The organism is Bacillus sp. M13(2017) (assembly GCF_002218325.1).
Lineage (GTDB): Bacteria > Bacillota > Bacilli > Bacillales > Bacillaceae_G > Bacillus_A > Bacillus_A thuringiensis_K.
In genome coordinates, this window is sequence record NZ_KZ268501.1 from 516,928 (window position 1) to 560,822 (window position 43,895).

Here is a 43,895-nt window from a genome sequence, read left to right on the forward strand (position 1 = left end):
AAAAGGAATCATTGAATCGTAAGAGTTACTTCCTGTATTTATCACCAAATTTATCTAGCTAAGACAAATCTGTCTTGGCTAGATAAATTTTTGTCTCTTAATAACTTAATTCTAGCATCTTTAATTTTTCCGACAGCAAGCAAAGCTAGCGGTTTTTATGCATAATCAGACGCTTGTAAAGGAGAATCACTATATAAATTTTTACCAGAGAGTAATTTATTTAACTAGTAGAAAAAGGAAGGGGCCTATTTGGCTCCTTCCTTTTTCTCATACATAAAGCTTGTTGACAACTTATGAAATAATAGCATTCATCGCTATTAAAATATAGCACTAAAAGCAATTAAGCGGATATGTAATTATACATATCCGCTTAATTACATGGATGGGAACAAAACTATTTATCTCTTCCGGTATGGAAACAAATAGATTTAGGTTTACTTAGGGTAAGAGGACCTGATCACTGATTGATGGTTAAACCATATTTCTACATATCTGAAACAAATTATTTTATTGGATTGTATGTTAATAGGGTGAGGGCTTTATAAAAGTTAGATTGTTCCTTGGTTTCATGCTCTTGATTTTACTTGAAGTACGCATTGGAAAACTACACTTAGCATCATTAATACAGAAACCGATAAGATTATAAAGACAAAATTATTTTCAGATTTAATTACCCCGGTTCATGTAACGAATGATGGGAAAGTATTGATAGGGCATACATGTTTCCAGAATAAGAATGGAGAGAGAACAAGAAATATGTTTTCTCCATCACCAGGGTATGTTTCTGTTCTTGATGGAGAATCGTTAAATGTGTTAGGTACAATAGAAGGAGATTTACTCCCAATTATAATGCGTTCTTTTACGGACGTAACGGTTAGATACGTTTCTAACCTTAGATCAAGGACAATAAGTATATTAGATTTAGTTGATTATAAGAATGTTCATACCATTAAAGTTAATCCAGGAGATCGAAATGCAGATCCTTCTGTAAATCAAGGAGCTCACGGTATAGCATATATAGAAAGATAAAATAAGAAAACACTATACTTTCTGTAGAAACTGACAGAAAGTATAGTGTTTTTTTGTATCTATTGATTACTGATGAATTCCAATTAGGTCTATTTTTTGTAAATATGGAACAATGTCATTACTTACACTGTCTATTAAGCGTTAAAACATTTTTTATTAAATAAATTAAGAAAGGAATCATCATTTTTAACTAAGGGAGAGATTGAATTGAAAAAATTATGGATGCTGCTTTTCGTTTGTTTCGCGGTTATGTTGGTAGGATGTAATAAAAACGAACCGCCAAAACAAGCATTTGAAGAATATATTAATTTATGGAATGATAGAAAATTTGCAAATATATATGATCAATTATCAGATCATGCTCAAAAATCGATTTCTAAAAAAGAATTCACAGAAAAATATCAAAAAATCTATGAGGGGATTGGAGCTAAGAATTTAAAAGTTAAAATGAAAGGAGAGAATACGAAAGATAAAGAGCTTTTTCTTTTTGAAGTTAAGATGGATACGGATGTAGGACCAGTTTCATTCATCCATGAAGCAAAACTTGTGAAAGATAAAGAATCTTGGAAAATAGATTGGACACCGGACTTCATTTTTCCAGGAATGAAAAAAGATTACAAAGTACGTATGCAAGTAGAGCAAGGAAAACGCGGAGAAATATATGATCGAAATGGAAAAGGGCTTGCAACGAATGGTAAAGCGACTGAGGTTGGAATTATTCCAGAGAAACTAGGCAAAACAGCAGCGCAAACGAAAGAAATAGTAGCACAATTACTTGATATGTCTATAGAAGAGGTCGAACAAAAGCTCACAGCGAAATGGATAAAACCAGACTCCTTTGTACCAATTGGAATTTTAAAAGAGGGAACCAGACAGAATGATTATATTGAATTAGAAGGAGTTTCATCTCGCCCAGTAAATATTCGTACGTATCCATTAGGTGAAGCAGCGGCACACTTAACTGGATATATAGGAAAGGTGAATGCGGAGGAGTTAAAATCACTTCAAAAACAAGGTTATCAAGCAGATGATTTAGTAGGTAAGACCGGTTTAGAGAAAGTGTTAGAAAATAAATTGCGTGGTGAAAAGGGTGGACGCGTATTTATAGAGGATGAGAAGGGGAAAGAGATTAAAAACGTAGCAAAAAAAGAAGCAAAAGAAGGAGAAACTGTTACGTTAACAATTGATGCTGCAATTCAAGAAAAAATCTTTAATGAGATGAAAACTGAAGCAGGATCTAGTGCAGCGGTCAACCCTAAAACGGGTGAAACAATCGCACTTGTAAGTAGCCCTGCTTATAATCCAAATATAATAGTTAGAGGAGCATCGAAAGCCCAACGAGAAGCATGGAGTAACGATTTGAAACTACCAATGATGAATCGCTTCACGCAAGCATTTGTACCAGGTTCCGTATTTAAAACGATTACAGGTGCAATTGGTTTGGAAACAAACACAATAAATCCAAAGGAAGAATTTAAAATTCAAGGATTGAAGTGGACAAAAGATTCATCTTGGGGAAATTACTATGTCACGCGTGTAAAGGATGCAAGTCCAATTGATTTTGAGAAGGCAATGAAGTACTCTGATAATATTTATTTTGCTCAACAAGCTTTGAAAATGGGAAAAGATCAGTATGTAAATGAATTTAAAAAGTACGGATTTCATGAAAAATTACCAATCGAATACGAATTTCCTATTTCAATCATTGCAAAAGATGGGATAAAAAACGATATTCAACTAGCAGACACGGGCTATGGACAAGGACAAGTATTAATGACGCCACTTCATTTAGCATTAACATATGCACCGATTGTGAATGAAGGGAATATTCCGTGGCCACACCTTTTAAAAGAAGTAAAAGTAGCGGGGAATTGGAAAGAAAATGTGATTTCTAAAAAGAATCAAGAGATATTAAAGAGTGCATTAATCAAAGTCATTAATGACCCTGATGGCGCGGGGAGAATTGCAAAGGTTGATGGTGTTACGCTTGCTGGTAAAACCGGTACGGCAGAACTGAAAGAGTCTAAAGAAGCAGACGGAAAAGAACTGGGATGGTTCGCAGCTTTCGATGCAAATGCGCCAGACATGATTGTTACCATGATGATTGAAGGTGTAAAAGGAAGAGGAGGAAGTAACGTTCCAGGTGAAAAAGTAAAACATGTATTTCAGAAATAAAACTTAATTATAAGGTGAATTTTTTTCACTACATTTATCCCGCTATTTGCCCGTAAAAGCCCGATTGTTGAGGGTGGATTAAAGTTTCACTTTATTATATGTTTGCTTAACTCAAAGATATAAGTTGGGGAAAATATAGAACAATTAAATTTCAAAAAAGCATTCTTTCTAATCGAGAATGCTTTTTTGCTGCGACTATAGAAAATTGATACCTTATCTTTATTTTCATTTCTGAAAAGTTGGCATTGCTAATGGTAAATAGAAGGGAATAGCAAATTGAAATGGACAAGTAGAGTGTTACGTTAAATTCAAAAAATAGATTATTGTGAGTGGATTTTTATCATTGTATGCTTTACTTGTTTTTTAGTAGTATTATTCTGCCTGAAAAAAGATAAACAATGGAACAAATGAAACTTGTATCTTGTCTATATATTGAAACCATAATAAAAGTGAGGGCAGTTTTATGTTTATTCAAATAAGTTTGAGGTGTGGAAATGGAACAGACGTTTATTGAAAAGTGTAATCATGATGAGCTGGACTATGTTATAAAAGACTATTGGCAAGATGTATGGAATTATTCATTTATTATTACGAAAGATCCACACTTATCAGATGATATCACGCAAGATGTATTTATAAAGGTGTTTAAAAATTGGAATTCATTTCGAAAGGAGTCATCTATTAAAACGTGGATATTAAAAATCACAAGAAATACGGCAATAAACTATTTGAAATCCTCCTATTTTAAAAGGATATCTTTAATAGGATTTTTTAGTGACGATAAGCAATCCCTGTCAGCAGAACAAGAATTTTTTAAGCAAGAAGAAATGAATGATGTGTGGAAGCTGGTATTAGAACTACCTAAAAAGCACCGTGAAATAATTATATTGGATGCAAAATATGAATTATCTTATGAAGAAATGGCTGAAACATTAGGAGTATCCATTGGAACTGTAAAATCGAGATTAAGTAGAGCGAGAAGTAAGGTTTCAAAATTAATAGGGGAGGGTAGTAGTGATGAACAATAAACAAAATCCTGACTGGTATAGAAAAATAAAAAAAGGCCCAATGGAGAATCGTAAAGATGAAGAAGAATTTATTTCTAAAATAAAGCAGTCTATATACGAAAATAATGAAGTGGATTTTGTAAAACATAAAAGACCATTTCGTAAAAAAGCATTACCTATTGTAGTTGTTTTGGTTTGTACAATGTTATTTTTCATTGTTCAACAACCTTGGCTTGATGATAATAAATCACCGGTACAAAGTAGTACTCAAATTAAGCCTAAAACAAAAGATGAGTCTGCTCAAGATTCATCATTAAAACAATTTATGAATGAACTATATCAAAGTACGAACTCAAAAAATGAAAATGAATTGTACAAAGCGTTAAATGATGAAGTTCTATTTAAAGGGAAGAGTTATAAGAAGGATGAACTGAAGTTTGATGAAGATATCTTTCATGAGTTGCAAGTCGCCCTTACAATGGGAGGAGAGTTTGCCAAAGATACAAAGCAAGTATATAAAGTACCAAGTGGATTGACAGAAAGTAATCAACCAAACCAAGCGCATTTTATATATGCGACTGTTACTGGAAATAAAACAAAAATTTTAGCTGAACCAAAGCGAGAATCACAAGTTTTATATGAAGTATCTAATGAAATGGTAAAAGCTTGGATTCCAGAAAAAGTACAGAATAATGGATATATAAAAGTTTCGACAATTAACGGTAATACTGGATATGTACAGAAAGAGTACGTTTTAACTGATATTAAATATTCATTTACATTCGAAAAGAATAATGAAGGTATATGGAAAATAATAAATATAAATTCTATATGGTAAAAGAGGAAGGTTCACTTAAATGAACCTTCCTCTTTGTTTTTATTGTCTTTTTGAAGAGTATTCCAGTACTCTAAAATTTCTGATGTAACGAGAGCGGCAATGTTTTTTTCTGAATTACTACCAAGGATAACGACAGAAACGGCAATTTGTGGATCTTCCGTAGGAGCATACGCAATGAAAAGAGAGTGATTTATCATTCTTGCTTGCTCATTTGGAAAACCTGTAATACCTGTTTTACCTGCGACGTCAAAGGGCAACTTTTTAATTTCCTCTATATTTTGACTCATCCCACCTTGCACGACACTCCAAAAGTTCATCGGGTAACGATTTGAACTTTCTAAAATGGGTTTAAACTTTTTGGTTTCCTTACCATCTTGACCAATAATCGCACTTATGATTTGAGGTTTATATTTGTCGCCTTTACTTGCCAAAGTTGCTGCATATTGAGCGAGTTGAAGAGGAGTATGCACTTCATTTCCTCCCCAAGAGGCATTTAATAATGCTGAAATCCCATTTTCAAATTTATTAGATGGATGGAATTCATATTGTCCGTCTTCTTCAAAGGGTAAATCAATCCCAGTTTTAGAACGTAGGCCGAATTGCATTAAATAATCTGTCCATATATGTGCCACTTTTTCTATATTTCCATTATTTTGGTTGAATAAGGGCAGAGCTACTTTTGCTGTCATAAATGTGTTAGATGAATTAATGATAGCCTGCCTCGGTGTAATCTCCCCTGTTGGTGTTCCAGGCGCATTCGTAATGTTATTTTGATTATCATACTGAAAAGTACCTTTATCTAAATAAGTATCTTCTGGTTGAAAAAGCTTTTCGTTTAATCCAATTAAAATAGTAAGTGGTTTTATAGTAGAAGCCATATTTACATAAGATTCACCATACTTTAATTTTTGAATTGCTTTATTTTGCGAAAGAGATTTAATGTTTTCTTTTCTAGAAGATACATGTGTATTTAATATATTTGGATCAAAAACTACCGAGTTGGCCATAGTTAAAATTGCGCCAGTTTTTGCATCGCTCACTATAGCATAACCAGCTTTAGCATCAGGTGTTTTCTTAATTTGAGATTTTAATGCTTCTTCTGCCTTTTGCTGCAACTCAGAGTCTAAAGCTAGCCGCACGTCTTTTCCTTTTTGTACTTTTTGAATGTTCCATAAGAACTTTTTATTATTCAATTTAAAAATAAGAGTTTTGCCTTGTTTTCCTTTTAAATCATTTTCATATTGCAGCTCAATCCCGTTTTTTCCAACAGCCATATGCTTTGAATTAAGGTCATTTTCTACATACCCAATTACTTGTGAACCAATTTCGTGTTTAGGGTAATATCGAATCCATTCATCTTTAATTATTACATTATTGGGTTTGTTTTTGTTTATGAATGCAAGTTCATTCTCATTTATATCAGAGTATAACGGTATATCATTCATAGTCTGCTTTTTACAAGATTGTTGTAATTGAGATTTTATGTTCTCTGTAGAAATATCATGTTGAAACTCGCTTGAAAATTGATTGAAAAAAGCTAATGTGTTTGATGTATCTTGTTTCGATAGCTTTTCATCATTAGAAGTGCAATATAGAGACTTAACTTTCTTATTTGTAGCTAGCATTACACCATTTTTATCAAAAATCTTTCCTCTTTCAGCTGAAGAAGTTGCGATAGTAATTGAAATGAAGTTGATTTTTAATAAAATCAGTAAAATCAAACCTACAATAGAAAGAACCGCAAAAAATCTCCATCTTCTTGTATGTAACATATAACCCTCCCTTATGTAGCCTATTTCATCTTATATTTAATTATTTTTTTTGTAAATGTGGAACAACTTTATTGTTTAGGTTGTCTATTAAGTATTACAGCATGAAGAAAGGAATAATTAGCATGAAAATTTACTAGCAAGTTTATATGTAAGTTTAATAAGAGTCATTATACAGTTTAGCACTTCTAATGCAAGTGGCAAAAAAATAGAGAGAAAACAAGAAGGGAGAGTTATTAATTTCGTAGCTAAACGAAAAGGAATGGTTGCTTACAAGGATTAAGCAAAAAATTGAGGCGATATTTATAACCGATTATCGGTATCTAATATATAAGGAATGTTTTTAGTATTTGTAGCAATTCCTGAAAGGATTAAATGGAGGATTTATGAAAGAACAAAAAGGCAAGAAGCAGAAGACATATATATCTATTCGATTAAATATAATGTTCCTTTGCATATTTGTACTATTCTCAGCTATTATTATGCAGCTAGGAAAGGTACAAATCGTTGAGGGAGAGGCTTATAAGAACCAAGTGGAAAGTAGTCAAAATGCAATAACTAGTATTCCAGTTCCACGTGGACAAATTTTAGATCGAGAAGGGAAAATAGTTGTTAATAATAAATCTCTTCGCACAATTACGTATACAAGGGTGAAGGGAATTACGAGTGAAGATACTTTAAAAACAGCAAAAGACTTGGCGAAAGTACTTGAAATGCCTGAACAAGATATAAATAAATTAACAGATATCGATAAAAAAGATTTTTGGATGCAGTTGAATTCGAAACGTGCGGAGGCAAAGATTACTAAGAAAGATATAGAAAAGTTTAAAGAAAAGGGTATAGAGGGAAAAGAGTTAGATAAAAAAATAGAAGACTTAAGACGAGGTCGTGTTACAGAGGTAGAATTAGCAGAATTAACAGCACAAGATTTAAAGGTGTTAGCTATTAAAAGTAAAATGAGTTCAGGTTATCAACTAACACCACAAATCATTAAAAAAGATGTAACAGATGAAGAGTATGCGCGGATAAGCGAAAATCTTGCGGATTTTCCAGGAGTAGATGCAACTGTTGATTGGGAACGTAATTATGTAAACGGTAATTTATTTCGTTCTGTATTAGGAAATATTACGAGTAGTGAAGAAGGATTACCGAAAGAAAATTTAGATTCTTATTTAGTACGTGGATATAACCGTAATGATCGTGTTGGAAAAAGTTATATTGAACAACGATATGAAGATGTATTACACGGCACAAAAGAAGAAGTGAAAAATATTACTGATAAATCAGGAAACATTGTTAACACAGAAATAATCTCTAAAGGAAAAAGTGGTAATAGTTTAACATTAACGATTGATATGGAATTACAAAAGAAAGTTGAAGAAAGTATAGAGAAAAACTTGAGAGCTTTTAAGAGTTCAGAGCCACTGCTCGATCGAGCTTTTGTTGTCATGACGAATCCAAATAACGGACAAATTTTATCAATGGCAGGCAAAAAGATTGTAGAAAAAGAAGGGAAAATAGAGGTTGAGGATTTGGCATTAGGAAACATGACAACTTCGTATGAGCTAGGGTCAGCTGTAAAAGGTGCTACTTTATTAACTGGATATGAGACAGGGGCAATACATCCAGGAGATCAATTTTATGACGCACCGATGAAATTTAAAGGTACACAAGTTAAGAAATCGTGGAATGTATCCGGATTTGGTAATATTAATGATTTACGGGCTTTACAAGTATCTTCGAATGTATACATGTTCCAGACAGCTTTAAAAATTGCGGGAGTCAATTACGTACCAAATGGCTCATTAGATATTAAACAAGGAGCATTTGATACGATGCGCTATTATTTCAAGCAATTTGGTTTAGGTGTCCCAACAGGTATTGATTTACCGAATGAAATAATTGGACAAACGAGAAAAGTAGATAGTCAACCTGGTTTTTTACTAGATTTTTCTATCGGTCAGTATGATACGTATACGCCGTTGCAATTAGCGCAATATATTTCAACGATTGCGAATGGTGGTTATAGAATGCAACCTCAAATTGTACAAGAAATACGAGAACAATCAATAAAAGAAGAGGTTGGCAAAGTTATACGTTCCATAGAGCCTGTCGTATTAAATCGAATTGATATGAAGAAAGAACATATTGATCGTATAAAAGAAGGGTTTAGATGGGTATTCCAAGAAGGTGATGGAACTGGCGTGAAATATTTCAAAAACGCGCCATATAAACCAGCAGGAAAGACAGGAACAGCCCAAACTGTATATGGTGGAGATGACCCGATTGGCAGAAATGCAAAAGGAGAACGTATGGAATGTTACAACTTAACGTTAGTTGGATATGCTCCATATGATAATCCGGAAGTAGCATTTTCCGTAGTAGTTCCATGGCTTCATGATGATAAAAATGGAATTAATTCTATAATTGGAAAGGAAGTTTTAGATGTATACTTTGATTTGAAACAGCAACGTATACATGCTGAATCTACTAGTACAGGTAGTTCTAAGCAAAATTAGAATACTTTTCTCAGGGAAGAGAACCTGTTTATATAAAGCCATTTATAAGTAAAAAAATGAAATATGAAATAAGAGATAGTGGCGATCATAGCTACTATCTCTTATTTTGTTAATAACTCTTATACTAGCTATAAATTTTTTTCAGTTTATGGAACAAATTTGGTTCGGTGATTGTCTATTATGTGTACGTATAAAAAGGTGCTAAAAATTTGGAAGGAATGATGATTTTGAAAAATAAGAGGATGCTAAAAATAGGAATATGCGTTGGTATATTAGGTTTAAGTATTACAAGCCTAGAAGCTTTTACAGGAGAGTCACTGCAAGTTGAAGCGAAAGAAAAGACTGGACAAGTGAAACATAAAAATCAGGCAACGCATAAAGAGTTCTCTCAACTTGAGAAAAAATTTAATGCTCGATTAGGTGTATATGTGATTGATACTGGTACAAATCAAACAATCTCTTATCGACCTAACGAAAGATTTGCCTTCGCATCAACTTACAAGGCTTTAGCCGCGGGAGTATTACTACAGCAAAACTCAATTGATTCATTAAATGAAGTAATCACATATACGAAAGAAGACTTAGTGGATTATTCACCTGTTACAGAGAAACATGTAGATACTGGAATGAAACTAGGAGAAATTGCTGAGGCAGCTGTTCGTTCAAGCGATAATACTGCAGGGAACATTTTATTTAATAAAATAGGAGGACCGAAAGGATATGAAAAAGCGCTTAGGCATATGGGGGATCGGATTACTATGTCTGATCGCTTTGAAACAGAATTAAACGAAGCTATTCCAGGAGACATTCGTGACACTAGTACAGCGAAAGCTATTGCTACGAATCTTAAAGCTTTTACGGTCGGAAATGCACTTCCAGCTGAAAAACGTAAAATTCTTACAGAGTGGATGAAAGGAAATGCTACAGGGGACAAACTTATTCGTGCAGGCGTACCAACTGACTGGGTAGTTGGAGATAAATCAGGTGCTGGTAGTTACGGGACAAGAAATGATATTGCTATCGTTTGGCCTCCAAATAGAGCACCAATTATCATCGCAATTTTATCTAGTAAAGATGAGAAAGAGGCAACCTATGATAATCAACTCATTGCAGAGGCAACTAAAGTTATAGTTAAGGCTCTTAGGTAATAGTATTTTAGTTTTCGCATTTTTAACATGAAAGTATTAAAAGTATAAAGTTAGAAAACGACTCTTTTCTTGTGATAAGAGTCGTTTTTGTATTCTTATTATTAAAAAGGTAAAAGTAAAAATATAACGAATATATATGACATATCTCATACGAAATTTCATGTACTGTATTATTTTATTAATTTAAATAAATTTCAAGAAAGTATAATATAATTCAGTTAGCATATAGAAGTGTTTGATGAGAATGTAAAGGAGAAAATATGAAAAAGAAAATTAATAGAATTGTAATGATTATTTGTATATTAGTAGGTTTTACAATCTTTTTATATTTACAGAACAATTTAATAAGTATAACTGAGGTTAAAATAACCTCTAGTAAAATACCATCCTCTTTTAAAGGGTATAAAATTCTACAAATTTCAGACTTACACAATAAAAAATTTGGCGATAATCAAGATGTGTTAATTCAAAAAATAAAAAGTATAGACCCAGATATTATTGCGATTACGGGTGATTTAATTGACAGTAAATCATACGATGCAGAAGTTAGTATGCAATTAATACGAGAAATGGTAAAGAAGTATCCTGTATATTTTGTGACAGGAAACCATGAACAATGGTCTGGAAAGTATAACAGTTTAGAAAAAGAGTTGAAGAAATATGGTGTCAATGTTTTAAGGAATGAACATGTAGGCATTCGAAAGGGTGAGCAAGAGATAAACTTGCTAGGTATTGATGATCCAGAGTTTGGTACTGGAAACCGTGATGAAGGAAATATTATAATAGATGAAATTAAAAAAGCAAAAATTGAAATGCAGCCAGATAGATATAATGTGTTATTATCCCACAGGCCTGAATTTATAAAGGAATATACGAATGAGAGGTTGGATTTGGTTTTATCGGGACATGCTCATGGAGGGCAAGTTAGATTGCCATTTATCGGTGGATTAGTTGCTCCAAATCAAGGTGTTTTACCTAAATATACAGCAGGTTTATATGTAGAACAAAATACATCAATGGTAGTGAGTAGAGGATTAGGAAATAGTATCATTCCGCAAAGAATTTTGAATAGGCCAGAGATTGTAGTCGTGCAGTTAAATTAAGCTGTACGATTTTTTTATACAAAAGTGAGTAAAGAGATTTTATGTATTTTGCAGGAGTTAACATTACAATTTTGTTAAAAATTTTCTACGTTACATAAAGTAACAAAATTTGACCCTGATTGTTTGTTATAGTGTAAATAATCAAAAAACTTAAAAATTGTCGAGTGAAAATTGTGATAAGTAATTCATGTAAAAAACTTAAAGGGGTGTACACATGCATAAAGAATATGAAATTGAAGAATACACGGCGATTGAGGAACAAATACATTATTATTGTAAATGTTTATTAGTAAGTCATCCTGATCAAATAATAAAGTATTTAGAAAAAAGATTAGAAAAATATGCAGAAACATTACAATATGCACATTTATATCCTGACACAGTTATTTTACCGTTACAGCAATTAGTTATTGAATATTCTTTAGATGTTGCTAGAATTCGGAAGTATATGAATTTAAAAACGTAAAGTGAAATTTATAGTTTAAATGAAACAGAGTCGGCTTTAGGAAATGAAATTCTAATGTCGACTCTGTTTCATTGTTTAATATCGTTGATTGAACATACATACTAATCAATGAAGTTTGACATATAATTAAGCAAGGGTAAAATAAAAGTGAGTACTCACTCATTTCATTGGAAAAGGAGGATGAAACGTGCAACAACCTTCAATTATTTTACGGACTGTATCAAAAAGTTTTGGAAAAAAAGAAGTGTTACACAATCTTTCATTGCAAGTTGAAAAAGCAGAAATTTTTGGTTTTGTTGGACCTTCTGGATCGGGGAAAACAACGCTCATTAAAATGATTGCAGGTATTAATGAGGCAACGAAAGGTGAAGTGCTTGTTAATAATACTAATATGCCTAATTTAAATGAAATGAAAAGAATTGGTTATATGGCCCAGGCGGATGCATTATACGAAGAATTGTCAGCATATGAAAATGCAGATTTTATAGCAACGATGTATGGACTAAAGGGAAAACGTAAAAAGACAAGAATTGCACAGGTTTTTGAACTTGTACAATTGTCACAGTATATGAAAAAGCAAGTACAACAATTTTCAGGTGGAATGAAAAAACGCTTATCATTAGCAATAGCGCTCCTTCACGAACCAGAAATATTAATTTTAGATGAGCCTACAGTGGGGATAGATCCGCTTCTTAGAAAAACGATTTGGGAAAAATTTTATGATCTTAAAACGAAAGGCACAACGATTATTGTAACGACGCACATTATGGATGAAGCTGAATTTTGTGAGCGTCTAGGGTTAATTAGAGAAGGGAAACTAGTTGCGGTTGGAACAACTGAAGAATTGAAAAAACGCGTGTCATCTGGACGGATTGAAGATGTCTTTTTGCTGGAAGAGGTGGCTCCGTCATGAGAGTTACTGGTGTAATTATACGTATTATTCGTCAATTTTTTCGAGATAAGCGTTCGTTAGCAATGATGTTTGGAGCACCGATGTTATTACTTTGGCTTTTGTCACTAGTGTTTACACAGAAAGACTATATACCGCAAATTGCTGTTGTTGATATGCCCGCTCAAATAGTAAAAGTGATGAAAAATCAAGAAGCGTCAATTTATGAATACAGTAAGGAAAAGGCGATTTCTGAGTTGGAAAAACAAAAGGTAGATGCAGTATTTCGTATAGAGAATGGAAAAATGAAACTTCTGTTGGAAGGTAGTGATTCGTCAAAAAATCGTGCTGTACTTCAAGTATTGCAAAAAAGCACAGAGAAGAATGATGTATCGATTATGAAACCTGAAGTAAATTATTTACATGGCTCTAAAGACTTTACGATGTTTGATGGGCTTGGTCCTGTATTAATTGGTTTCTTTACATTTTTCTTTGTATTTATATTATCAGGTGTATCTTTCGTAAGAGAACGTTTAAGTGGTACGCTAGAAAGGTTATTATTCACCCCAGTAAGAAGATGGGAAATAGTCGCAGGTTATATTATTGGTTTTGGATTCTTTGCCTTTATACAATCCATTATTATCGTAAGCTTTTCCGTTTATATTTTAGATTTATACGTAGCTGGCTCCATATGGCTAACGCTACTTATTACATGTATGCTCTCTTTAACTGCACTAACATTAGGTACGTTTTTATCGACATACGCAAATAATGAATTTCAAATGATTCAATTTATACCGCTTGTTATTGTGCCACAAATCTTCTTTTCTGGATTATTTCCAATGGAATCTATGAACAAGTGGCTACAAATGTTAGGGAAAGCATTTCCACTCACATACGGCGCTGACGCAATAAGACAAGTGATGATTCGGAATCAAGGGTTTACAGAGATTGCATTAGATCTTACTGTGTTATTACTTTTTTCACTATTATTTGCAGTAGGAAATGTATTTGCTTTAAAGAAACATCGCAAAATATAATAATGACAAAAAGGAGCTTTATAAATGCAGAAAGATTGGCTGGAGGAATTAATAGCTGCAACTAATACGGATAAACGAAATGAACGTCAAATGCGAATATTAGAGGCGGCTGTTGATATGTTTGGAGAAAAAGGATACGCTTCAACTTCAACAAGTGAAATTGCAAAGCGTGCTGGTGTAGCGGAGGGAACCATCTTCCGCTACTATAAGACGAAAAAAGATTTATTACTAGCGGTCGTAATGCCAACTTTAACTAAGTTCGCTGCACCATTTTTCGTACAAACCTTTGCAAAAGAAATATTTAAATCGGAGTATGAATCGTATGAAGGACTTTTAAGGGTTGTAATTCATAATAGATTTAAATTTGCTCAAAAACACTTTCCTATGATAAAAATATTAATTCAAGAAGTACCATTTCAACCAGAACTGAAAAATGAAATACAGCAATTAGTAGAAACAGAACTGTTTTCACATTTCAAAAAGTTGATTGTGAAATTTCAAGAAGAAGGGGAAATAATTGAGATACCACCATCTTCCGTATTACGTCTTACTTTATCAGCTGTATTAGGTTTATTATTAACACGATTTTTATTATTGCCTGAAGAAAAATGGGATGATGAAGCAGAAATTGAAAATACGATTCAATTTATATTGTATGGATTAACTCCACGAATTTAATCGTTGAAGTGTGAATTACATACATTACTTTTAAGTGAAAATAAATCGCCTTTAAAAAGGCGATTTATTTTCATTATATATTTTTGATAAATAAGTACTTGTTTAATAAAAACATTCTAAATCAGCGTGTTTCTTTGTCTCTTCTTCTAAGACCTAATAATCCTGCTAGTCCTAATAAACCAAGCCAAGCCCAATTATTATTTCTATCACGATTATCATTTAAATCATTTGTTGTATTTACATTTCGAGTTCTCACATCATTATTAACTCTGTCTAAATTATTGTCATTTACTCGAGTTGAAATATCAGTGTTATTAACTCTGTTCATATTATTTCCATCGTATTCAGCTTGCGCAGATGTACCTAAAAACATAATAGATAGTGCTAAAACACTTAAGATTGATGATAATTTCTTTTTCATAACAATCCCTCCTTTCTTAATAATTAAGTTCTCCGAAGCATGTGTGTATTATTCATTTCACAATATCTAAACCCTCATTAAATAGAGCGCACATTTATAGAAAATAGAGTTGAATGATTGTTAATATTTCATTGGATATATATTTCTCATAAAAATAAATGCATCAAACTTTGCTTAAAATGTTAATCTTAGTACAATTTATATTATACGGACTAGCAATAAGGAGGTAATGAGATGCGACAATTTGCAAAACCTACAATCGTCGTAAGTAAATGTTTAGAATTTGATGCTTGTCGTTATAATGGAGAGATGATTCCAGATGTAACAATACGAAATTTGCAGCCATTTGTTACATTTATACCTGTTTGTCCAGAAGTCGAGATTGGATTGGGGACTCCTCGAGAAACGATACGAATTGTAGAAGAAAATGGTGAGAATAGACTTGTGCAACCGTCGACACGAGAAGATGTAACTGAAAAAATGGAACAGTTTTCAAATGACTTTTTACAAACGATACCGGATGTGGATGGTTTTATTTTAAAGAATCGTTCGCCAAGTTGTGGTACGCGCGATGTGAAAATTTATTCTGGTTTTGAAAAAGCACCAGCAAAGGGAAAAGGATCAGGCTTATTTGGCGGAGCAGTAATAAAAAAATTTTCGCATCTTCCTATTGAAGAGGAAGGCAGATTGTCGAATTTTATTATTAGAGAGCATTTCTTTACAAGGCTATTTACAATCGCATATTACAAAATGATTAAACATAATAAAAATATGAAAGACCTTGTATCGTTTCAGTCGGACAATAAATATTTATTTATGGCATATAATCAGGTGAAACAAAAGGAATTAGGGCGTATAATTGCAAATCACAAAAATGAAAAGATTGAAGTGGTATTTGAAAACTATGAGAAGACTTTATATGAATTATTTATGCGCACACCCCGTTATACATCGAATGTAAATGTATGCGAGCACATTTTTGGATATTTTAAAACAAAGCTAAAAAAACAAGAAAAAGATCATTTTATAGAACTGTTACAAAAGTATGCAGAAAAGAAAATACCACTTAGTAGTTTACTTACAATTTTAAAATCATGGGCCATTCGATTTGATGGGAAGTATTTATTAAGACAGACGTATTTCGAACCATATCCTGAAGCATTAGTAGAAATTTCTGATTCAGGAAAAGGTAGAGATTATTAAACAATAAATTACATAATTCGACACAAAATCTCCTATGTTGTTGTAGAACAATGTAGGAATTTTTTTGTGCATTAGTACAGAATCTGTTTTAAAATTAAGTTATGACAGAATTATAGCAATTGTCTAACTAATACTTTTGTCTTTTAAGTTGTTATGTTTGTAGTAGAAACTCGCACGCTGTCGAAACTCAATATTCGATAAGGGGTGTGTAGCGGAATGGAATTTACTCTAACTCGCGAAAAACAAATGATTAAAGAAATGGTACGTGACTTTGCTGAAAAGGAAATCGCACCGAAAGCTGTATATTATGACAAAACTGCAGAGTTTCCATATGAAACATTTCAAAAAATGGGCGAACTAGGATTACTAGGCATCCCATTCCCAGAAGAGTATGGAGGTTCAGGTGGCGATACGGTATCGTATGCGTTAGCAGTTGAAGAAATTGGTCGCGCTTGTGGTGGCACCGGTTTAAGCTATGCTGCAACAATTTCATTAGGTGCTTCTCCAATTTATTATTTCGGTACAGAAGAACAAAAACAAAAGTATTTAGTTCCAATGGCGTCAGGAAAAACATTAGGTGCCTTCGGATTAACGGAGCCGAATGCTGGATCAGATGCAGGTGGTACTCAAACGAAAGCGGTATTAGATGGTGATGAGTATGTAATCAGTGGTGAGAAGTGTTGGATTACAAACGCAGAGTATGCAAATACCATTATTGTAACCGCTGTCAATGGTATTGAAGAGAATGGTAGAAAACGCATTTCAGCATTTATCGTACCTACTACTAGTGAAGGATTAACGATTTCTAGTCCTTATGATAAAATGGGCGTTCGCGCTTCTAATACTTGTGAAATCGTACTTGATGGTGTTCGTGTACCGAAAGAAAATATTCTTGGTGATGTAAATAAAGGTTTTAAACAATTTTTATATACACTTGATGGAGGACGTATTTCAATCGCAGCATTGGCAGTTGGTATTGCGCAATCAGCCTTTGAACGTGCATTGCAATATGCGAAAGAACGTCAACAATTTGGAAAGTCAATTTCTAATTTCCAAGCGATTCAATTTAAATTGGCTGATATGGCGACTGAAGTAGAGTTAGCTCGTAATTTAGTACATAAAGCAGCTTGGTTAAAAGATAACGATAAACCTTTCGGCAAAGAAGCGGCAATGGCAAAACTATTTGCATCGGAAGCGGCAAGCCGTATTGCGAATCAAGCAGTACAGATTCATGGTGGATATGGGTATATGCGTGAATATGAAGTTGAACGACATATTCGTGATGCGAAACTATTAGAAATTGGTGAAGGAACTTCTGAAATTCAACGTCTCGTAATTGCTAGACATTTAGGATGTAGATAAAAGGGAGGAATCACTATGTTTCAAAAAATATTAATTGCGAATCGTGGAGAAATCGCTGTTCGTATTATGAAAACTTGTCAAAAACTAGGCATCCGTACTGTTGCTATTTATTCTGAAGCAGATGAAAATGCCCTTCATGTGAAAATGGCAAATGAAGCTTACTTAGTAGGTGGACCGCGTGTTCAAGAAAGCTATTTAAACCTTGAAAAAATTATTGAAATAGCTAAGAAGACAAATGCAGAAGCAATTCATCCGGGTTATGGTTTATTATCAGAGAATCCGTCTTTTCCGGTTCGCTGCAAAGAAGAAGGAATCGTATTTATCGGTCCTTCAGAAGAAATTATTACGAAGATGGGAAGTAAAATTGAATCACGTATCGCAATGCAAGCAGCAGATGTCCCAGTAGTCCCAGGGATTACTACAAATATTGAAACTGCTGAAGAAGCAATTGAAATTGCAAAACAAATTGGTTATCCATTAATGCTTAAGGCATCCGCAGGCGGCGGAGGCATTGGTATGCAGTTGATGGAAACTGAGCAAACGCTCACCAAAGCGTTTGAAAGTAATAAAACAAGAGCGCAAAACTTCTTCGGTAACGGAGAAATGTATTTAGAGCGATATATAGCAGATGCGCATCATATTGAAATTCAGCTTTTAGCAGATACACATGGTAACACAGTGTATTTATGGGAGCGTGAATGTTCGGTACAGCGCCGAAATCAAAAAGTAATCGAAGAAGCACCCTCACCATTTTTAGATGAAGGTACACGAAGAGCGATGGGAGAAGTTGCTGTACAAGCTGCCAAAGCACTTGGCTATACAAATGCAGGTACAGTTGAGTTTCTTGTAGATGATCAGAAAAATTTCTATTTCTTAGAAATGAATACGAGATTACAAGTAGAGCATCCAGTGACAGAAGAAATTACGGGATTAGACCTTGTAGAACAGCAACTCCTTATCGCAAGTGGAGAGAAACTATCATTTACTCAGGATGATGTAAAACGTAGTGGTCATGCCATTGAAGCTCGTATTTATGCAGAGGATCCGAAAACATTCTTCCCATCACCTGGGAAAATTACAGATTTAACATTACCGTCAAATGTACGGATTGATCACTTCTTAGAAAATCATGTAACGATTACACCTTTCTATGATCCAATGATTGCGAAAGTCATTGCACATGGCGAGACTCGTGAAGAAGCAATTTCGAAATTACATGATGCTCTAGAAGAATTAAAAGTAGAAGGTATTAAAACGAACACTCCAATGTTACTGCAAGTTTTGGAAGACGAAGTGTTCAAAGAGGGTATTTATACAACGGGTTTTGTAACGAAACAGCTCGTTAAAAAATAAGATTTAACAATATTAAGGGGGAAAAATGATGACGAAAGTATACGCATCGATGGCAGGAAACGTTTGGAAGATTGTTGTAGGAGTAGGGGACACAGTAGAGGAAGAGCAGGATGTCGTCATTTTGGAATCTATGAAAATGGAAATTCCAATCATTTCAGAGGAAGCCGGTACAGTTATGAAAATTAATGTGCAAGAAGGCGATTTTGTAAATGAAGGAGATGTATTATTAGAAATTGAATAGGGAGATATAGGGGGAAGCGAATTGAAACTACCTAATTTTGCTGTCATTAAAGAAGTAGGACCACGTGATGGTTTACAAAATGAAAAAAAGATTGTTGGCACAAAAGATAAAGTAAAATGGATTCAACTACTTACAGAAGCAGGATTGTCGTATGTTGAAGTTTCCTCATTCGTTCACCCAAAATGGGTCCCAGCATTAGCGGATGCAAATGATGTGTTTTCTGAGCTGAAAAGGGATCCCAATGTTACATATGCTGCGCTTGTTCCGAACCAAAATGGTTTGGAACGAGCTTTTTTGCAAAATGTAGATGAGGTGAATGTTTTTTTATCAGCAAGTGAATCTCATAATAAAAGTAATATTAATAAATCGATTAAAGAAGCATTAGTTGTAATTGAAGATATAACAAAACAGGCATTATTCGAAGGGAAAAAGGTAAGAGGTTATGTTTCTACTGTATTTGGATGTCCTTATGAAGGGGATATAAGTCTCGCAGCAGTTGACGAATTATGTAATCAGCTATTTTCATACGGCATTTATGAAGCATCTCTTGGTGATACGATTGGTGTAGCAAATCCGTTACAAGTAGAGCAAGTATTAGAACATTTATTAAAGAAATATGATGCTTCGCAGTTTGCAATGCACTTCCATAATACGTATGGAATGGCTCTAGCGAATGTAGTTAAGTCATTAGAATATGGTATTACAACATTTGATAGTTCTTGTGGTGGTCTTGGTGGATGCCCATATGCACCAGGAGCATCAGGCAATGTTGCAACTGATGACTTAGTTCATATGCTCCATAAGTTAGGGGTACAAACGAATATTGATGAAGAGAAGTTATTGAGAGCGAGTCAATTTATTCAAAGTAAATTAAATATCCAATTACCGAGTCATGTGTATAGAGCGCTTCAACATAAAACGATAAGTAGGTGAGAAGATGCTACAATTACAAAACATTTCAGTTGATTACGTAACACCACACGTTGTAAAGATTTCATTAAATCGTGAAAGACAAGCAAACTCATTATCTTTAGCGTTATTAGAAGAGTTGCAAAACATACTAACTCAAATAAGTGAAGAGTCAAATACTCGTGTAGTTATTTTAACAGGGGCTGGTGAAAAAGCATTTTGTGCCGGAGCTGATTTAAAAGAACGTGCTGGCATGAATGAAGAACAAGTTCGCCATGCTGTTAGTATGATTCGCACTACTATGGAAATGGTTGAACAATTACCACAGCCAATTATTGCTGCTATAAATGGAATCGCACTTGGTGGTGGTACGGAATTAAGTTTAGCTTGTGATTTTAGAATTGCTTCAGACACTGCAAGTTTTGGTCTTACTGAAACGACACTTGCAATTATACCAGGAGCAGGTGGTACACAGCGCTTACCGAGATTAATTGGTGTTGGTAGAGCGAAAGAATTAATTTATACAGGTAGACGTATTTCAGCGCAAGAAGCTAAAGAATATGGTTTAGTAGAATTCGTTGTACCAGCTAATTTACTTGAAGAGAAAGCGATTGAAATAGCAGAGAAAATTGCTAGTAATGGACCTATTGCTGTTCGATTAGCAAAAGAGGCAATTTCAAACGGTATTCAAGTTGATTTACATACCGGATTACAAATGGAAAAACAAGCGTATGAAGGTGTAATCCATACGAAAGATCGAATAGAAGGATTACAGGCATTCAAAGAAAAACGCAAACCGATGTATAAGGGGGAGTAAATATGTTAGACCAAAAACAACAATCTAATTCATTTGAAGAACGAGTTGAAACAATTAAACAAGGCGGGGCACCGAAATATCATGAGCAAAATAAAGCAAAAGGAAAATTATTCGTTCGAGATCGTTTAGCGCTTCTATTTGATAATGGCGAATATGTAGAAGATGCATTATTTGCTAACTGTGAACAAACAGGCTTACCTGCGGACGGCGTTGTAACGGCAACGGGTAAAATACATGGTCGTACTGCGTGTGTAATGGCCAATGATTCTACTGTAAAAGCTGGATCATGGGGATCACGCACAGTTGAAAAGATTTTACGTATTCAAGAAACAGCTGAAAAACTACGTGTTCCGTTATTTTATTTAGTCGACTCTGCTGGAGCGCGTATTACAGATCAAGTAGAAATGTTCCCAGGGCGCCGCGGTGCAGGAAGAATCTTCTATAATCAAGTGAAGTTATCAGGTAAAGTTCCTCAAGTATGCTTATTATTTGGACCTTCTGCAGCTGGTGGTGCGTATATTCCAGCCTTTTGTGACGTTGTAATGATGGTAGAAGGAAATGCATCTATGTATTTAGGATCTCCTCGTATGGCTGAGATGGTTATCGGTGAGAAGGTAACGTTAGAAGAGATGGGCGGAGCTCGTATGCATTGCTCTGTATCAGGATGCGGAGATGTTTTATGTAAGACCGAAGAAGATGCGATTACACAAGCAAGACAATATATTTCATATTTTCCAAACAACTACTTAGAGAAGACTCCATTGGTTACACCTCAAGAACCGAAACAATTCGAAAAAACATTAGAACAAATCATTCCAGAAAATCAAAATGCGCCTTTCAATATGAAAGATCTCATTAATAGAGTTATTGATGAAGGTTCTTTCTATGAAGTGAAAAAATTATTTGCTCAAGAACTAATTACAGGCTTAGCACGTATTGATGGTAAGCCAGTTGGTATTATTGCAAATCAACCTCGTATGAAAGGCGGCGTATTATTCCACGATTCAGCTGATAAAGCTGCTAAGTTTATTAATTTATGCGATGCATATCATATTCCATTATTATTCCTTGCAGATGTACCTGGATTTATGATTGGTACAAAAGTAGAGCGTGCCGGTATTATTCGCCACGGTGCAAAAATGATTTCTGCAATGAGTGAAGCAACTGTACCTAAGATTTCTATCGTTGTTCGTAAAGCATATGGCGCTGGTTTATATGCGATGGCAGGTCCAGCATTTGAACCAGATTGCTGCTTGGCATTACCGACAGCCTCTATTGCAGTAATGGGTCCAGAAGCTGCGGTTAATGCTGTATTTGCAAATAAAATTGCAGCTTTACCAGAAGAAGAGCGTGCTAGCTTCATTGCTGAAAAACGTGAAGAGTATAAGAAAGATATTGATATATACCACTTAGCATCAGAGATGGTGATTGATGGTATTGTTCATCCAAACAATTTACGTGAAGAGTTAAAAGGACGTTTCGAAATGTATATGAGTAAATATCAAGTATTCACGGATCGTAAACATCCTGTATATCCAGTTTAAAAGCCTTATTTAGGGCTTTCTTGCTCAAAAAGTTAAGGAGGGGAAAACATTGAAACAAGCAGTTTGGTTTCCAACAGAAGAGTACAAGGGAAAAACACGTTTATATGGTTGGATGAAATCATTGGGATATGAAGACTATGAAACTTTTTATAATAAATCTATTGAGGAAACAGCTTGGTTTTGGGGAGAGGCAGAAAAAGCAGTGGGCTATCAATGGATGAAACCTTATACAGAAGTGTTAGATTTAGAAAATGGTACACCGTTTGCACAGTGGTATAATGGCGGAACATGTAACGTTGTAGAATCAGCTTTATCCCGCTGGCTTGCGGATGAAGAGACGAGAATACAGCCAGCACTTCAGTACGAAGGGGAAAATAGAACTTCAAAATCATTTACATATGAAGAGCTTGACAACTGGGTAAGCCGTGTTGCAAATGGTTTGAAACACGCGGGTATTGAGAAAGGTGACCGTGTAACAATTTATATGCCAATGATTCCAGAAACAGTTGTTGCGATGCTAGCTGTAATGAAAATCGGAGCAATTATTTCACCAATATTCTCAGGCTTTGCGTCTGATGCAGTTATGACACGTGTGCAAGCGGCAGGTTCAAAAATGATTATTACCGCAGATGGATTTTCACGCCGAGGTAAAATTGTTTCTTTAAAAGATGAAGTAGATAAAGCTTGTGAACATTGCCCAACTGTTGAAAAAGTTGTTATCGTTCGTCATGCAGGAAATGATTTTACACCACATAACTATGACTTTTCGTGGAGTACGCTAGAAAAAGAAAAACCATTCATACATGCAGAGGAAATGCAAAGTGATGATCCATTAATGCTCATTTATACATCAGGAACGACTGGTAAGCCGAAAGGAACAGTACACACGCATGCAGGATTTCCTTTGAAAGCAGCTTTTGATGCAGGATTTGGAATGAATATTAAACAAGGTGATCGTGTATTATGGGTAACTGATATGGGCTGGATGATGGGGCCGTTTCTATTATTCGGTTCACTCATTAATGGAGCAACGATGGTTATGTACGAAGGTGTTCCAGACTTCCCAGAAGCAGACCGGTTATGGGAGACAGTTGATAAATATGAGATTACTCATTTAGGTATTTCGCCAACGTTAATCCGAGCATTAATGGCAAAAGGTGATGAGTATGTCAATAAACATTCTTTAAAGAGTTTGGAAGTATTCGCATCAACAGGAGAACCTTGGAATCCTAATCCATGGATGTGGCTGTTTGAAACAGTTGGAAAAGGAAATGTCCCAATCTGTAACTACTCAGGTGGAACTGAAATCTCTGGTGGGATTTTCGGTAATGTTCTTATTAAGCCAATAGCACCGATTAGTTTTAACGCATCTTTACCAGGAATGGCAGCTGTCGTACTGGATGATCAAGGTAAACCAATTCGAGATGAAGTCGGAGAATTATGCTTAGAGAAACCTTGGGTAGGTATGACGAAAAGCTTCTGGGAAGATGATGAACGTTACGTAAACACATATTGGTCGCGTTTTGAAAATAAATGGGTCCACGGTGACTGGGTCATTTACGATGGTGAACAATATATTATCACAGGGCGTTCAGACGATACGTTAAATATTGCAGGTAAACGTATTGGACCTGCTGAATATGAATCTATTCTTGTGAAACATAACGATGTAATTGAAGCTGCTGCAATTGGTGTACCTGACGAAGTAAAAGGTGAAGTTTGTCATTGTTTTGTAGTATTAAGAGATCATGTAACATTCACAGGAGAATTAAAGAAAGAATTAATGAGTTTAGTAAACTCTCATATTGGAAAAGCGTTGTGTCCTAAAGACATCCACGTTGTAGAAGATTTACCGAAAACACGTAACTCTAAAGTAATGCGCCGTGTTATTAAAGCAGCTTACTTAGGAAAAGAATTAGGTGATTTGTCTTCACTTGTAAATCCTGAAGTAGTTCCGTTTATTCAGGGGTTACAGTCTAGTAAATTATAAAATTAGAAAGGAGCTCTATATAAATAGAGCTCCTTTTTTATGTTTATAAAAAGAAAAAAGTGAATTTGATGAAGAAGAAAAATTTTACTATTAGTGTTAAGTATGTTTTTTAGTTTTAATCAAAATACGATATTATGGAATGTCTATTCAATGGAGAAATACTATTTTACAACAACAAGGTGATGACAAAGCGTGACTGCTTATATGTCTGTTTAAACCTTTACGTGTTCATATATAAAAAGCTGACTATACTCAGTCAGCTTTTTATATATTACATTCTAGTATTTATCTCGCTATTTGTCAGGCAGTAATGCCCCCACCTAAAAATTCAGCGAAAGCAAGGAAGTAGGTGAGGGGTCAACTTTCCGGAAAAGTCCGATTGGTTCCAAAAGACATATTCTTTCCTTTAAGTTGACATTAAGAATATTACCAATTTTTTCTTTTACAATGGCAACAAATAAAGAAACATTTACAACGACACTTATTTCGTTTAGAACTCCAATCATCATCACGATGACACTTTTCTTTAGATTTCCACCAATCATCATTACAATGTTTTTCCTGAGAACTCCAATCGTCATCACAATGACACTTTTCTTTAGATTTCCACCAATCATCATTACAATGCTTTTTCTGAGAACTCCAATCATCATCACAATGACGCTTTTCTTTAGATTTCCACCAATCATCACAACAATGCTTTTTCTGAGAACTCCAGCAATCATTTTTCCAGGACATTCATTTCTACCTCCTTTCAATAGTGTTCATATTATTCTATGTTTTAATAAAAAAATGGCTTGTTTATTAACCTACTATTTTATTTTTATATGATAGAGTGTTTTCTACTCGGTATAGAGTTCATACAAACTATGCTAATTTTTAAGAGATAGTGGAGGGAACTACTACTAGTTATGGTATTTTTCAATAAACATTTGTTGAAGAAAATGTTCTGATTACAAATAATATCTTATTTTCGAGTACGTTTTTTAAAATGTATATTTTACGATAACAAAGGAAAAATCCATGAATAAAGTCTATGTATATGTGAGTTAATGGGAAAATCTAGTGTGTTTTTAAGAGGCGTCTTATTTAAAAGAAAAAAGATTTATTTTAAAAAGTGGTGTCTAAACATTAAATGAAGTAGGACTAAACTCACCTGCCCTAATTAAACAAGCTTTTAATTAGGGCAGGTCTGTTTTTATAATGAATAATGAAAAGAAAGTTTGGTACAATTGTTTGTTTTTTTCTTTTTATGTGTTTGCCTCGTACCCTTTTAAGCTAATGGACATACTTTACTAATAGAAAGGATTAGGAGGTGAGGTATTGGGTTCTCGATTTAATAATTGTAAAAAGAAATGTACATGTAAACAAGATGATTGTTGGGAAGTATTCGAAGAGTGTAAAAAAGAACAGCATGAGAAATGTGATAATTCTTGTGTACAAGGAATTAGAGATGAACTTAAGAAATTAATTAATCGAACAGTTCAAATTAATACAGAGGGACGTACTTATGTAGGTACTGTCTCGTCTGTAAGTTGTGATGTAGTTAGGCTTGCGGCTATTCCTGGATCGGTTGCAGTAATTATTTCCATTTGCAAAATTGAAGCAATTTTCCCACCTGTTACAACGGTTACTGCTGACTTTGATTTTAATGGTATTGATGTAGCAAACAAAGCATAATTATGCTGCTTTTTTGTAAAGCCATTCACATGAATGGCTTTATTTTAATTTCATATAAAAGGAGAATATATTCTTTATATAGAAATAAGTTTGAGGTTATAAAGCATGATGTACGAAAGGAGCAAGGAAGTGATTAAACTAGAAACCTTTAAAAAATCTGATTTTAAACAATTAATAAATTGGATTAATTCCGAAGAATTTCTAATACAATGGTCAGGTAATGCCTTCACATTTCCTTTAGACGAACAGCAATTAGAGAAGTATATAGAAAGTGCAAATACATTCGCTTTCAAAGTGGTAGATGAAGAGACTTCAGACGTTATTGGTCATATTTCGCTTGGGCAAATAGATAATATTAACAAGTCCGCTAGAATTGGAAAAGTATTAGTTGGTAATACGAAGATGAGAGGACGTTCTATAGGAAAACATATGATGAAAGAAGTACTTCATATTGCTTTTGACAAATTAAAACTACATAGAGTAACTCTTGGTGTTTATGATTTTAATACGTCGGCTATTTCATGTTACGAAAAAATAGGATTTGTAAAAGAAGGATTATTAAGAGAGTCGAAAAAAGTAGGGGAAACGTATTGGAATTTATGGGAAATGAGTATGTTAGAATATGAATGGAAGAAGTAGTAACAATAGTGATTTATAATTATATTATGTTAACAAAAGGGGATTGGTGGATATAGTGGATAATAAAACAAAAATTATTTCAGTTGCAGCTGTTTCAGGGGGAGGTAAAACTACAATTACAGAAAGGTTAAAGCATGAGTTTAAGAACTCAAAAGCTCTATATTTTGATAGTTATACATTTGATAACTGTCCTGCTGATATTTGTAAATGGATTGATGATGGGGCGAATTATGACGAGTGGGTATTAACACCATTAATTCATGATATTGAGCAACTTATACAAAATAATAGCTTAGACTATATTATTATAGATTATCCTTTTGCATACTTAAATAGTGAGATGCGAAAATTCATTGATGTAACTATATTTATTGATACGCCTTTAGATATTGCGATGGCTAGAAGGATTTTGCGAGATTTTAAGGAAGGTACAATAGATGAAATACATAATGATTTGGAACATTATATGACATATGCGAGAAAAGCTTATTTAGAAGCAATTCATACTGTTAAGCCGAATTCAGATATCATATTGGATGGTTCTTTATCTGTAAGTGAAATAATTAATCACGCTGTAGAGGAACTTGGCCGAAGAGAAGTGATTGTCAATGGTTAAATGTATAACAGATGCTGTTAGGTGGATAATTGAAGTAAGGGAGAGATAAATGTGTATACTTTATTTCAATATAATTGGCAAGTAAGAGATGAGTGGTTTAAGAGGTGTGAACAACTTTCAGAGGAAGATTTACTTTGCAAACTGGTGGTATTTTAGAAACATTATTTCATATTGTAGATGTAGAGTATAGTTGGATTAGTGCTCTTCAAGGAGAAGAAGATAAAGAACCGCAATTTAAAGATTATCATTCGATTCAAAAAGTGAAAGCGTTATCTGATTTATATAAACGAGAACTTGAAGGTTTTTTGCAGTCATGATCATCTAGCCTAGAATGCTAGCGTACTTAAAATAAGCAGTATAAAAAGTTAATTATTGTGTGCTTTGATTATATAATGTCGGCGAAATAAATAGTGTGAAGGACAGCTATCTTAACAAGTGCTTCATGTAACGTTCATATACTTTAATTTTTTATAATTAATCAAATTTGAATATTATAGAAACGGATAAAGAGGTATGGGTGGTGCTCTTTTTTATTGAATAGAATGGGTTGATTTTTCGGATTTTCATTACAATATAAAAATTAAAATTTGAATTTTGTTTGTTGTTAAGAAAAGGTGAGAAGAAAATAAAAAAGAGGGCTAATACCCTCTTTTTCTTTTAATTTGGTAATTAATCACAGATTGGTATCCCAAGTACTCTTAGAGCTAATGCTACTTGAAGGGAAATCTCTAATCTAGCAATTTCAATACCAGCTACTGAAAGAACTAAAAAAGGTTGCCCGTTTACAAATACAACGCAACTATCCATAGTTAAGCCTCCTTTCTAGTAATCTACTATAGTATATGGATAGAACTTTAATATGTAATAGTTAAATTGTTGGATTTAATAGAATTAATAGATTAACCCATTTATACTAAACAAAAGAACACAACGAACGGAAACAGAGATGGATGTATGCCTCGAAAAACATAGGTTTTAAGACATGTAATGAGATATAAAATTCATCATATTGGTCAGCTATCTATATGGGCGAGGGAGTTAAACTTGCAATTTGTTTCAGCAAATTTGATTGGACGAGGATGATAGAATTAAAAACCGACTTGCATCTCAAACGCAAGTCGGTTTTTATATATAAGAAGATTTCTTAATTGAAATCCTCGGATTTTTTTTGACGTATATGTAAAAACATTAAGGTGGTAATGATTAAAAAAATCATTATAGTTTGTATAATTAAATTTTTAAACTGAAGTAATATTGTCCAAGATGTAAGGGTGTCTTTAAAAGCTTGGAGTGCAGAGTACGAGGAAGGATCAAAACCATACTGTAGTAACTTTTTTGTTTCAATAAATGAAATGTTTTCTTCATCTGCATCTAATATTACTGAAATTAGTCTAGTATCTCCAAGTTTTGCTGTACTGACAAAACTATAATTACCGTTAGTTGAAAAACTAGTTTGTAAGCCATCAACACCTTGAAGTTTAATGTTTTCATTAAGAGAATATATCATTTTATTCGTATTGAAAACCTGGGAATCTTTGAAGGTAAATTGGTAAGAGGTTAGTTTCGTAATATTCAATACATCTGGAAAATCTTTTACTAATTTAGCTGCTAGTTTAGCTGCGTCTATCGCTGTTGTAGTTGATTGTTTATTTGTATCATTATTAACTCCAGTAGAGTTTAGAAATGGAGATGGTTGTAATAACTTTAGTTCTTTTGCTTTTTTATTCATTAATAATGTAAAGTTATCTTCATTTCCAGCAATGTGTTCTGCTAGAGCGAGTGCAGAACGATTATTCCCTGTCAGTAGCAATGCATGAAGTAAATCACGAACCGTTGTTTTATCATTTGATGTTACTTGTATAGGGCTTGTTTCTACTCGGAAAACTTCGTTACTTATTTGTACGAAGTTATCTAACTGCATTTTTCTATCATTTAGTTGCTCCAATACGATATATTCTGTCATTAATTTAGATAAAGCAGCTGATTGTACCGGAGTTTCTTCATTTTTTTTATAAACAATTTCACCTGAATTAGCATTTATTAAAATAGCTGATTTAGCTTGAATAATCGGACCATTTACATAAAGATAAAAATATAAAACGATAAGTGCAGTAATAAAAAAAGATAATAATAAAATAGCGAATTTTTTTAAGAATTGCATAAGCTATCCTCCTATTATGACATCAATAATAGTATTGTAAAAAGGAATGCTTAATTAGGAAGAAAGAAAAGGTAAAGAATTTCTAAAGAATTATAAAGTATTATTAAATGTAGGGTAATTATGGAAAAGGTTCAATTTCTTATATGATAAGAAATTGAACCTTTTTATTTGTAATATTAACATTTATATGGGAGTAGTTTTACAGTGAATGTTGTTTTTTCATCATCACTATATACTTCAATTGTTCCTTTATGCAATTCGACTATACTTTTTGCAATCGCTAATCCAAGTCCAGATCCACCAGTGTTTGTAGAACGAGATTTCTCAACGCGATAAAAACGTTCAAAAATATAAGGTAAATCCGTACTAGGAATAGGTTGTCCATAATTTGTTATATCAATTGTAATCATATTATTGCTTTCATAAGCAGTAAGGTCGATATAGCGACCTTCGCTTCCATAAGCGATAGCGTTTATAATAAGATTTTCAAACACACGCACTAATTTGTCACCATCAGCTAATACCATGAGCTTTTGAGATGAGAAAGAAGGTCGACATTCTATATTTGCTTCTTGAAATTGTATACGGAATTGAACAGTTAATTGCCCAAGTAATTCTACTATGTCAATAGGGACAGAATACAAGCTTAATTCTTTATTTTGAACACGTGTATATTCGAACAAGTCATTCATTAATGCATTAAGACGAGTGACTTTATCGTAAATGACTTGAATATAGTATCGCAATTCCACTTCATCTCTATAATTATCATGATGGATTAAATTTACGTATCCAACTATAGAAGTAAGGGGAGTACGTAAGTCATGTGATACATTTGTAATAAGTTCACTTTTTGCTTGTTCTGCTTGTCTTTCTTCATCAATGGAGACTTTTAATTGTTCAACAATTTCATTGACCCCGATTGCTAATTCTTCTAGATAATTATGATTTACAATAGAAACTTTATGATTGAAGTTTCCATTTGCAATATAACGAATTTCTTCTATCATTTTTTTAATACAAGTTTCATAATAAAGTTTTTTCTCGTGACGATAAAAAATGTAAAGATAGGATGAAAAGATAGAAAATAAAAACAAATAAGATACAATCATCATCCATAAAGATTCTTTAATCCCTTTATACTTTTCATAACCAAAAATTCGAATGAATTCTTTACCAAGTTCGGTTAGAGTAAGTGAACTCTCAATTACACTCGTAACGAGGCGATAAATAATTAATTCAGTAATAGGCGTGAGTGTGATAGCTAATAAGAGCCAAAAAATAAGTTTCCATTTAGGGATATCTTTTAATATATCAAATGCTTCATTTCTCAATTTTATAGCCAACTCCCCAAACAGTGTGAATAAATTTTTCTCCATTTATTACTGTTTCAAGTTTATCCCGTAAGTTGCTAATATGAACCATTACAGTCTTATTTGAACCGTAACCATCTTCATTCCAAACGCGTTCAAAAATTTCTTCTGAACTAAATACTCTTCCTGTATTACTTGCAAGTAAATATAAAATATCGAACTCAATAGAGGTTAGTTTAATATACTCTCCATTTACTTTAACAGTATGATTATGTTTGTGTATTTCAACAGAGCGAATACGAATAATACCATCTTCATTCTTTTGCGAAGTAGCATTTTGGAAAGAGGATCTTCGTAATAAAGCTTTCACTCTTGCTACTAATTCTAATGGATTGAATGGTTTAATCATATAATCATCGGCACCTGTCATAAGGCCTAATATTTTATCCATATCCTCTGCTTTTGCACTAAGCATTAGAATTGGTACAGTATTATTTTCACGCACTTCCTGACAAACTTCTAATCCGTTTCGTTTTGGCATCATAATATCCAAAATCATAAGGTCAACTTTATATGTAGAAACCTTTTGTAATGCTTCATCGCCATCATAAGCTTTATAAATGTTATAGCCTTCATTTCGCAAATAAACAGCAAGTAATTCAACAATTTCTTTATCATCATCAATAATTAATATGTTTTTATTCATTGTGTAGTTCCTTTCCTTACAAATCATCAACATTACTATAATATCAAACATTTATGTACTTGTAGTGACGATTCTGTATAAAATTTCATGTAACGTATTAAAAAGGAGTAAAAAGATTAATAACGAATATAAAATAACGAGGATATTTATATTCTATATTATACTGAAAGTTAGTTGTGAGGGGGATTTGTTATGCTGTATGACGATATATATTCATTTACTGCAACGGGAAAAATAGAAAATGATATTCAAGTTTTTTTACTAAAATATAATAAAGAGTTTACATATAAACATTCAATTTGTGTGGCAAATGTGGCAAAAAAGATTGCAGAAAAGTTTCACGTAGATAAAGAAAAAGCAGCAATTGCAGGATATTTACATGATATTAGTGGCATTTTTCCGAACGAGGAGCGGATTGCAGTTGCTGAAGAATTTGGGATAGAAATAGTGGAAGCAGAAAGAAAGTTTCCTATGATCATTCATCAAAAACTATCGAGAGTAATCGCAAAAGAAATATTTAAAGTAGAAGATGAAGAGATTTAAAATGCAATTTGTTGCCACACAACGTTGCGTAAACATGCAACGAAGATGGATTTAGTATTATTTGTTGCAGATAAAATAGAATGGGATCAAAAAGGGACACCACCATATTTAATAGAAATAAAAAAAGGATTGGGAAAATCTTTGGAAAAAGCAGCTTTTGTATATATTTCATATTTGTGGGAAAGGAAAGATATATTGAAAGTTATACATCCATGGCTAGAAGAAGCATATTGGGATTTAAAAGGAATTGTACAGTAGAAAGGACAAGGAAATGCAATTAAAAGAATATATGAATCAAACATTTCCAGGAGTTACATTAGTACCCTACTTATATTCTTAATGGGAAAATCATTTACATTTTGATTTTGGAAAAGATAAATATCAAATTGTAGAAGGAACCGACAATTTAAATACGGAATACTTTTCTCAACTATATAAATATAATAAATTCTTATTTGAAGACATATTTTCAAAAGAAGATGTAGTGTTTGTAGTGACAAATGTTTATAGATTTAAAAAGGAAAATATAAAAACTCCACAGAAAATAAATGTATACAATAAATATATTAAGAAAAGAGATTTAAGATTTCATATAAGATAAGAAACGTTACCGTTTTTATTTGAAGATGAAGAAGCAGATTTATATTGTACATATCATTTTTCTTTACAATGCCTTGCGGAACATATTAAATATGAATCGCTTATACAAGTTGTTAATCATGAGGATTTCTTTGATCTATATCCTCGATTTGGACGAAAAAAAGAAATTTCTTATCCAGATGTATTTCTCATAAATGCAACGAAAGATATTGTCATGTTTATGTATGATGATAGAGGATGTGAAGTAATTGCGAAGAATAAAGAAATAATACGAGATTTATATAAGAAATACAAAGAATGGATTCCAGATTATGAACGAGAAAGTATAGATAACTTATTTAAATGACAATAGGGGAAGTGAAGTGTGTAATGAAACGTATTGCAATTGTATCTGCATGGGAACCAGAACTGACGTATTTGCATCAACATTATCCAAGTGAACGTGTTGAAAAAAGAGCAGCTTGGGAAATTCATTTTCATACTATTAATGAGCTGGAAATTATATCAGTTGTTACTGGTGTCGGTAAAGTAAGTTGCGCTAGTTGTGTACAATTGTTAATTAGTGAGTTTCAGCCAGATGAGTTGTTTATGACAGGAATATGCGGAAGTTTATCAAACAAGGTGAAAAACGGTCATATTGTAGTCGCACTAAACGCAATACAACATGATGTTACTGCTGCTGGTTCAGGGGAAGATGTTTTTAATTTATATAACGGTAGAACAGCACCTATTGAAACAACAAAATCACTTGTAAGAAGAATAAAAAAAATACGATCGTATGATCCAATACATTTCGGTACATTTTTATCAGGAGATCAACGTATTCGTAGTTCGGAAATGAGATATTTACTCCATACCGTATATGGAGCATTAGCAGTTGATCAAGAAGTAGCAGCTTTCGCCTATGTATGCCAAATAAATAAAAAACCATTTCTCTGTTTAAAAGCTGCTTCAGATCAAGCAAATGATAAAACGAAAGAAGAACAAAAAATCTTTAAAATGCTAGCATGTGAAAGAGCATGTGAGCATTTAATTGCTTTTTTACGTGTTTATGAGATTAATGTAGTAAATAATAGATAGTTTGTTATAAAACAAATTAAGAGTGAGTTATATGTAGGGAAATGTCCGTTCATTTCAAATTAAGAGCTGAAATTTATAATAGATGGAATATATTATATGGGTACATGTTTAGTTTAATACAAGCAATTGGAGGGCAATTTTATATGATTCAATATAAAAGGTGTAGTGATGTAAATATTGATTTAGTATATGTCGATAATGACTTAAAAGGCTCTCTATGCGTAAATGAACAAGGTAAAATTAGTTTTATTTTCGTAGACAAAGGTTATAGAAATATTGGTGTTGGGATGAAATTATTACAAGTAGCAAGAGAAGAATTAAATTTATCAAGTTTATCAATTGAGTTTCCTAACAATAATTTATTGGAGGGTTTTTTAAAGAAATGTGGATTTGAAAAGAATTCTTTAGCGCAATATGAAATGTATTTATTACTCTAAGAGCGGAAAGATTTATTCTTTTCGTTTTTTATTTAGCCGTTATGTTGGTAAATGCTCCGCAATTATAATTTGTAATGAGAGGGATTTTGTTTATCCTTAAGTTATTTTTTAAATTGTCAATTTTATGCTAATAATTTTCTTTGTATAATATTCTAATTTTATGTAGAATAGATACGATGGGAGGGGATGAAATGAATAATGGATTAAAGTTTAAGATTTTTGAATTGCATTGTCTCGTTCAAAAGACTTATTCTGATATTAAAATAGCATGTGATATTGCTATTTATCAAGAAAACACTTCTAAATATTTAATTTCATTAGGATTTTTAAATAAATCATATATGACTTATATAGAAGCAAAAAGATTCTATCGCGAAAATGAAGAGCTTGTAAGTGTAGAATTTGATAATTTCTTTGATATGTATGATAAATTAGAAAATGAATTAAAACAAGTTATTTCAACTGAAGATAAAAATCCTTCATTGCTACATAGCAGACTTGATCAGTTTCAGCAGAAAGTTGAAAATATAAATGACCTAATAAAAGTATTGCAAAATGCTCGTTAATGAATGCTCTTTTCTTTTTTGTATAGAAATTATGTATTAAAAACATTTTAGGGATATTACATATTGAAGAGGTGGCTTTTGTAGATTACAAAAGTCATCTTTTTATGTTAGGAATAGATTGTATACATTTTAGCAGTTTCATATAAATAATAGAAATTTATACGAGGTAAATATCATGGGAAATAAAAAAGAAATAGCTATAGTTGCATTAACAACAGGATTTGTTTTAACAAGTGTAACACCATATGGAGTAGGTCATGCAGAGGAACCTGGTCAAATGCAAGTTGAAATTCAAGAGGATTCGTTCCGTACAGGTGATCTTACACAACCATCAAAAAAGGCGCCAGAGAATGTAGTGAAAGATGCACTTAAGGAAAATACGGAGCATGCTTTGTCTCCAAAACAAGTTAGTACAGAAACAGGAGTAGATTACAAGGTTCTTCAAAAACGTGGTTCTTATGATGGAACTACACTTGTGCGCATGCAACAAATATATGAAGGAAAAGAAGTGTATGGCCACCAGTTGACTGCTCACGTAGATAAAAAAGGTATTATTAAAAGCATTTCAGGAGCTAGCGCACAAAATTTAACACAAGAAGATTTAAAGAAACCTATTAATTTATCAAAAGAAGAAGCGAAACAATATATTTATAAAAAGTACGGAAACGACATTAAATTTATTTCTGAACCAGAAGTTAAGGCGGTTATTTTTGTTGATGAAAATCATGGGCAGGCTAGCAATGCATATCAAGTTACATTTGCTGCTACAACACCAAATTATGTATCTGGAACTTATTTAGTGAATGCTCATAATGGCGATATATTAAAAGATATGGTACAAGAATCAAGTTTGAAAATAAGTGAAGAGTATGTTGAATCCGTTAAGGAAAATAAAACTAGCAATTTCACATCATTAACTGGAACAGGAAAAGATGATTTAGGCGTAAATCGTACATTTGGTATTGCTAAACAGACCAGTGGGAATTATGCGCTTGCTGATTACACAAGAGGGCAAGGAATTGAGACATATGATGTAAATTATAGAGATATTACAAATGAAGAAAGTTATTATCCTGGCATACTAGCAACTAGCGCTTCAACAACATTTAATGATCCAAAGGCGGTAAGCGCTCATTTCTTAGCAACAAAGGTATATGATTTTTATAAAGAAAAATATAAGCGTAATAGTTTTGATAATAAAGGAAAAAAAGTAGTTTCAGTGGTACATGCATGGGATTCTGGAGGAACAAATGATCCTGAAAATTGGGAGAATGCATTTAGTACTAATATTAATAACATTAGTATGCTTTTATATGGAGATCCTATGGTAAAAGCGTTCGATATAGCCGGTCATGAATTTACACATGCAGTTACATCAAGTGAATCTAACCTTGAATTTTCAGGAGAATCTGGGGCAATTAACGAGGCATTATCGGATATTATGGGAACGGCTATAGAGAAATACATAAATAATGGGGAATTTAACTGGACAATAGGAGAACAAACTGGATCGACTTTTCGTAATATGAAAAATCCAACTGCAATTAATTTTTCAGAAGGACTACCGTATCCCGATGATTATAGTAAATATAATGATTTAAATGGAGAGGATTATGGAGGCGTTCATTTTAACTCAAGTATTATTAATAAAGTTGCGTATTTAATTGCACAAGGCGGTACTCATAACGGTGTAAATGTAAATGGTATTGGTGAAGATAAAATGTTTGATATGTTCTATTATGCAAATACTGATGAATTGAACATGACTTCTAATTTCTCTGAATTGAAATTGGCATGCCTTAAAGTTGCAACTAATAAATATGGAACGAACTCAATTGAAGTTCAAGCAGTCCAAAATGCTTTTGATGCGGCAAAAATTCCAGGAACAGTGAAAGAAAACGAAAAAACAGCAGAAAATCAAGCTCCAGAGTTAACTGTGCCGTTTACCATTACACTACGTGTAGGTGATACGTTTGATCCAATGAGAAATGTAAAAGCTGTTGATAAAGAAGATGGTGATTTAACAAATAAAGTAAAGCATAAAGGCGATGTAGATACTTCAAAACCAGGTACATACATTGTGGAATACTTGGTTGTTGATTCCCAAGGGAGAACTACAACGGCTAGACAGACTGTAATTGTAGAGGGAAATGGAGAAATATTAGATTTAGAACCTAAATTAACAGTGCCTGTTGGAGCGACAATGCATGTAGGAGATTCATTCGATCCAATGATAAAAGTAAAAGCTATTGATAAAGAAGACGGCGATCTTACTTCTAAAGTAAAAGTTGATGGTGGAGTAGATACATCTAAAGTCGGTACTTACGTATTAACGTACACGGTTACAGATTCTAAAGGTCATGAAGTAACGGCGAAACAAACTGTAACGGTTAAAGTTAGAGAAGAAGTTACAAATGAAAAACCAATACTAAAAGTACCTGCTACAACTTCAATTACTGAGGGTGATCAATTTGATCCGTTGGTAGGGGTATCAGCTACTGATAAAGAGGACGGTGACCTTACTTCTAAAGTAGCGTATGAAGGAACTATAGATACAACTAAAGCTGGTACTTATGAAATAATATATAGTGTCAAAGATTCCATGGGTAATGACGTAAATACAAAACAAAAAGTATTAGTGAAAGATAAAGAAACTAGCAAAGCTAATGGCCTTGCTAATAAGGCGAATAAGAGTAATATCTCAAACAACAGTAATAGCGATAAAAAAGAGTATACATATAAGGAGCTTCCAAAGACGGGTGTAAGTACAAATAACAGTGCAGCAATCGGCATATTGATGATTATTACAGGCACAGTACTCACTTTTGTTCGCAAATTTAGAAAGATACAAAAATAATAGTAGGGATTATTCGTTTGAAGAAAAGAGTTCATTATTCAGAAGAAATAAAGTAGAAAGTAAGTAAAACAAAATATGGATTTTTTACTTAATAAGATTTTAGTAGTTAAGCGGTGCATTTGGCTTCTATAAAAATTTGTAGTTGGATCATGTTCTGTCTACAAAACTACATTACATAAAAAACACGTTACTATTCTCATTAAAATAAAAGAATAGTAACGTGTTTTTTGGTTTGGAAAAAGCATAAATCCTATAGTTCATGAATCTGGGAGTGCTTCTAATCTGCCATTGATGAGTTACTGAAAACATTTTGTTTTAATGGAAGTTTCACTCTAAATGACAACATGAGATTTTCGATATTTACCAGGTGTTTCATTGGTGAATCTTTTGAAAATTTTAGTGAAATAACTTTGATCGCTAAAATTAAGCGAAGCGCATATGTCTGATAAGGGATAGGTGGTGAAAGTTAATAATTTCTTTGCTTCTTCGACTCGTTCACGTTGAATGTACTCAATTAATGAAATACCGACCTCTTTTTTAAATAATATAGATAAATAATCTGAATTCACATTTGCAAATTTAGCAAGTTGTTTAACAGATATTGGATTGTAAATATTTTTAAAAATATAGTTTTTGCAAATAGCAATAGTCTGTGAATGTTGCTGTGTTTTTTGTGCCTTTACACGGTCTGCAAAGGTGCAAAAAGCATTTTTTAATAAATCCCAAACAGATTCTTTGTCTTTTAAATCTTCTGTTCTTTGAATATGTAAATCATAAATTTTGTAAGCAATCCCAGATGGAAGTCCCCCTTTTATCGCATATCTAGTAGCGAGCGTGATGGATGAAATACAAATGTTTTTATGACGTCTTAATTGATGGAATGAAGATAAAGATGAAAGAGTCTCTTGTTGGAATTCGTAATAATATTTGAGTACGGTTTCTTTATCCCCGTTTTCTATAGACCCAAGTAGTTGCTGCTCTATATATAAATTATGATAAACAGATTTGTCTTTTTGCATTGAAATATATACATCTTCGTTTAAAATTCTGCTATGACTTATATGAACTGAGTCACTGTTATTTGAAAAGGTGCTTACATCTGAATTTTTTTTATAGAGAATGTTATAAAACAATATTGCTATATTTACAAAGAAATTTTGATCTTTCACTGACAATGAAAAATAACGGTCTCTTGTTCTTTTATAATTCGGAATAAAATTAAGGTTACTATCCACTTTACTTGTAGAAAAATTTACATGTGCCATGGGCCCAATAATAATAGTACCGTTCACCATATAATCACTCTTTATGTGAATTAAAATGAAGTGCCCTAGATGTTCGTGAGTTCTGAAGATGGGAGAATTATATGTATCATTTCTTTGAAAAAGCATATGTAACTGTTCTATTTTTGATGTATACAACGAATGTGAATCATTTTTTGATTTAAATTTTAAAAGAATATTGTTGTTACAATCTAAAAAACAAACTGGAATTTCGAAAGATTGGAAAAACATATTGCAAATGTACTCTATCTCAACTAGACTGAGCTTTTTAGTCATATTCTTCCTCCTTACAGTTATGCGTGATAGTTGAATAATTATATATTCCTTTTTTCATAAGTAGAAACGGAAAATCTTTATCAATAAAAAATATAAATAAAAGTTATAAACTTCTAAGAATAATACCATAATTTAACATGAATAGCACATATTATTTGAATATACAGGTAATAGTTTTGGACAGTAGCGTAAAATATGAATCGTCACACTTATTTGTTGGTTATTACTTATATGTATCAAAAAAGGATTAAGATTGGATTTTAAATAGGGATAGGAAGGGAGAAATGAATGGATTGACAGTAAGTGATTAGTCGAAATTAGCAGTGAAAGCTATTATGTAACAATGTAATAAGTCTTGAAGTAGAGATATGAGGGTAATTCAGGGGAGAAAATTACATATATCATGCAGAGAGACAACGTAATAATAGAAGATAAGAAAAGTGAATAAGTGATTGTAAACAATGGATTGTTGGACGACTATGTTTTATGTTATTGGTTTAAATCTGATACTTGGCACACTATTGCTTGTAAGAAGGTAATAGTAATAAAGAAATTTTTAAAATGATAGAAGTAGTAAAGGGGATAAGAGAAATGAAAAAAATATTTAGTGTGCTTTTAGTGTTATTCTTAACATTTTCTACATGGTCTAGTGTATTAGTAAAGGCAGACTCACCATCTAAAGGTACTTTAACGATTCATAAGTATGAACAAGAAAAAGATGGAGCGCAGGGACTAGAAGGTAATGGTTCTGCAAATCAAGAGGTGCCAAAAGATGTGAAACCATTAAAAGGTGTAACGTTTGAAGTGAAAAGGGTTGCTTCTTTTGAAAAAATTTCAAACGATGGGAAAATCGTAAAAGAAGACGTGAAACCTGTAATGGGAGCCACTCCAAATCAAGTAGTAACAGATGATAACGGACAAGCTGTATTAAAAGATCTTCCGCTAGGACGTTATGAGGTGAAAGAAGTGGCAGGACCTCCACATGTTAATCTAAACCCCAATACGTATACAGTGGATATCCCATTAACGAATAAAGAGGGTAAGGTGCTAAACTATGATGTTCACATGTATCCCAAAAATGAGATTAAACGTGGTGCAGTGGATTTAGTAAAAACTGGTGTAAATGAAAAAGTATTAGCAGGTGCAGTATTCTCTTTATTTAAAAAAGATGGTACAGAAGTGAAAAAAGAGTTAGTAACAGATGCTAATGGTCATATTCGCGTGCAAGGATTGGAGTATGGTGAATACTATTTCCAAGAAACAAAAGCTCCGAAGGGCTACGTAATAGATCCAACTAAACGTGAGTTTTTTGTTAAGAATTCCGGAACAATTAATGAAGATGGAACTATTACTTCTGGTACAGTAGTTAAATTAGAAGTGAAAAACTATGAAGAAGCAACTATTGATAAAAAGATTAACGCAAAATTGGAAGCGTTACCAATAAATCCGCTAACTAATTATAATTATGATATTAAAACATTAATTCCTGAAGACATTAAGGAATACAAAAAATATGTGGTAACAGATACTTTGGACAATCGTTTAGTGATTCAAGGAAAGCCAATCGTGAAAATTGATGGAGCAGAAGTAAATGCAAACTTTGTTGAGCTAGCTATAGAAGGTCAAAAAGTAACAGCTACAGTAAAAGATTTCACAAAATTAGATGGTAAAAAAGAATTTCATTTACAAATTAAATCCCAAGTAAAAGAAGGGGTACCATCTGGTTCGGAAATTTTAAATACAGCAAAAATTGATTTTACAAATAAAAATGATGTAATGGGAGAAAAGGAGTCTAAACCTGTAGTTGTTGTTCCAACAACTGGAATAATTGAGTTAACAAAAATTGATGGTGCTAATAAGAATAAATTAAAAGGTGCAGAGTTTGTACTTAAAGATCATAATGGAAAAATAGTTGTCGTAGCAGGAAAAGAAGTAACAGGTGTATCTGATGAGCATGGTGTTATTAAATGGTCTAACATTCCATATGGAGATTATCAAATTTTTGAAACGAAAGCACCGACATATACAAAAGAAGATGGTACAAAAGCTTCTTATCAATTATTAAAAGACCCTATTGATGTAAAGATTAGCGAAAATAATCAAACGGTTAAATTAACGATAGAAAATAATAAAAGTGGATGGATTCTTCCGGTAACGGGTGGTATAGGAACGACTCTTTTTACTGTAATAGGCCTTACTTTAATGCTTACAGCGGCACTTGTTTTCTTTAGAAAAAAATTTGCTAGAAATTAAGATTTTAGGAACATGTAACTATATGAAAAGGGGAGAAGCAAAATGCTTTCCTCTTTTCGATATTTAAGCATATACAGAGGTGGAAATATGAAACGAAATCTTGTTTTGGGGGGTATTTTTTTATTTGGATTAGGTATTTTTTTATATCCTACTATTAGTAATTGGTTGGCGACCCGTGCACATTATTCTGAGATTAGCTCTTACGATAAGAAGATTAAAGCGCTACAAAAGAAAGAAGTCGAACGTAGGGAAAAAGAAGCAGCCGAATATAATAAACAAGTTCAAACTTCCATGAAAACATTTACAGATCCATTTTCTGAAAAAAAAAGTAATCATCAAGCGTATGCTGATGCGTTAAATTTAGGAGATGTAATGGGGTATATTGAAATATCGAAAATTAATATAAAACTGCCAATCTATCAAGGGACCTCTGAGGAAGTATTGAGCCGCGGGATAGGTCATTTAGATTTTTCTTCGCTCCCGGTAGGTGGAGAAAATACCCACACTATTTTAACAGGGCATCGTGGTTTACCATCAGCAAAATTATTTACAGATTTAGATAAGTTGAGTGAAGGAGATCTTTTTTTTATTCATTCTTTAGACAAAGTTCTTGCTTATAAAGTAAATCAAATTAAAGTAGTGTCACCACATGAAACGGACGATCTACAAATTGTAGAAAATAAAGATTATACAACTTTAATTACGTGTACGCCTTATGGAGTAAACACCAATAGATTGCTAGTTCGAGGTGAGCGTGTGGAGTTAAACGAGAAAGAAAAACAAAAAGTGAGTACAGAGATATTTATATTTAATAAGTGGGCTGTAATAGTTACAATCCTATTGTTATGTGTGCTTCTAGTCGTAATTTATAAGAAAAAGTTAACTCGATAGAATATATTTATCCTGCATTAATGGGAAGTGGGACCGGAAATTCAAAGATAAGTAAAGACGGTATATAGGGGATGAAGTAAATCATCATTAATAAAAATTCATTTTATTCGACTATAGAAAAAAACGGTAAAGGTGGGAACAAAGGAATTGAGGCTACGATTAAAGCTGGTAAGTATTCATTTTATTGTTTTGTTAATGTTAAGTGTAAGTTTTGTCGTATATGTACCAAAAGAAGCATATGGATCCACGACTACCTTAGAAGGTCTAGGAGATATATCGCGTTATAATGCTGTTGTCTTTGGTAACCATAAAGCAATAGGTGGCGACATTGAAGGAGCAATTGCAGTTCAAGGTGATATGGATGCATCGGGGTATACGATTGTAGGTGCAGCAGCAGGAACATCTAATATAGTAGGTGAAAAATGGGTTGATGAGAGATATCCGTCCTTGTTATTGTCTGGAAAACTAAAAAAATCAAGAGAAGAATCTTTTATCATTCAAAACGGAATAGTCGTAATGACAAAAGAGAGTGATCCAGATCGCATCATACAATCTTCTTATGATCGTATCGTTTATAAAGAAAAACTAGAAATTGACGCGAAATTTAATGAATTTCGCAATATAGTGAACCAAGTTAGTAAAAATGCAGGTCAATATAAAACGAATATCCCAATTCCAAATATGAGTCATGGAATCGGAAAAGATATAAACAATCCTAATATTTATGTTTCATCAGAATTGACAGGGAAAATCAGTGTAGATATAAGAGATGTATTTTTGCCCAATGCTAAGGACAAAGATTTAATTGTAATGTATTCAGATGCAATAGAAGTTACATTTAAAAATGGGTCTATTCTATATGACACGAATAATATTGGAAAGGCTACAGATATAGTTCCTACATCACAACCATATTCGCCTAATTCCCCGTTTACTGAGCTATATGGGAAAATGATTTGGGTTTTTCCAAATGCGAAAAAAATTACAACAGAGGGATATGGTGTCGTTGGGAGTGTGTTTGCTCCCAATGCTGTATTAGAAACAAAAGGCGGTTCGATTAATGGACAAGCATTTGTCGGTGCGGTACAACAAACTGGTGGATTTGAATTTCACAATTTTAAATTTAACTGGCAACATTGGAACAAGCCTAGTATAGGAAAAGTGAAAATAAAAAAGGTTGATAGTAATAATGATAATAAAAAATTGGTGGGAGCAAAGTTTCATATAGAAGATTTAAAAGGAAAAATAGTTGGAGAACTAATAACAAATGAAGAAGGAGAAGTAATATCAAAAGACTTACCAATAGGAAACTATACCTTAGTGGAAGTAGAAGCGCCAAAAGGCTATGAATTAGTAAAAGATAAAATAACTGTAAAAATAGAAAAAGACGCAGTAGCAGAAATTAAAATAGGAAATAAGAAATTGCCCGATCCAATGGGGAAAATGAAGTTAGTGAAAGTAGATACGGGAGATAAAAATAAAAAGCTAGCAGG

The 43,895-nt window shown here is 33.0% G+C and carries 36 protein-coding genes and 5 pseudogenes; 33 read left to right on the top strand and 8 right to left on the bottom strand.

What is annotated here, in order from left to right:
• The first annotated feature begins 756 nt into the window (after positions 1–756).
• The 4 genes from CGQ22_RS08910 (at position 757) to CGQ22_RS08925 (ending at position 5,049) form a co-directional block, all read left to right on the top strand.
• Complete coding sequence (locus CGQ22_RS08910) at positions 757–1,029, top strand: hypothetical protein (protein ID WP_000492688.1); 273 nt, start codon at positions 757–759, stop codon at positions 1,027–1,029.
• A gap of 207 nt (positions 1,030–1,236) precedes the next feature.
• Positions 1,237–3,204, top strand: coding sequence for a penicillin-binding transpeptidase domain-containing protein (locus tag CGQ22_RS08915; protein ID WP_089148575.1), 1,968 nt, complete (start codon positions 1,237–1,239; stop codon positions 3,202–3,204).
• A 494-nt stretch (positions 3,205–3,698) separates the two neighbouring features.
• Positions 3,699–4,232 carry an RNA polymerase sigma factor gene (locus CGQ22_RS08920; protein ID WP_139032748.1) on the top strand — a complete coding sequence of 178 codons (534 nt, stop codon included), beginning with the start codon at positions 3,699–3,701 and terminating at the stop codon, positions 4,230–4,232.
• Complete coding sequence (locus tag CGQ22_RS08925) at positions 4,222–5,049, top strand: hypothetical protein (RefSeq protein WP_001060765.1); 828 nt, start codon at positions 4,222–4,224, stop codon at positions 5,047–5,049. Before CGQ22_RS08920 ends, CGQ22_RS08925 begins: the two co-directional genes overlap by 11 nt.
• An 11-nt stretch (positions 5,050–5,060) precedes the next feature.
• Here CGQ22_RS08925 and CGQ22_RS08930 read toward each other — a convergent pair whose 3' ends face one another.
• Positions 5,061–6,821 (bottom strand): peptidoglycan D,D-transpeptidase FtsI family protein, encoded by a 1,761-nt coding sequence (locus tag CGQ22_RS08930; protein ID WP_000903425.1) that lies wholly within the window; start codon positions 6,819–6,821, stop codon positions 5,061–5,063.
• 383 nt (positions 6,822–7,204) lie between these two features.
• Here CGQ22_RS08930 and CGQ22_RS08935 point away from each other — a divergent pair, with 383 nt between their 5' ends.
• The 7 genes from CGQ22_RS08935 (at position 7,205) to CGQ22_RS08965 (ending at position 14,661) form a co-directional block, all read left to right on the top strand.
• Positions 7,205–9,337: a peptidoglycan D,D-transpeptidase FtsI family protein gene (locus CGQ22_RS08935; RefSeq protein ID WP_089148577.1), complete on the top strand. Its 2,133-nt coding sequence runs from the start codon at positions 7,205–7,207 to the stop codon at positions 9,335–9,337.
• Between the two features lie 221 nt (positions 9,338–9,558).
• The gene (gene bla, locus CGQ22_RS08940; protein WP_002164025.1) at positions 9,559–10,485 is read left to right on the top strand and encodes a class A beta-lactamase Bla1; all 927 of its coding nucleotides are present in this window, start codon (positions 9,559–9,561) and stop codon (positions 10,483–10,485) included.
• 260 nt (positions 10,486–10,745) lie between these two features.
• Entirely contained in the window at positions 10,746–11,588 is an 843-nt protein-coding gene (locus CGQ22_RS08945; RefSeq protein WP_000727193.1) for a metallophosphoesterase, read from the top strand.
• Between the two features lie 214 nt (positions 11,589–11,802).
• Positions 11,803–12,054 (top strand): hypothetical protein, encoded by a 252-nt coding sequence (locus CGQ22_RS08950; RefSeq protein ID WP_000548621.1) that lies wholly within the window; start codon positions 11,803–11,805, stop codon positions 12,052–12,054.
• A gap of 187 nt (positions 12,055–12,241) precedes the next feature.
• On the top strand, positions 12,242–12,967 hold the full coding sequence (locus CGQ22_RS08955; RefSeq protein ID WP_089148578.1) for an ABC transporter ATP-binding protein: 726 nt from the start codon (positions 12,242–12,244) through the stop codon (positions 12,965–12,967).
• The gene (locus tag CGQ22_RS08960) at positions 12,964–13,983 is read left to right on the top strand and encodes an ABC transporter permease (RefSeq protein ID WP_089148579.1); all 1,020 of its coding nucleotides are present in this window, start codon (positions 12,964–12,966) and stop codon (positions 13,981–13,983) included. Before CGQ22_RS08955 ends, CGQ22_RS08960 begins: the two co-directional genes overlap by 4 nt.
• 24 nt (positions 13,984–14,007) lie before the next feature.
• Positions 14,008–14,661 carry a TetR/AcrR family transcriptional regulator gene (locus tag CGQ22_RS08965; RefSeq protein ID WP_001168190.1) on the top strand — a complete coding sequence of 218 codons (654 nt, stop codon included), beginning with the start codon at positions 14,008–14,010 and terminating at the stop codon, positions 14,659–14,661.
• A 121-nt stretch (positions 14,662–14,782) separates the two neighbouring features.
• Here CGQ22_RS08965 and CGQ22_RS08970 read toward each other — a convergent pair whose 3' ends face one another.
• Positions 14,783–15,082, bottom strand: a complete 300-nt coding sequence (locus tag CGQ22_RS08970) for a WGxxGxxG family protein (RefSeq protein WP_000728151.1) — start codon at positions 15,080–15,082, stop codon at positions 14,783–14,785.
• Positions 15,083–15,316: 234 nt separating this feature from the next.
• Here CGQ22_RS08970 and CGQ22_RS08975 point away from each other — a divergent pair, with 234 nt between their 5' ends.
• The 8 genes from CGQ22_RS08975 to CGQ22_RS09010 all read left to right on the top strand — a co-directional run bounded on the left by CGQ22_RS08975 (position 15,317) and on the right by CGQ22_RS09010 (position 24,501).
• Positions 15,317–16,285 carry a YbgA family protein gene (locus CGQ22_RS08975; protein WP_089148580.1) on the top strand — a complete coding sequence of 323 codons (969 nt, stop codon included), beginning with the start codon at positions 15,317–15,319 and terminating at the stop codon, positions 16,283–16,285.
• Positions 16,286–16,501: 216 nt separating this feature from the next.
• Positions 16,502–17,647, top strand: a complete 1,146-nt coding sequence (locus tag CGQ22_RS08980; protein WP_000397279.1) for an acyl-CoA dehydrogenase — start codon at positions 16,502–16,504, stop codon at positions 17,645–17,647.
• Positions 17,648–17,662: 15 nt separating this feature from the next.
• The gene (locus CGQ22_RS08985; RefSeq protein WP_000486751.1) at positions 17,663–19,000 is read left to right on the top strand and encodes an acetyl-CoA carboxylase biotin carboxylase subunit; all 1,338 of its coding nucleotides are present in this window, start codon (positions 17,663–17,665) and stop codon (positions 18,998–19,000) included.
• A 25-nt stretch (positions 19,001–19,025) separates the two neighbouring features.
• Complete coding sequence (locus CGQ22_RS08990; protein WP_001987345.1) at positions 19,026–19,241, top strand: acetyl-CoA carboxylase biotin carboxyl carrier protein subunit; 216 nt, start codon at positions 19,026–19,028, stop codon at positions 19,239–19,241.
• 21 nt (positions 19,242–19,262) lie between these two features.
• Complete coding sequence (gene mvaB, locus CGQ22_RS08995; RefSeq protein ID WP_061884184.1) at positions 19,263–20,174, top strand: hydroxymethylglutaryl-CoA lyase; 912 nt, start codon at positions 19,263–19,265, stop codon at positions 20,172–20,174.
• 4 nt (positions 20,175–20,178) lie between these two features.
• Complete coding sequence (locus CGQ22_RS09000) at positions 20,179–20,967, top strand: enoyl-CoA hydratase (RefSeq protein WP_089148581.1); 789 nt, start codon at positions 20,179–20,181, stop codon at positions 20,965–20,967.
• Between the two features lie 2 nt (positions 20,968–20,969).
• Entirely contained in the window at positions 20,970–22,511 is a 1,542-nt protein-coding gene (locus tag CGQ22_RS09005; RefSeq protein ID WP_000886746.1) for an acyl-CoA carboxylase subunit beta, read from the top strand.
• 49 nt (positions 22,512–22,560) lie between these two features.
• Positions 22,561–24,501, top strand: coding sequence for an AMP-binding protein (locus CGQ22_RS09010; protein WP_089148582.1), 1,941 nt, complete (start codon positions 22,561–22,563; stop codon positions 24,499–24,501).
• 320 nt (positions 24,502–24,821) lie between these two features.
• Here the strand turns inward: CGQ22_RS09010 and CGQ22_RS09015 are convergent, their stop codons facing one another.
• On the bottom strand, positions 24,822–25,226 hold the full coding sequence (locus CGQ22_RS09015; protein ID WP_000560147.1) for a hypothetical protein: 405 nt from the start codon (positions 25,224–25,226) through the stop codon (positions 24,822–24,824).
• A 598-nt stretch (positions 25,227–25,824) separates the two neighbouring features.
• Between CGQ22_RS09015 and CGQ22_RS09020 the strand changes: the two genes are divergently transcribed.
• The 4 genes and pseudogenes from CGQ22_RS09020 to CGQ22_RS09035 all read left to right on the top strand — a co-directional run.
• Positions 25,825–26,181, top strand: a complete 357-nt coding sequence (locus CGQ22_RS09020) for a hypothetical protein (RefSeq protein ID WP_000535575.1) — start codon at positions 25,825–25,827, stop codon at positions 26,179–26,181.
• Positions 26,182–26,286: 105 nt separating this feature from the next.
• The gene (locus tag CGQ22_RS09025) at positions 26,287–26,820 is read left to right on the top strand and encodes a GNAT family N-acetyltransferase (RefSeq protein ID WP_000990085.1); all 534 of its coding nucleotides are present in this window, start codon (positions 26,287–26,289) and stop codon (positions 26,818–26,820) included.
• A gap of 55 nt (positions 26,821–26,875) precedes the next feature.
• Positions 26,876–27,436 carry a nucleoside/nucleotide kinase family protein gene (locus tag CGQ22_RS09030; RefSeq protein WP_000369207.1) on the top strand — a complete coding sequence of 187 codons (561 nt, stop codon included), beginning with the start codon at positions 26,876–26,878 and terminating at the stop codon, positions 27,434–27,436.
• Between the two features lie 51 nt (positions 27,437–27,487).
• Positions 27,488–27,747, top strand: a pseudogene (locus tag CGQ22_RS09035) (DinB family protein); the annotation flags it as partial.
• 358 nt (positions 27,748–28,105) lie between these two features.
• Here the strand turns inward: CGQ22_RS09035 and CGQ22_RS09040 are convergent.
• Positions 28,106–28,243, bottom strand: a complete 138-nt coding sequence (locus CGQ22_RS09040) for a DUF3956 domain-containing protein (RefSeq protein ID WP_000376554.1) — start codon at positions 28,241–28,243, stop codon at positions 28,106–28,108.
• 165 nt (positions 28,244–28,408) lie between these two features.
• Here CGQ22_RS09040 and CGQ22_RS31360 point away from each other — a divergent pair.
• A pseudogene (locus tag CGQ22_RS31360) lies at positions 28,409–28,519 on the top strand (DinB family protein); the annotation flags it as partial.
• A gap of 61 nt (positions 28,520–28,580) precedes the next feature.
• Here CGQ22_RS31360 and CGQ22_RS09045 read toward each other — a convergent pair.
• From CGQ22_RS09045 to CGQ22_RS09055, 3 genes are all read right to left on the bottom strand, one after another.
• Complete coding sequence (locus tag CGQ22_RS09045; protein WP_089148583.1) at positions 28,581–29,597, bottom strand: D-alanyl-D-alanine carboxypeptidase family protein; 1,017 nt, start codon at positions 29,595–29,597, stop codon at positions 28,581–28,583.
• Positions 29,598–29,773: 176 nt separating this feature from the next.
• Complete coding sequence (locus tag CGQ22_RS09050) at positions 29,774–30,931, bottom strand: sensor histidine kinase (RefSeq protein ID WP_001243310.1); 1,158 nt, start codon at positions 30,929–30,931, stop codon at positions 29,774–29,776.
• On the bottom strand, positions 30,921–31,616 hold the full coding sequence (locus CGQ22_RS09055) for a response regulator transcription factor (protein ID WP_001038810.1): 696 nt from the start codon (positions 31,614–31,616) through the stop codon (positions 30,921–30,923). The genes CGQ22_RS09050 and CGQ22_RS09055 overlap by 11 nt, the downstream gene beginning before the upstream one ends.
• 192 nt (positions 31,617–31,808) lie before the next feature.
• Here CGQ22_RS09055 and yqeK point away from each other — a divergent pair.
• The 6 genes and pseudogenes from yqeK to CGQ22_RS09090 all read left to right on the top strand — a co-directional run bounded on the left by yqeK (position 31,809) and on the right by CGQ22_RS09090 (position 37,699).
• A pseudogene (gene yqeK, locus CGQ22_RS09060) lies at positions 31,809–32,417 on the top strand (bis(5'-nucleosyl)-tetraphosphatase (symmetrical) YqeK).
• Between the two features lie 13 nt (positions 32,418–32,430).
• Positions 32,431–33,105, top strand: a pseudogene (locus CGQ22_RS31365) (DUF3885 domain-containing protein).
• Positions 33,102–33,839, top strand: coding sequence for a 5'-methylthioadenosine/S-adenosylhomocysteine nucleosidase (gene mtnN, locus CGQ22_RS09075; RefSeq protein ID WP_139032749.1), 738 nt, complete (start codon positions 33,102–33,104; stop codon positions 33,837–33,839). Before CGQ22_RS31365 ends, mtnN begins: the two are co-directional and overlap by 4 nt.
• A 188-nt stretch (positions 33,840–34,027) precedes the next feature.
• Positions 34,028–34,276 (top strand): annotated as a pseudogene (locus tag CGQ22_RS09080) (GNAT family N-acetyltransferase); the annotation flags it as partial.
• A 191-nt stretch (positions 34,277–34,467) separates the two neighbouring features.
• On the top strand, positions 34,468–34,842 hold the full coding sequence (locus tag CGQ22_RS09085) for a hypothetical protein (RefSeq protein ID WP_001059022.1): 375 nt from the start codon (positions 34,468–34,470) through the stop codon (positions 34,840–34,842).
• 175 nt (positions 34,843–35,017) lie between these two features.
• The gene (locus CGQ22_RS09090; RefSeq protein ID WP_089148586.1) at positions 35,018–37,699 is read left to right on the top strand and encodes a M4 family metallopeptidase; all 2,682 of its coding nucleotides are present in this window, start codon (positions 35,018–35,020) and stop codon (positions 37,697–37,699) included.
• 332 nt (positions 37,700–38,031) lie between these two features.
• On the opposite strand, the gene CGQ22_RS09095 is transcribed toward CGQ22_RS09090, so the two are convergent.
• Positions 38,032–39,258, bottom strand: coding sequence for an AraC family transcriptional regulator (locus CGQ22_RS09095; protein WP_139032750.1), 1,227 nt, complete (start codon positions 39,256–39,258; stop codon positions 38,032–38,034).
• A gap of 591 nt (positions 39,259–39,849) precedes the next feature.
• On the opposite strand from CGQ22_RS09095, the gene CGQ22_RS09100 reads away from it, so the two are divergent.
• The 3 genes from CGQ22_RS09100 to CGQ22_RS09110 all read left to right on the top strand — a co-directional run.
• Positions 39,850–41,511, top strand: coding sequence for an LPXTG cell wall anchor domain-containing protein (locus CGQ22_RS09100; RefSeq protein WP_000719310.1), 1,662 nt, complete (start codon positions 39,850–39,852; stop codon positions 41,509–41,511).
• Positions 41,512–41,598: 87 nt separating this feature from the next.
• Positions 41,599–42,402: a class C sortase gene (locus CGQ22_RS09105; protein WP_003301355.1), complete on the top strand. Its 804-nt coding sequence runs from the start codon at positions 41,599–41,601 to the stop codon at positions 42,400–42,402.
• Positions 42,403–42,549: 147 nt separating this feature from the next.
• The coding region (locus CGQ22_RS09110) for a collagen-binding domain-containing protein (protein ID WP_141106078.1) at positions 42,550–43,895 on the top strand (1,346 nt) is incomplete at its 3' end.

What these genes read in the sequence shown, in the direction of transcription:
- CGQ22_RS08925 (WP_001060765.1), top strand. Translation starts at nt 4,222, where the DNA reads ATGAACAATAAACAAAATCCTGACTGGTATAGAAAAATAAAAAAAGGC.
- CGQ22_RS09095 (WP_139032750.1), bottom strand. Translation starts at nt 39,258, where the DNA reads ATGACTAAAAAGCTCAGTCTAGTTGAGATAGAGTACATTTGCAATATG.
- CGQ22_RS08935 (WP_089148577.1), top strand. Translation starts at nt 7,205, where the DNA reads ATGAAAGAACAAAAAGGCAAGAAGCAGAAGACATATATATCTATTCGA.
- CGQ22_RS09025 (WP_000990085.1), top strand. Translation starts at nt 26,287, where the DNA reads ATGATGTACGAAAGGAGCAAGGAAGTGATTAAACTAGAAACCTTTAAA.
- bla (WP_002164025.1), top strand. Translation starts at nt 9,559, where the DNA reads ATGATTTTGAAAAATAAGAGGATGCTAAAAATAGGAATATGCGTTGGT.
- CGQ22_RS09040 (WP_000376554.1), bottom strand. Translation starts at nt 28,243, where the DNA reads ATGGATAGTTGCGTTGTATTTGTAAACGGGCAACCTTTTTTAGTTCTT.
- CGQ22_RS08930 (WP_000903425.1), bottom strand. Translation starts at nt 6,821, where the DNA reads ATGTTACATACAAGAAGATGGAGATTTTTTGCGGTTCTTTCTATTGTA.
- CGQ22_RS09100 (WP_000719310.1), top strand. Translation starts at nt 39,850, where the DNA reads ATGAAAAAAATATTTAGTGTGCTTTTAGTGTTATTCTTAACATTTTCT.
- CGQ22_RS08965 (WP_001168190.1), top strand. Translation starts at nt 14,008, where the DNA reads ATGCAGAAAGATTGGCTGGAGGAATTAATAGCTGCAACTAATACGGAT.
- CGQ22_RS09055 (WP_001038810.1), bottom strand. Translation starts at nt 31,616, where the DNA reads ATGAATAAAAACATATTAATTATTGATGATGATAAAGAAATTGTTGAA.
- CGQ22_RS09090 (WP_089148586.1), top strand. Translation starts at nt 35,018, where the DNA reads ATGGGAAATAAAAAAGAAATAGCTATAGTTGCATTAACAACAGGATTT.
- CGQ22_RS09005 (WP_000886746.1), top strand. Translation starts at nt 20,970, where the DNA reads ATGTTAGACCAAAAACAACAATCTAATTCATTTGAAGAACGAGTTGAA.
- CGQ22_RS08950 (WP_000548621.1), top strand. Translation starts at nt 11,803, where the DNA reads ATGCATAAAGAATATGAAATTGAAGAATACACGGCGATTGAGGAACAA.
- CGQ22_RS08920 (WP_139032748.1), top strand. Translation starts at nt 3,699, where the DNA reads ATGGAACAGACGTTTATTGAAAAGTGTAATCATGATGAGCTGGACTAT.
- CGQ22_RS09015 (WP_000560147.1), bottom strand. Translation starts at nt 25,226, where the DNA reads ATGATTGCTGGAGTTCTCAGAAAAAGCATTGTTGTGATGATTGGTGGA.
- CGQ22_RS08985 (WP_000486751.1), top strand. Translation starts at nt 17,663, where the DNA reads ATGTTTCAAAAAATATTAATTGCGAATCGTGGAGAAATCGCTGTTCGT.
- CGQ22_RS09085 (WP_001059022.1), top strand. Translation starts at nt 34,468, where the DNA reads ATGAATAATGGATTAAAGTTTAAGATTTTTGAATTGCATTGTCTCGTT.
- CGQ22_RS08960 (WP_089148579.1), top strand. Translation starts at nt 12,964, where the DNA reads ATGAGAGTTACTGGTGTAATTATACGTATTATTCGTCAATTTTTTCGA.
- CGQ22_RS09045 (WP_089148583.1), bottom strand. Translation starts at nt 29,597, where the DNA reads ATGCAATTCTTAAAAAAATTCGCTATTTTATTATTATCTTTTTTTATT.
- CGQ22_RS08975 (WP_089148580.1), top strand. Translation starts at nt 15,317, where the DNA reads ATGCGACAATTTGCAAAACCTACAATCGTCGTAAGTAAATGTTTAGAA.
- CGQ22_RS08970 (WP_000728151.1), bottom strand. Translation starts at nt 15,082, where the DNA reads ATGAAAAAGAAATTATCATCAATCTTAAGTGTTTTAGCACTATCTATT.
- CGQ22_RS08980 (WP_000397279.1), top strand. Translation starts at nt 16,502, where the DNA reads ATGGAATTTACTCTAACTCGCGAAAAACAAATGATTAAAGAAATGGTA.
- mtnN (WP_139032749.1), top strand. Translation starts at nt 33,102, where the DNA reads ATGACAATAGGGGAAGTGAAGTGTGTAATGAAACGTATTGCAATTGTA.
- CGQ22_RS09105 (WP_003301355.1), top strand. Translation starts at nt 41,599, where the DNA reads ATGAAACGAAATCTTGTTTTGGGGGGTATTTTTTTATTTGGATTAGGT.
- CGQ22_RS08990 (WP_001987345.1), top strand. Translation starts at nt 19,026, where the DNA reads ATGATGACGAAAGTATACGCATCGATGGCAGGAAACGTTTGGAAGATT.
- CGQ22_RS08910 (WP_000492688.1), top strand. Translation starts at nt 757, where the DNA reads ATGTTTTCTCCATCACCAGGGTATGTTTCTGTTCTTGATGGAGAATCG.
- CGQ22_RS09000 (WP_089148581.1), top strand. Translation starts at nt 20,179, where the DNA reads ATGCTACAATTACAAAACATTTCAGTTGATTACGTAACACCACACGTT.
- CGQ22_RS08945 (WP_000727193.1), top strand. Translation starts at nt 10,746, where the DNA reads ATGAAAAAGAAAATTAATAGAATTGTAATGATTATTTGTATATTAGTA.